Raw genomic sequence first — 57,671 nt, 5'->3', positions numbered from 1 at the left:
CGCAATATTTAGCCATCCCCGATGTGGCGGTTTTGTCTTTACCACTTAGCTATAACCAAGACTGGCTGACGCTGTTGGCATTCTTGGGGGGATTCTCCGCCTCGACAGGCATGCTGTTGGTATCTTCGGTAGCACTGTCGATCATGCTGAGTAATGACCTGATCATGCCTGCCTTGTGGCGCTTGGGCATTTTCTCACGCCATGACAAGCGTTTGCCTTTGGTACTGAAGTTCACCCGACGCATTTGTATTTTAGTGGTAATGCTGCTTGGCTTCCTGTTCTTCAACTTCTTTAACGATATTGATCAGCTTTCTGTGTTTGGCTTATTGGCCTTTAGTGCAGTGGCGCAGTTCTCCCCTGCCCTAATTGGTGGTTTGTATTGGCGCGGTGGTAGTAAGCAGGGCGTTTATGCGGGCTTAATTGTCGGTTTTACGATGTGGGCCTATACCCTGCTGCTTCCGACCATTTTACGCAGCCTGCCAAGTCAGTTCAGCGAGTTTACCCGTGAATTTTTATTGCTGGGACCTTTGGGCATCAACTGGTTACGCCCTGAAGCCTTGTTTGGCTTTGAATCTTTTGCACCGCTCACACACGGAGTCGTTTGGGCGCTTGGTTTAAATATTTTGTTATACATTTGGGTGTCACGTATTTTTCGCCCAAGTGTGGCAGAACAAATTCAAGCCGAAAGTTTCTTTTATTATGAAACCAAGCCTCTGCCAACCCAGAACATCAGCAACGAGGTCAGCTATTCACATCAAGATGTAGCACGTTTAAAAGTAGGAGATTTAATCACACTGGCAAAACGCATTACAGGTGATTCCCCAACCCGACACGCCTTTGAGCAGTTTAGTCAGCAAAATAATGTGGTACTGAATGAAAATGCCAATGCCAACGGCATGTGGTGGCGTTTTACCGAACAATATTTGGCAGGGACGATTGGTGCGGCTTCGGCACGTACCTTACTCACCACCGCCATGGTCAATAATGGACTTGCTTTAGGGCAAGTTGCGAACATTCTTGACCAAGCCTCTCAATGGCAACGCTTTAACCAAAACCTAATCATGACCATGATCGACCACATGACCCAAGGCGTGAGTGTGGTCGATGAAAATATGTGTTTGGTGGCATGGAATAATCAATACCTTAAATTATTTGATTATCCTAAAGATATTGTCTACGTCGGTTGCCCAATTGCCGACTTGATTCGCTATAACGCAGAACGGGGTGAATGTGGCCCGGGCTCGATTGAAGAACACGTGCGTAAGCGTATTCACTGGATGAAACTGGGCAGCGCACATGAATTTGAACGCATTCGTAAAGATGGTCGTGTGATTCAAATGCGTGGTAATCCAATTGAAGGCGGTGGTTTCGTGACCACCTTTGCCGATATTACCTCCTTCCGTGAAACCGAAGCGGTACTTGAAGCACGGGTACAAGATCGCACGCAACAATTGGCCGATGCTTTGGCAGAGCAGCAATTGGCACGTGAACAAGCCGACAAAGCCAATATGTCCAAAAGCCGCTTTATTGCCGCTGCTAGTCATGACTTATTACAGCCGATGCATGCGGCACGCTTGTTCAGCACGGCTTTAGAACAAAGCATTCAGTCCGATGAAGACCGTAAAACCTTACAGCAACTGGATCGTGCCTTGCATGGTGCAGAAAGTATGATTTCGGCCTTGCTGGATATTGCCCGTTTGGAAGGCGGTACGATTCAGCCGAAACGTCAGGCTTATCCATTACATGACTTACTGAGTGATTTAAGCCTGCAATTTAAATCTATTGCGGCACAACGTGGCATTGAATTTCGTGTGCATGATGTACCGTTCTGGATTGACACTGACCCGCAATGGATTCGTCGTATTATTCAAAACTTTGTCAGCAATGCGCTGCGCTATACCGCCAAAGGGCGTGTGGTGGTGGGCGTATTACGCTCTGCAGAACAACTACAACATATTCGGATTGGGGTGTGGGATACAGGTCCAGGTATTGCCGAAGAACAACGTATTAAACTGTTTCAGGAATTTGAGCGTTGTGGACATACTTCACCTTGGGGTGAGCAAGGTCTAGGTCTTGGATTGGCGATTGTGCATCGCATGACCCGTTTATTGAACTACCCTGTGCATGTCTATTCAGAATTGGGCAAAGGCTCATGCTTTATGATTGAAGTGCCGATTGTCGAAGCACCAAAAGTGGTGGCGGCACCTGTGCAAGTGGTGCCATTGAAATCCAAAGCCTATAAAATTTTATGTTTAGACAATGATGAAACCATTTTGGAAGGTATGGCGACTCTACTGAGTAAATGGGGCTATCATGTATTTAAAGCCACCGAACCTGAACAAGCAATTGAGTTGATTCAACGTGAGCATATTCAAGTTTGGTTAATCGATCAGCACTTAAATGACGATAAAATCGGTTTGGATTTCATTTTGGAACATCGTCAGGCTGATGTTCCTGTGGCGTTAATTACTGCAGACTCTGATCCAGAATTGCCACAGCGTTTAAAAGAACTCAATATTGTGTTGCTGAAAAAACCCTTAAAACCAGCATCACTGCGCTCTTGGTTATCGGGTCTGAAAATTTCAGGCAGCTGATACCCATAAAATTTTGTCTGCCCCGCTTTAAACCGTGCTTGATTCAAGCCATGTTTAAAGTGCAAGGCAGGCAAGTAACTCAATATCTATCTTGTGGCAACTTAAAGCTACTTTACTTACTGCAACTCTAGACAACTCAAAAAACAACAGATTGCCCGTAAAGCGTCACAGCCATTGGCCTGATGTACAACACCGATTGACCAAAGTTTTCAAAAATGTCGCGTTTTGAGTGCCTGCCCTTCACATTAAATACCATCGCCTCACTGGCTATGGCAAAGTCTGACAAGATCGTAAGCAAATACACCCAAACTTGCTTACAATTTTTTTAATTGCCGAGTTTGTAAAGGCTTTTCTGAGCACATTGCAATACATTAGACTTTAGTCTTATACATCTATTGACTATCTGCGCGCATAAGTAAGTAAAAGAAATGATCAGCGCGTTCATCTCCAAACCACATCCAAATAAATTTCCTGTCCTATTAAGCGTTGATCGACCTATTTTCACGTTTTAGGAAGAATCTCATGAATACCGTGAACCATGAACAGCAGCTTGCAGAACAAACACAGCAACTCCATCGTCAATATGGCGTGAATGCGCTTTTGCCCGAAATTCATTGGGATCGTCTGTTTCAAAACAGCAAGCTCCAAGCTCCCCACCTACAAGCACTGAATACCCTGTATCAAACCGCAGTGCCCTTAGCCCTGCAAGTCTTTGAGGAACTCAATTTTGATGTGTTTCGTCCTGCGGCGTATCAACCACAAGGTTTAGGTCTGTTTGAGAAGCTTGCAGCACAAGAGCAGCAATTACTGGATGTTTTAGAAAAAGAAGCGCAAGGCTTAGATCAAAGCACACGCCAACATATTTGGAGTATGTTATTACGTGGTGGTGCAGTATTGGTCTTTAAAGCATGGTTAGGCAAAGTCAAAACAGATGAAGTACAACTCGATACAGCTCAATTTGATGAATTGTCCGATTTACTGTTCATTAAAACCTCACCTTTTGAATTGGCAGAACGCTTAAAGGTCGATGCGCATGCACCCACTGAACATATTTTTCTACTGTATGGTAATGACGTGTATTTAGACCGTTTTAATAGTCTTGAAACTGCAGCCTTATTTGTCGATTTAGGTGTGTATGACGCTGCATTTTTAAGCCTGAGAGATGACCACGTTGCGAAATACCTGATTAGACAAGGCTATGTCAGTGAGCAACAAATTGATGAGTTGCAATGTGCCTTAAATCCTTTGAATTGTGCCGATCTAAATCCAAAGCAGAACTATATTGCTTAGTGTGAGTTGAGGACTTAAATTCCAAGTGATCACATCACAAACCCCATCCTATTCCAAATAAAAACAAGGCGTGCAATAGCACGCCTTGTGGCTTATTTCATTAACAATACACGAATGAATTTTGCTTAAAACGTCACACGCTTATAATCACGATATTCAGGCTTCCAGAAATTCGCTTCAATTGCCTCTCGTAATGCCTCATCACTCATGAGAGGTGCAACCCCTGCATCCATTGCAGCTTTTGCCACTCTAAATGCAATAAACTTAGAAACTTGCTGAATTTCATTTAAATCTGGCAACAAATCTGCATTTGGATCCTGCAACAATGGTGAGCAGTCCGCCAGCGCATTACTGGATGCAATTAACATACTGTCTGTCACACGTGTTGCCCCTGCAGCGATTACCCCTAAGCCAATACCTGGGAAAATATACGAGTTATTGCACTGCGAAATATTATAAATTTTGCCCTGATAATTCACTGGCTCAAATGGGCTACCTGTTGCAATTAAGGCCTTACCTTCCGTCCATTCCAAAATATCGGCAGGAAACGCTTCGACTTGTGAGGTTGGATTCGACAATGGCAATACAATTGGACGCTCGCAGTTGGCAGCCAAGGCTTTAATCACTTCTTCAGTAAATAAACCCGGTTGCCCCGAAACCCCAATCAATACCGTTGGCTTGGCGTTTTGAATGACGTCCAACAGAGAAATCACACCTTCAGGATTGCCCCAATGTGCAACACGGTCAGGACTTTGTGCCAGTTTACTTTGGAAGTCGAGCAAATTTGGCTGATTATCGGTTAACAAGCCATAACGGTCTACCATATACACACGAGCACGCGCTTCAGCATCGCTTAAGCCTTCGACCACCATTTGCGCCACAATTTGCTCGGCAATACCACAACCTGCCGAACCTGCGCCCAAGAAGGCAATGGTTTGATCTTTCAATTGTTTGCCCGCAGCCCGTGATGCTGCAATTAAACTGCCCACAGAAACTGCTGCCGTACCCTGAATATCATCATTAAAACAGCAAATTTGATCACGGTATTTGTTTAATAACGGCATTGCATTTTTCTGAGCAAAATCTTCAAATTGAATTAATGCCTTTGGCCATCGACGTTTCACCGCATCAATCACTTGATCAACAAATTGATAATATTCCTCACCATTAATACGCGGCTGATTCCAGCCCATATAAATTGGGTCATTCAGCAATTGCGGGTTATTGGTACCAACATCGAGGGTAATGGGCAAGGTATAGGCAGGGCTAATACCACCACAAGCGGTATATAAAGACAGTTTCCCAATTGGAATGCCCATGCCACCAATGCCCTGATCACCCAAGCCTAAAATACGCTCTCCATCTGTAATCACAATCACTTTGACATTCTTTTTATTGATGTTTTGCACAATATCGTCAATATGGGCGCGGTCAGGGTACGAAATAAAAATACCACGATGACGGCGATAAATATCGGAAAAACGCTGACATGCCTCACCTACAGTTGGGGTATAAATAATCGGCATCATCTCACTCAAATGCTGCTCGATTAAGTGATAAAACAGGGTTTCATTGGTGTCTTGAATATTGCGTAAATAAATATGTTTGTTGATGGCATCACTAAAAGCACAATATTGCTGATAAGAACGCTGGGTTTGCTCTTCAATATTTTCAATTACATGCGGAATTAAACCATGCAGGTTAAAACGAGTACGTTCTTCTTCAGAAAATGCAGAACCTTTGTTTAATAAAGGCAGTTCTAAAAGGCTGTTGCCAGCATAGGGAATATATAAAGGACGTTTTTGCTGCAGATTTGCGGTGGTCATTGTTCATCTCATTCTAATCAGTTGCTGATGGCGCATGGATTGAGATGCACCATCAGACATCTGACTAGCTTAGCCCGAATTGCAGTAAATAGGGCATTTAGAAGTTTGATAACCAAATCTGAATGATTTTTATTTCTGATAGCCCATGTTATATAGGCATCGAACCTAATTTATTTGGGTGGTTGCAGTGGCGTCATATCTACAATTAAGCCAGTGAACTTACGCACCAAAGGCAGCACACATAATACGACTGGAAAAGCAAAAGCCTAAGAAATCATCCAGTTATGCAACCACAGGGTAAAAAATCCATCAATCCAGCCTAAATTACGAATCATATTGATAAAGGAAATGATGCCACTCATCAAACACGATAAAAAGAAAGGAATCACCACGGTGGCCCATTTCATAGATAACTTGGGTACATTGCCAAAAATCATTGCACGTTGTTTCATGCTCCAGCCTTTTCGCCTCACTGAATGCCGCATACTATGCCATGAATTGCTTGCTTAAAGGATGATTTTTCAGGCAATTTGTTCATGCTTAGCTACAATCTCTGAAATTCGATAAAGCATACAATTGCATTCCCCTAAAGCCCCTGAAATTTGCTATATTTAGCGTTTTTCTGCACATCTATTTTTCGACTCAATATGAATACGGCAATACAAGCAGCGCTCGAGCATGCAGTGCAATCCCTTCAAGCTGAAGGTGTACTCCCATCTGACTGGAACAATACGAGTAATTTAACCCGTACCAAAGACCGCAGCCACGGCGATTTCGCATCGAATATTGCCATGATTGCCTCTAAAGCTGCGGGTATGAAGCCGCGCGATTTAGCCGAAAAAATTCTTGCTGCTCTGCCTGAAGTGGCGGATATCAGCAAAGCAGAAATTGCAGGACCAGGTTTTATTAACTTCTTTTTAAATGCCGATCAACGTTTTAGCGTTTTAGATCAAATTCAAGCACAACAACAACAATTTGGTCGCAGCCAAATCAATGCTCAAAAACGTATTCAGGTCGAATTCGTTTCTGCCAACCCAACTTCAAGCCTACACGTAGGACATGGTCGTGGTGCAGCTTATGGTATGACCGTTGCCAATTTACTTGAGGCCACAGGTGCCAAAGTTGATCGTGAATACTATGTCAACGACGCAGGCCGTCAAATGGATATTTTGGCGACTTCGACTTATTTACGTTATTTGGAACTGGCTGGACAAACTCTGGTTTTCCCGAAAAATGCGTACCAAGGTGACTATGTCAAAGACATTGCACAAAGCATTTTAAAACAAGATGGTGAACGCCACGTTCGCCCTGTTGCAGATGTATATCACAATGTACCTGAAGATGTGCAGTATGCGGCAGAACTCGATGCCGATGGCAACAAAGTGGTCTTGTCGGGCGATAAAGAAAAACACATTGATGGTTTGATCTTCAATTCACAAACGCTTTTGGGTGATGATTATCGCGTGTTCCACCAAGCTGCGCTGAATGCCATTTTGGCCGACATTAAAGATGACCTGGGCGAGTTTGGCGTGACCTTTAATCAATGGTTTAGTGAAGCATCATTGACTGAAAAAATTGATGAAGCTCTGCAAACCCTAGACCAACGTGGTTATCTGTACGAACAAGACGGCAATATCTGGTTTAAATCAACTGAATTTGGCGATGAAAAAGACCGTGTAGTGAAACGCCGTAATGGTCAAACCACTTACTTTGCTTCAGACATTGCTTATCACCTCAATAAATTACAACGTGGCTATACGGACCTAATTGATATCTGGGGTTCAGATCACCACGGTTATATTTCACGTGTAAAAGCGGCCATTGATGCACTAGGCTATGATTCGAAAAAATTAACGGTACTGTTGGTGCAGTTCGTAAGCTTATGGCGTGGCGGTGAAATGGTGCAAATGTCATCTCGCTCGGGTCAATACGTGACCTTACGCGACTTGCGTAAAGAAGTTGGTAACGATGCTGCGCGTTTCTATTATGTGATGCGTAAATCTGAACAGCACATTGACTTTGACCTAGACTTAGCCGTTTCTCAAAGTAAAGACAATGCGGTGTACTACATTCAATATGCACATGCGCGTATTTGTCGTATGCTCGAAAAAGCTGCTGCTACGCAATTGAATTTTAATGCGACAACTGCACGTCAATTTGCTGCAAAACTTGAGCTAGATGCTGAAACTGAAATTTTAGCCAAATTGGCAGCCTACCCTGAAATTTTAGTGCGTGCTGCCAACAGCCATGAACCGCATCAGGTAGGTAACTACTTGAAAGAATTAGCTGCCTTGTTCCATGGTTGGTACAACGAGCACAAAGTGCTGAATGATGATACAGCCTTGACTCAGGCACGCTTATTGCTTTCAGTTAACGTGCAACAAGTCTTGCGCAATGGCTTAGAGTTATTGGGCGTTTCTGCACCTGAAACAATGTAAAAGCCAAATAAAAGCATAACAAGAGGAAGTCCACGTGTTTGGAAAAACGCAACGCGGTGTATCTGAGCGCCCCAATAAGCCCAAAAAACCACTGATTCCTGCGTGGTTAGGCACGCTCGTGGTGATTTTAATCGTGTTGTGTTTTGCTGTAGCCTTAATGCTTTGGAGACCGTGGGCACCTGTGCAACCTAAAGGGCAAATCAGTTCAGAGCATTATCAAGAAGATACCAACAAAGACTATCGTTTTTACGATTTGCTACCTCAGCAACAGGTCACGCCTATTCCTGAGCAAGCGGTGCCTGAAACACAGCAACAGAATAGCGTAGTTATTGTTGAAGCGCCTGCTGCTGTAGAGGCGCCAGCGGCCAGCGAAGCCAATGTTGGTCTGACAGAAATGCCTGCCCCTGTGGTACAAGCCAGCTATATTCTACAAGTGCGTAGCTATACCGACCCAGATGCTGCAGATGCACGTCGTGCCGAAATTATTTTGAATGGTTTATCGGCAGATGTAGTGAAAAGTGTAGAAGGTGGTGAAACTTGGTATCGGGTGATTTCAGGCCCTTATGATTCAGCCGATGCTGCAGTGATTGCTCAGCAAACTTTGCAGCATAGTGGAATTGATTCAATTGTCGTGAAACGCTAAGCCTCATTGTTATCAATCGACCAAAATCAATTAAAAAAAGATGCCTCGGCATCTTTTTTTAGGTCTATAGAACGATGTACTCACAAAAATCATCGCTAGATTTGCATTAACTGCTGCTCACGTTCGCGTGCACGCTGAAATGCAGGACGCTGTTCCACGCGTGCCAAATAAGCCGCAATCTGTGGATAATGATGCCCGGTACGGCTTTGCAATGCTTGGAGCGGGAAACTCATTTGAATATCAGCAAAAGAAAAATCGCCTGCAAAATAATCATGTTTGCCCAGATAAGCTTCCAAATAGGCAATATGATCTTTTAAACGAGGTTGAATAAATCCTGCTTTAATACCTGCACTAATTTTTTGCGCCATTGGTCGAACTAACCATGGCACTTGCTGTGGCACTTTGGTCATCACCAACTGCATTACTAACAATGGCATTAGTGAACCTTCGGCATAATGCATCCAGTATTGATAGGCTTGCTGTGCTGAAGTCTGCTGCGGTTTAAACTGCCTTTGCAAATCATAATGCTGCTGCAAGTATTCCAAAATTACTGCAGATTCTGCAATGGTCTGCTCTGCATCAGTTAAAATTGGCGCTTTACCCAATGGGTGAATCAGCTTCAATTCATGGGGCGCACTAAAATTGGGCTGACGGTGATAAAACTTGATATCATAGTCTAAGCCCAGCTCTTCAAGGGCCCACAAAATGCGGAAAGAGCGGGATTGATCAAGGTGGTGTAAAGTAATCATAAAACGTCCTATTTTGTTTTTATTACATCTGTTTTAAGTGATTGTTATATCTTCTGTTTCACGCAACATTATAAAAAGGCATGTCCTGCATGCCTTTTTATAAGAGACGGATTCAACTCTAGGTTTAACCCAATTCAGTACGAATTTCCACACTGCGTAACAAGGTTTTCGTCACAGGTGTTTTTTGACAGATATTCAGTACTTTTTGCTGTAATTCTGCATCTAACGCTGCTTCAGTTTGCACACGGCGTTCAATCCACTCCTGCCCTTCCTGATTGGTAAAGAAGTCCGCCTCGACCTGAATTTTGCCAAAATCCAAACCCTTATGCTGTGCATACATACGCAAGGTAATCATGGTGCAAGCGACCAAACTGCTACATAACAGATCATAAGGTGCAGGACCTGCATCTTGACCACCTAACTTTTCAGGCTCATCTACCTTCAATTGGTGCTGACCACTTTGGATCTGACCTTGCCATGCCGTGTCTAAACTGCGTACCTGTGCTGTGCCAATCTTGGCCATAAGATGCTCCCTATAGATTGATATTCCATCATTTATTTTGATGCACGCATTTTTGCGGGGAAAGTCGGCGCTTCTAAACGTGGTCCATCGTAGTCTGGTATTGTGCCAAAACGAGGATCATGATTGACCCATTGCTCACGTGCAATGCTGAGTTCCTCTTGGGTACGACCGACGAGATTCCACCACAACAAAATTGGCGACTCAAAAGGTAAACCGCCCAATAGCAACAGACGCGCACCCGCATGTAAATCTAGCTGAATTTCGGTTAAGCCTGGTTCAAGCACCAGCATATTTTCATCGTTTAATTCATGCCCATGCACAGTGGCTGTGCCTTCCAGCATCATCAAACCATATTCAAATTTAGGATTCAGCGGCAAACGGGTTGTCGTGCTGGTTTCACTATAAATATCTACCCCTAGCAACTCACTATGTACTAATACTGGTGAAGTGGTATTTAAAAATTCACCAACTAAGATGGTAAATTCCACTCCATCTAGCAAAACCACAGGCAAGTCAGGGTAATGATCAAAACGTGGCGCCATATTGCGCTGATCATCAGGTAAAGCAATCCACAGTTGCGCTGTATGCATGTGTGTTTCGGTGTCGGGAGCAACTTCGGTATGTGAAATACCATAACCCGCGGTCATTAAATTAACCTGTTTGGGACGAATCAATTGCTTAGTACCCAAACTGTCGGTATGCATAATGCTGCCTTCAATCATCCAGGTGAATGTTTGCAAACCAATATGTGGATGCGGCCCGACATCTAAGCCTTCACCTTGTGGAAAATTAACAGGACCTGCGTGATCTAGAAAACACCATGCCCCAATCATGCGTTTATGCCGACTCGGTAAAGCACGTTTAATTAAAGTTCCCTGCCCAATTTCAGCACTAAGCAGTGGAAATTCCTGTATAAATTGCTTGACGTACTTATCACAATCGTCTGAATTGGAAAGCTCGGTATAATTGCTGTTGCTCATCCTATACCTCTTATATTTCTGTAAATTCCTTGACTATTAAATATAGTAAATCACTAACGAAGAGCAAGATGAAATTTGTTGTTCTGATTTTTATGGTTCAAACTTGAACTACACCTTAAAATATATGGCATAATTTTGACCAAAATTTAAAAAAATAGAGAAAATACCCAAATTTAGGGAGGTTATTTTTTCTGCATTTTGCGCATAATCCTCACTATAAGTTGTCAATTTGAGTAAATATCGCTATGTCTGTAAAAGCTCGAATGGGGGAACAGACCCGTTCGAAGATTTTAAGCAATCAGGAAGCCTCAGAAAAACTTTTAAAAACAACTGAGTGTGATCTTGAAAACCGACAAGCAATTGAAAAAGCATTGCAGCACCCTGCTGCGCAACTTCCACCACAATTTGAAACACATTTTTATCAACACCAGAATTTACATCAGCGTCGTTCTTTACGCCAAGTCAATTACATTGGGCAAATGACGTTCCTGCTGTATTTCTTTATCGATTATTTCATCATTCCAGATGTCACTACACTCTCGGCGACACTCCGTCTCAGTGCTGTTGTCTTGGCGCTGATTGGCAATTATTTCTGCTTTAAATTGATCAAAGATATTCGCCTGCTGGATTTAATTTTACCAGTCAGCGCCACACTGTGCTGCGGTATTTGGTTTTATATCCTGTCGCAATCACAAAGCCCTTGGATTTCCACTTATGTGTATGCCTCGGTCATTTTTGTGCTCATGGCGAACCTATGTATTCAAGTGCGTTTCCGCCCTGCGGTCTACAATTCATTGGTCATGAGCGTACTCATGTTTTTGGGGGTGATTTCCCTCACCAATTTGCAGGATGCCTTAGTTTTTATGGTGGTGTATATCCCTGTATGTTTGTTGAGTTTGTATATCAGTTGGATCAACACTCTAAATGCCCGCCATCACTTTTTACGCAGTTTGCTGGATGACTGGAATTTCCATACCCTGCAAGCCTTAGCCCATACTGATGAACTGACACAACTGAATAACCGTCGGCAATTTGTGCACATGGCGGAACATAAAATTCATGCCTGGCCTAAATCTGAATCGGTCTGCTTACTAATGTTTGATGTAGACTTTTTTAAACATATTAATGATACCTATGGGCATGATGTTGGAGATCGGGTCTTACAAAATATTGCTGAAATTGCACGTAAAGAAATGCGTCGTAAAGATATTTTGGCACGCTTTGGTGGCGAAGAGTTTATTGCTCTGCTCAGCGAAACCAGTTTAGATGAAGCAATGATGATTTCAGAACGTTTAAGACAAAAAATTGCACAGCATCAAATGTGCATTGATAAAAAATGTTTTAATTTCACTGTCTCCATTGGTGTATCAAGTTTAAAACCACAACAAACTGACTTACAACTGTTGATTAAGGAAGCCGACCTCGCACTTTACCAAGCCAAACAAAGCGGACGTAATTGCGTGATCAGTTATGATGTAGGAATGTCTGAGCCACCCGAACCGATTTTAAAAAAGAAGTTAAATCCTGAATGATCTAATAGATATAAAAAATGAGCACATTACGTGCTCATTTTTTGGGTTTTTGGGGCTAGAGTATGTTTAAAAAACCCTAGCTGCCGCAGGCATCTTGCACCCATTTAAAAAGCCGTGCTTTAAAATGGGCTCATGGCGTAAAACTGGCAAGCAGCAGTGCTGCTTGAAACCCCTACTGCCGCGCGCATAGCGCTTGGCGTAATTCAGGCACGAAGCAGTGCTTCGTGAAATCCCTGAATTACTCCCATTCAATTGTTGCAGGTGGTTTAGACGAGACGTCGTAAGTCACACGTGAAACGTCTGCAATTTCATTCATGATACGGGTAGAGATACGGTCGACTAAATCGTACGGTAAGTGTGCGAAACGTGCTGTCATAAAGTCCACTGTTTCTACGGCACGAAGAGCAATTACCCATGCATAACGACGACCATCACCCACAACACCAACAGATTTCACAGGCTGGAATACTGCAAATGCTTGTGCCGTTTTGTCATACCAACCACTTGCACGCAATTCCTGCATAAAAATGTCATCGGCTAAACGTAAAATGTCTGCATATTCTTTTTTCACCTCACCCAAAATACGCACGCCCAAACCTGGACCTGGGAATGGATGACGGTAAATCATGCTGTGTGGCAAGCCTAGAGTCGTGCCGAGTTTACGCACTTCATCTTTAAATAAATCACGTAAAGGTTCAACCAATTCAAAAGCTAAATCTTCTGGTAAACCGCCCACGTTGTGGTGTGATTTAATCACGTGTGCCTTACCTTGTTTGCTGGCTGCAGATTCAATCACGTCTGGGTAAATCGTACCTTGTGCCAAGAATTTCACGCCATCGAGTTTACGCGCTTCTTCGGCAAAGACTTCAATAAATTCACGACCAATAATTTTACGTTTTTTCTCAGGATCAACTTCACCTGCCAACGCGCTCAAGAAGCGTTGTTCTGCATCGGCACGAATCACGCGAATACCCATATTTTCTGCAAACATTTGCATCACTTGATCGCCTTCGTTCAAGCGTAATAAGCCGTTGTCTACAAACACACATGTTAATTGATCGCCAATGGCTTTATGCAACAATGCAGCAACCACAGAAGAGTCTACGCCACCAGATAAACCTAGCAATACTTTTTCATCGCCAATTTGCTGACGTAATTGTTCTACGCGCAGGTCGATGATGTGTTCTGGTGTCCATAAACCGCGACATCCACAAATTTGATGTACAAAGTTAGACAATAATTCTGCACCTTTAGCAGTGTGTGTCACTTCTGGGTGGAATTGAATGCCATAGAAACGGCGGGTTTCATCAGAAATCATTGCCACTGGGCAGCTTGGCGTGCTTGCCGTAATTTGGAAGCCTTCTGGAATGCGTGCCACTTTATCGCCATGGCTCATCCAAACGTGCAATTGGTTTTCACGGTCTTGCAAGTTACCAATCAGTTTGTCACGTACCAAAATATCGACTTCGGCATAACCGAATTCATGCACTGTACCTGCTTCAACTTTACCGCCCAATTGTTCTGACATGGTCTGTAAACCATAGCAGATACCCAATACAGGTACGCCTAAGTTAAATACAATTTCAGGTGCACGTGGACTACCCGCTTGGTGAACACTTTCAGGTCCACCCGATAAGATAATACCATTTGGATTAAATGCACGAATGTCTTCTTCCGACATATCGTAGGCATACATTTCAGAATATACGCCCGCTTCACGCACACGACGTGCGATGAGCTGACTATATTGCGAACCGAAATCCAGAATCAGGATACGATCTTCAGTAATTTGAGTATTGGTAGTCATGACAAACAACTATGAAAGGCAAACGAATTAAGCGCGCTATTCTAGCATTTTTCAACGCCTTGCGCACACTATTCAGACAATCCTAAAAATGGCTATTTTTCTTCGTGATATTGCAGTGACCACATACTCTAAGTTTTAAAAGACTATGCATTTTCTATGGCATAAAAAAAGCAACCTTCTTGAAGATTGCTTAAATTGTTGAGCTGATGTGGAAATCAATGACTTACTTTTTTGCTTCCAAAAGATGGTCTAGACTTATTTTGCCTGCACCGTAAAGCATGATGTAGAAGAAACCACCTGCTAAACCAATATTTTTCATTAAGTTCAAGGCATCTTCTGGCGCGCCATGGAACAAAAATGCAGTCACGAGACTAAAAACACCTAAGCCCAAGCCGACCACTCGTGCCTGAAAGCCCAATAAAAGTGCCAAACCACCGCCCAATTCCAGCAAAATAACGAACGGCAATAATGAACCTGAAACACCCATCTCCTGCATATAACCCACAGTTGCCTCATAGCCTGCGATTTTGCCCCAGCCAGATACAATGAATAAGTACGCTAAAAAAGCACGTGCAAATAAACTCACAACAGCCTGCACACCTGCGTGTTCGACCACACTTTTTACCACAACATTTGGATTAAACATCAGATCACCTATATTTTTGATTCATTCTTGAAGACAAATACATCTTAGTTTTTTCAAAATTCAGGATAAATACGCATTTAAAAGACATGTTGTTGCATCTATGCAACGAAAAAGAACCGATGTGGCTGGTCTAGCATCCCTAAAATCACTGTGAAAATTATTTACCTTTTCATACTGACTTTCCGCCTGTGGACTGCTAGGATTTGAGCACACTTTCGCTTGTTTTTTCCCATGGAACTGATTGATTTTATCTTGCACGTCGATGAGCATTTGCTCGAATTCATCACCCAATATGGGGTATGGATTTACGCTATTTTATTCCTGATTATTTTTGTAGAAACAGGCTTGGTTGTTATGCCGTTTTTACCTGGCGATAGTTTATTGTTTGCGGCAGGCGCACTGGCTGCATCGACAGGAGTGATGGATCCTTGGATTTTGGGTATTTTATTGTTTACTGCTGCGGTACTGGGTGACACACTGAATTATCATATTGGTAAATATATCGGACCTCGGGTTTTTGAGCTTGAATCACGTTTTATCAATAAAAAACATTTAATTGAAACCCAAAAGTTTTTTGAGCGGCATGGCGGAAAAACTATTATTTTTGCGCGTTTTGTACCGTTTGCGCGTACCTTTGCACCCTTTGTAGCAGGTGCGGGCAGCATGAATTATAAATACTTCCTGACCTATAACGTGATTGGCGCTTTTTGCTGGATCGCTTCGTTTATTACACTCGGTTATTTGTTTGGCAATATGCCAATTGTGAAAGACAATTTCACCTATTTAATTTTCGGCATTATTATTTTAAGTGTTTTGCCTGGGGTGATTGGTTTTATTCGCCAAAAACTCAAGAAAAAACCTGCTTAAGTTGTGAAATTTTGTGGGCAAGCCTGTTGAACAGCGCTGCCCTCATCTATTCAAAACAAGTGAGATGAGTGCTCAGGTCACCAAAAATCTCTAAATCTTTAGAAAAAACGCGCTACGACAGGCAGCATGCACACCACCAACAGCAAAGCCGAGCCTTTATATAACAGATCTGCCGTTACTTTATTGGTTTCTCGCGCCAAAACGGCCCGCCCAAAAGACATCCAAAATAACGCTGTCGGCAATAAAACCAGACCGAATAAGAGATAGACCATGGCAAAATTGGTCGGGTTATCCCAAGTTTCTGTAGGAAAAATACCTGCAGCAAATAACAAGGCCTTCGGGTTTTTAAAAGTCGAAAAAAATAATTGTGCGGGGCGAATGGTAGAGTGTTTTTGACAATGTTGCTCTAAATGCGACTGCTTCCATAAATGAAAAGCCATCCAAAATACATAGCCTGCACTTAAAACATGCAGAATATCAATCAAGTAAGGCCAAATAGGCGCACTCAAATGAATGAATAATGCCCACAAACTAATGGCATACATATAACCAAAAAACTCTGCGGGAATCAGCAGACTGGTTTTGGCAATGCCTTGTTGGTGGGCTGAGCTTGCCAATAGTGCATTGGTCGGGCCAGGAATCATCAAGACCGCAATCATTGCTAGGACAAAGAGCCAACTTTCAATCATAAACACCAGAGCATGCAAATCAAAAAATAGGAGCACACCTTATATGAAAGCCATTAAAAATGACAAGTTTTTCTATCTGTCAGGACTGACCCAAGGGCATAAATAAAACAAAAAATAAGATTAAGTTTTTGTTTTTTAAATATTAGATTGAGATCAGTCTTGAATTATCTTGCTACATTTTTTAAGCAATGGTGCTGCACAAATGGCAGCACCATAGACAAAATATTCGCAAATCCTAAAATTTAAGAGGTTGCAGGTTTGAGTTTAACAATAATCGGGCAAGCTTTAAATTTTGCTGCTTGCACAATGGCTTCTTGCTCACCTAAAAGACGTGCCAACTCTGTTCTTTTGGTGTTGGATGACTGTCCCATATTGACCGAAACACTCGGTGCAACGCCCCAACCACCTCGGCTGCCCCAGCCACCACCTAAGCCGATACCCACACCAACGCCTGTACGTTTCGGCGCTTCGACACCGCTTTCAATATATTGCTGAATACGGTTATATTCACTTTGTAATTGTTGGCAATTCAAAGCCTGATAATGTGTAGGCGACACGTAACTAGGTTTCACCGTAGTCGCACAAGCCCCCAGCAATAAACTACTTGCCGTGACAAGACCAATTGCAAATGTTCTCATGTCTACCTCTGTATCACGCTTGCTCAATTTCATTGAACAACGATTGATAAGCTTGCGTCAATTTATGATCTGTTGCCAAATGAATTAATGGCAAATTTTTATGATGCGATTCTTTCATCAACACCGAAGGCGGCAACATGCTATTCAAAACAGGCAAACCTTCATCTTTGAGTTGCTGCACCACTTCACGCGGTAACTTGGCCTGTGCTTGGTATTGATTCACCACAATTCCTTCAATTTGCAAGTTTGCATTGTGATCATCTTGCGTTTCCAGCACATTTTCAATCAGGCTTTGTAAGGCGCGTTTAGAAAACACATCACAGTCAAACGGAATAAGCACCCGATCTGCCGCAATTAAGGCAGATAAGGTAAAAAAGTTAAACGCAGGCGGAGTATCAATAAATACACGGTCATATTGATCGGACAATTGTTGCAAGGCATCGCGCAGCTTGTAAATTTTATGTTTCGATTCAAGTGCATGTGCCAAACCGCCCAATTGTGGACTGGCAGGAATCACATCCAAATTTTTAAATGGCGACTGATGCACATAGGCTTCTAAACCTTTGCTGCGGTTTTTTAAAATTGAGCCTAAGGCATTGCCCAATAAACCTTTGGATTGATTTGCACCCAACACTTCTTCAAAATAATTTTCGATGTTAGGTTCAAGCGCAGGCTTATCGGCAGAATAAGTAGCATCATCACCCAATAAATATTGGCTGGAGTTGGCTTGCGGGTCGAGGTCAATCACCAAGGTTTTTAAACCCTGATGCGCACTGATTGCAGCCAAATTGACGGTAATACTGGATTTTCCAACACCACCTTTCTGATTAAACACTACACGTGTGCGCATTGCCGCCCCTCTTTTCAATTTTTGTTATGACATCACTTTAGTTTAACTGAGCTGTCAATATTCTTGCCAAATTATGTCTAACAATTCGCCAATGCTCAAATATGCAGCCAATCTCTTGCCGATATTTGCATACACTCAATGCCCGTGAATTTACAGCCACAAGCAACATCTACAATATGACCTGCTGAATTAGCCAAAGCTTGGCTTTAACATCACCAAACCTAAAATGGCAAAAAATGCGACTAAGGCTAAGCCCCAACCCACACGACGTTGAATCAACAAAATACGGTCATCTTTTTTATACGCTTTAATTAAAGATGACAGCATCACCAAAAATAAAATAATTTTGGCATAAAACCATGTTTCGACTTGAAAGTCTTTTAAAAATAAAGCAATAACACCTGTCACCACAATTAGCGTGAGTGCCGAATGTTGCAACGCCACAAAGACTGTCCACGCTTTAGGATTAGGCGAATTATTTTGTGTGCCTTTAAACAAAGTCATGCCCCGTACAAACAGCACCAATAATAATAAAGCTGCTGCAGCAACGTGAATGGTGTTCAGCATTCCTAAATTTTCCATGTATTTCATTCCATTACGATGTTTTTGGTGCATGAGCACATTCTGGGCTGCTAGTGTCTTGTCCCTGCCATTCAGATGCAACAAAGGCATGAATTGCCAGTGCATGAATTTTACTTGGCGCGAGTAAATCACCTACAGCAGCATAAATTTTTTGATGACGTTGTACGGCGCGTAGCCCCTGAAAAGCATCGCTGACTATCACCACTTTAAAATGGGATTCTTTGCCTGGGAAATAACCGCCATGACCTGCAGATTCATTCACCACTTCCAAATGGCTTGGATTGAAAACGGCTAAGCGTTGTAGCAACTGTTGTTCTAAACTCATGATTGTATTTCCCCGAATGGTTTTAAAAACTCTCAGAAGTATAACGTTTTCTGTGTGATTCGCAGCATCTTGCCATGAGGATTCTTCAATTTACGATTTGCAGCAGTTTTCGTTATGAAATTTGGGCTGATGACTGCTATTGTTTCTAAAAATGTTGTTTATTTATTCAGTCAGTACAACGATATGCAAAAAATGATTGACCCTATTTTTTCATCATGTATTATACACCGCATGCGGGAATAGCTCAGTTGGTAGAGCACAACCTTGCCAAGGTTGGGGTCGCGAGTTCGAGTCTCGTTTCCCGCTCCAGAATTTCAAAAGCCTCAGTCGAAAGATTGAGGCTTTTTTTGTTGATTTTATTCAATATTTTTCTTCATAAGAGATCTTTATTCTAAAAAAAGTAAGTTTACAAAAGTGCTATATCAAAATTGGTGACCAAATGGTGACCAAATGGTGCCTTCAATAAATCAAAAAGATAAGAACCCCTTTCTAAAACTGCCTAAAAAAATATTCCACCGAAAATCTCTATGTCATTAGACTTCTATTATTTTCAATTCAATATTTTTCAAGATCAATTAGGATCGTGACCAAATTTGATCACACAATAAAACTCTCACAATTACAGATCATTTTAAGTTTTTAAAATTCAGCCCTACTTAACTCAATATCTACTACTTGTCTCACAATCAAAAAATACTCTAAAAAATAAGGTGACCAAATTTGGTCACCTTAATTTCATAAATATTTCATCGTCTTAAGATTCTTCAGCTTGTAATTTCAAAAGATCTCCTACCTCTACATTTAATAATAAACAGAGCTTCTCAATAGTTTCAAAATCAATACGAGTCGATTGACCATTATAAAGTTTATGCAGAGTGGTTTTACTCATCCCTGTTTCACGCGCAACATCCGCAACCTTCATTCTGCGTTCTGCTAATAAAACTGGTAAATTGCAAACTATCATTAATTACCACCATTGTGTAATAAAGTACTTGCATGATGTATTAAATGCTTATAGTATTGCATTGTAATCTTAAATAACATCATTGTGATACTTTTTAAAAGGATATACATATGAACTTCACGTATCTTACTACAAAAGAACTTTCGGAACGAATTCATTACAACGAGCGTACTATCCGAAATCAACTGAAAGATAGCGTCTTAATTGAAGGCGTTCATTACATTCGCCCATTTGGTGGGCGCAAAATTCTTTATGTTTGGGAACGCATTGAGGAAGATATGACAAAAACCTCGTTCGGCTCTCTTCATAGCCTACAACTACAATAGGAGCTCAATCACATGGCCTCAATCCGTACAAGATACGGCAAGCTTACAATTGATTTTCGGTACTTAAATAAGCGTTGCCGTGAAACAACTGCAATGGAAGATACACCTACCAATCGTAAAAAACTTGAAAAAGCGATTGAACGTATGGAAGCTGAAATGCTCTTAGGTGTATTTGATTATGCAAAATATTTTCCCAAAAGTGCTCGACTGGCAGAAATTAAAGCTGCTGAAAACCAAATCAATGCAGTGAGTTCTAAAGCACCTGTTTTTTCTAAGTACTGTGAAATATGGGTTGCTGATAAAGAAATAGAATGGCGTAACAGCTATGCAGAAAAAATTAGAATTGTTATTCGAAAATATTTAACTCCATATTTCGGAACAATTCCTGTTATTAACATCAAAAAGTCAGACATCCTTGGATTCCGTTCATCCCTCGCCAAAGTGACATACGGAAATAACCAAGAATGCCTTTCACCATCACGAATCAACCAGATTATGACAGTACTTCGTATGATACTAGATAGCGCATCCGAACGATATGATTTTGATAGCCCTTACAAAAACATAAAAAGTTTGAAAGAAGGTCGGATTGAAGTCACGCCTTTCTCTCTTGAAGAAGTTCAGCGAATTATTACATCTGTTCGTGACGACTTTAAACCTTATTACACCATCCGCTTTTTTACGGGTATGCGTACTAGTGAAATCGATGGCCTTCAATGGAAAAATATCGACTTGCAACGTCGTGAGATCCATATCCGTGAAGCGTTAGTGAATGGTGTTCTTGGTGGAACCAAAACGTATGGTTCTGACCGCACGATCCAGATGAATGACCGGGTGTACCAAGCCTTTCTGCAACAGAAAAGCCTCAACAACGGAAAATCGAACTTCGTCTTCTGCAACCGTGATGGTGGTCCTCTAGACTACCGTTTAGTTAATAAACGTGTATGGCACCCTATCCTGCGCTTTTTAGGATTAACGCCTCGTCGTGCTTATCAGACACGTCATACAGCAGCAACGCTCTGGCTGGCGGCAGGTGAAAATCCAGAATGGGTCGCTCGCCAATTGGGGCATTCAACGACTGAAATGCTATTCCGGGTCTATAGCCGTTACATCCCTAATGTTACGCGCCGCGATGGTAGTGCTTTTGAAGCCATGCTGGAGAGACTGAATACAGAGGAGCTTGCCCATGAACAGTAAAGCTTTCTTTGGCGGCGTAGTCGTTAGCCCAGAAGCAGATTTGGTCGCGCGTGAACTCATTCATGAGTTTCACATTCCGAAACTGCACAATCTGGCCTTTTTGCTGGAAATCAATAAATGTTTCGATGATCACCAAGCATTAAGACTTTGGCTACAGCGAATGCTGGATGAAGGGCAAGCTCATTACGATGACTTAGCTCAACAGGCCCGTGTCCGCTTAATGAGTCTCGCTCACTCATAAAACAAACATAAAAGGTCATCTAATTGATGACCTCAGCCCCTTTATACCTATAAAAAGGTGAACATATGCATAAAGATATTTCAATTTGGATGCCACTCTATATTGGCGACCTACAAGCGAAATTTGCACGAATGACAGCAGAACAAATTGGTGCGGCACTGCTGTTAATGATGGATTTCTGGAAAAATGGTGCCATTCCTCACGACCTAGCTACTGTATGTAGCATCACGAAATTACCGCAGCACACCAAGGCTAAAACTTTGTTGAATACGCTAATGGCCCTGGAATTGTTTGAAATCGAATCTGAGCAGATTCATTCAAATTTCTTAAGCAGTTTAAAAAGCCAGGCATTGCAAAATCAGCAAATGAAATCTGATAAAGCTAAAAATGCAGCTCAAGCACGTTGGGGCAAATCCGCAAGTAATGCTCAAGCATCAGCCAGGCAACGAAAAGTAAATGCTCAAGCAGCTCCTGAGAAGAGCCCGAGTATTACTCAAGTCATGCTTGAATCATGCCCTTCATCTTCATCTTCATCTTCATCTTCATCTTCATCTTCATCTTCATCTTCATCTTCAAATTTTGAAGAAAAAAATGAGAGTTTTTTAGAAAATTCAAAGTGGATTTAGGAGATCAGTCATGAATACCATGCTTAAAACACTCCAGTTTCGCGAAGAAACAACGGAAACACTTTGCCCTACCCATCATATACCCCTGATGGAAATTGCTGGTCACAGGCTCTGTAAATTGTGTGCCAAAGAAACCGTCCAACACTCACATGCAGCCTATGAGAATGAACTGCAACAGCGATTGCTAAAACAGAAAATTAAAAATTCAGGGCTCAATAAACGCTACCTGGATCGGGGCTTCAAGAATTATGTAGTTGCATGCCCTGCACAAGACAATACCATCAAACTATGTCAGGCCTTTGCACAGCAAATTATTTCTGACCACAACCCGAACATGTTGATGATTGGTACACCGGGTACAGGTAAAACCCATCTGAGTGCATCAATTATTCGCAACATTCTGCATAACAGTACAAAATCTGCACGCTACTATACCAGTGCAGAAATTGCTCAAAAAATGATGGATACCTGGTCAGATGCTTCGCGCTCTGAGAAAGAAGTCATCGACCATTTCTCCAGTTTTGATTTATTGGTGATTGATGAATATGGCCTGCATGACCGGCATGAAAAACGCCTGGAGATGGTGCATAAGGTTTTGTATAGTCGTTATGACAATATGAAATCTACCCTGCTGATTTCCAATTTCACAGTCCAAAATATGCAGCGGGATTTAGGTGTAAGATTATGGTCTCGGTTACATGAGAACCATTTGATTGTAGTGCCGTGTTATTGGGATGACCGACGAATAAGCGGATAATCGTGACTCTCACTTAAGCCAATTATCTTGCTGAGATGATTGGCTTTCTTTCTAAAGATTCCCTATAAGGCCATCATGAGCAATGTCAAAACCAAGTTTATTACCGCCGCCGATTTCATGCTGTAACTCAGTACAGCCTATCAGCAAGGTAAATTGAAAACCTATATGCAACGCGTGATACTCGCCCCGAAATTATTGATTATCGATGAAATTGGTTATTTGCCCTTTGGACGTGAAGAAGCGAATCTGTTCTTTAACGTGATTGCCAAGCGTTATGAAAAAGGCAGTACGATATTGACGAGTAACTTACCATTTAGCCAATGGTCTAAGTCGTTTGAGGATGATGTCACGTTGACCGCTGCGATGTTAGATCGTTATTGCATCACTGTCATGTGGTACAAATATCGGGTGAGAGTTATCGTTTGAAGGATAAAAAAAGAATAGGGATTCAGCCACAGGTTGAAACTTAATACGAGGTCAAAGGGGTCAATTTTAGAATGCCGTTGACACCGTTCTCTGCCACTGTCTTAGAAAGGGTGGAACAAATGCATACACCTAAAGAAGTAAAGCACCACTAAGGTGCTTTACTTCTTTGACAATTTAAAACCCCACATAAAATTTTTCAATCAGTTTCCGGGTCTTGACCAGCAAATTGCTAAACACGTTCTCCCGTTCAAACAGCTTAACCTTATAGTTTGGTAAGTCCTTCAACTCTTCTTTACGTGGTAGGCGTTTGGTGAACTCATAATGCTCCAGAACCTGCTTCATCGCTTCTGGTTTCAGGTTTTCTTCTTTACAAAGATGCTGATAGGCCTGTTCTTTTTCAGCATCCCAAAATGCAGCAAAAGCCGTTTGAACGCTCTGTCCATTGATCATCTTCGGTATGTTTTCTTCAATGAATTTTTGAATGAGGTCTTGCTTATCGTGCAAGCTAATATCACTACTGATTAAATCGTAAATTTGCGCTTGGTACTTCTGACGCTTGTCCTCTGAGTCCGTATAAACAACAAGCTGTAGCAGGTTGATGATATAACCAACATTAATGCGGTCACTGTGCAGTAAATCCAGCTGAAAATCGACATCATCCAGCACCGATACTTTTTCTTTCTTGGTGGTCTTTCTAACAGCACGGCATAGGTCAGCATACTTAGAGGCGAAGTTGGCAAAGTGCTGTTTATCTAATGCGGTTTGATCCTGGTCATATTCAATAAAAGTTTGTAATTGCGCGTTATAGCGCATCACTTCACGGAAAGCTTTAATAAATTCCAGTTGCTGTTCTTCAGTAATAAGATCATCGACTGATTGGTAATTGGGCGTTAAGGCAAACAGTTTGCTCACCGCTGCTTGGTAATCCTGTTCGATTTCCGCATAGCTTGGAACAAGGACGATCTTGGTCGTTTCTTTATTGGAAAATAGCGCCAGTGCTTCATCTGTCGCACGTTTCAGGTTACGGAAGCAGATAATGTTTCCAAATGGCTTCTTATCGTTATAGACACGGTTGGTACGTGAGAATGCTTGAATCAAGCCATGATATTTTAGGTTTTTATCGACATACAAGGTATTTAACGGCTTAGAGTCAAATCCCGTGAGGAACATATTGACCACGATTAGAATATCAATCTGTCTGTTTTTTACGCGCTGTGCAATGTCGCGGTAGTACGCATAAAATTGATCACCAGAATTGTAGTTGGTTTTAAACTGTCGATTGTAATTGGCAATGTAGCGATCTAGCTTATCCCGACTGGATGAATTGACCTGACTTGGAATATCTGCGGCTTCTTCGTGAATCAAGCCAGTTAAGTCATCAGTCGGTACAGCCTCATTTGCCGCATAGGAAAAGATGGTGGCAATGGTCAACGGTTTAAATATCCGACCTTGTGCTTCATCTTCAATTTGCTTTTCAGCCTGCACCTTTTCAAAGAGGTCGTAATATTGGGTCAGTGTCTCGACTGAACTGACACAGAACATCGCGGTAAATTCACGATTACGGGTTTTGGTATCGTGGATATTGACAATGTAGCGGGCAATCATTTCTAGGCGTTGCGGATTGTCATACAGTTCTTTGGTATCAATGCCTTCTACATCTTCCTCATAACTGTCATTCGTCGCCATGCCTTTGGCGGTGTATTTGCCACGATAATCAATCTGGAACTGCAAGACGTTACGGTCACGGATGGCATCGACAATCACGTATTTATGCAAACACTCATTAAACAGGTAGTCTGTGGTGAGTTTTAAACCTGCTTTGCTTTGGCTGTTCTTTTCAAAAATAGGCGTACCGGTAAAACCAAACATTTGTGCATTGCTGAAGAATTTTTTGATGTTCTGATGGGTCTCACCAAATTGACTGCGATGACATTCATCAAAAATAAAGACTACTTTTTTATTTTTAAGATAATCAATCGATTCTAAATAACGGTCGGTGCTGATGGCCCGATTGAGTTTTTGGATGGTGGTCACAATCAGTTTGTCATGACGTTGATCCAGCTGTTTCACCAAGGTCGATGTGTTATCGGTGCTGTCGACGCTGTCGGCTTTAAAGGCATTAAATTCACGTGAGGTTTGCGTGTCGAGGTCGTTACGATCGACCACAAACAGGACTTTTTCCACATCAGGCATTTGCATGATGATCTGACTGGCTTTAAATGAAGTCAAGGTTTTGCCTGAACCTGTAGTGTGCCAAATATAGCCGTTCTGATCGGAGTTTTGCACATGCTGCACAATTTTCTGTACTGCATAAATCTGATAGGGACGCAGCACCATCAGGCTTTTGGTGGTTTCCAGCAGTACCATATACTGGGTCAGCATTTGGGTCAGATGCTGCTGATTTAAAAATGCGTCGGCAAAGTCGACAATTTCATTGATGTGTTTATTGGTAACATCCGCCCATGGAAAGGCAAACTCGATGCCTGTGGTGCCATTGGAGTAATAACGGGTATTGGCACCATTACTAATGACAAAAAGCTGAATAAAACCAAACAGCACTTGCCCTGCCCAATAGGCTTCACGAATATAGCGTTGCGTTTGATTAAAGGCTTCGGCGATTTCCATACCGCGTTTTTTCAATTCAATTTGAACTAAAGGCAAACCATTGACCAGTAAGGTCACATCAAAACGGCTGGTACGGCCATTATAGTCGCGGTGATCGATGGTGATTTGATTGGTCACCTGATAGATGTTCTTGCTTGGGTCATCCGAGAGAAAAAAGATGTGTTTGCTGGTCCCATCATCAAATTTGACTGGGAACAGATCACGCAGATTCTTGGCGCGTTCAAACACTGTGCCTGTGTTTAAAAAACTGATGACCTGTTTCCATTCTGTTTCTGATAATGGTGCAAGTCCGTTGGCACGTTCAATTTGTGTTTTGAGATTAGACAGTAGTTGGCTTTCATCCTTGAGCGTCACCGAGGCATATCCCAATTGCTTGAGCTGGCTAATCAGTTCATTTTCAAGTTGATATTCTCTTTGTACTGTCATGTTTCCCTCAAATAATAAAATACGTTTACATCTTTTATTTAAAATCAGCTTTACGCTTCACCTACTCCACAAATCAAGGTATAGGATGGGTTTGATGTATTTATTCCGATTAACTGGATATAAGTAGAAAAGTGGGTATCACCACTTTCATCAACAATAGGCAAACTATAGATATATGCCTGTTGTGCCTTTTCATTCTTGAGTGAATTCAATAATGGGAATTTTTTATCGAGATTTTTAAAAGCCTGATCACTCACTTGATCATTGTCTATAGCCATTATTTTTTTGTGTTCCGTCTGATATTGGCGAATTTGAGCTTGCGTGTAGCTATAGAACTTAAAATGGTCGCGCTGTTCTAAATAATCTTTGATTTTTTGTATATTCGCATCCTGCTTTAACTCTGCTTTATAATTAATGCCATAACCATAATAATTTGCGGTTTCAAGTTTTTTAAATATCGAAGTCTGTTTATTCTTAGGTAAAAATATTCGCATATCAGGCGTATCACCTTCTGAATCTTTATATTGAGGATAATATTTAAACTGATCTTGCTCCGCATAACTTTTTTTCAAAGACTGTTCTAATGCTTTTTCTGTTGTAGTTTTTACTTCAGATATTGCTAAGTTTTCTAAAAAAAATGAAGAGTTTCTCGCACGTGTATTCCATCCTTTACAGAGTAGGGCTTCATCTAAGCTGCTGAACTGATTTTGCTGGTTTTGCTGCTTTGTTGTGTTAATACTTTGCAGCATTTTAATCGCTTCTTGATCACCTTTTTGAGCAGCTTGCTGCAATAATCGAAGCCCTAACTGTGGGTTAGCAACAACACCATCCCCCGTTAAATTCATCTTGGCTAAAACAACTTTTGCAGGTGCATAGTTTTTTTCACTTGCGCGATGTAACCATTCCACCGCTTTTGACGTATTTCTTGGAATGAGTTTTCCCTCGTAATAGGCCATACCTAATTCATACTGGTTTTTGGCAAAGCCTATGACGATAGCCTTCGTTTGAAGTCCCGCAATGGCAGGAATGATCGGCTCATTAATATTTTCTGCGAAAACCGCTTGTGTACCCAATAGATTTGTACTTAGTAGCAGGCCCATAATGATTTTTTTCATGAATTTATCCTAATTTTTAATGTCGTGATCAGCGTTTGTACGTAATTTCAGTTATTCACTACTGAGGCTACGTTCTGAGTTAGCTTAAATAGGCGAGATGATTGATTGCAAAACTGAATCCATCTCACTATTTGGACTTGCCCTTATTACTTAAACTTTGCTTATACATTTCTACGATGTAATCGTTTTTATCTTTTAGATTTAAATTCGTGGTGCTGTAAGTGATTTCAATCGGATAGAGTGGCAAATCCTTATTGGTATCTACGACCTTATATTTACCTGCATAGCCATATTCGACTTCATCATTTTTGGCTTTGATATAGCGTGACCCAAACATGCCTGCATCGCCAACCCGTTTAATCTCTACTTCATGGTCTTGCAATGAAAGCATGTAGAATGATGATTCTGTTGCACCACCTGAAGTAAAGCCTGAGACAAAGATTGCACCCATTACATTTTTTCCAAGACGACGAAAGTCTTTTTGGATGTCTTCGATCTGCATATGACTTGAACCATAAGAGCTTGGAATATCAATTAATTGAGCTTGGGGATTGGTTAGTTCAAATTTGCCATTCGCGGCCTTTTTAAAATTTAATAAATAGCCTTTGGTATAAGAGCCATGACCTTGATTTACATCTTGCCCATTAAAAGTAGGCATACTTTCTACAAACACAAAGTAACGGGTTTGATTTTGTGCATTTTGATAAGTCAATGTTGGATGCTGCTGTAGAAAGCGAATCTCATTTTGATCATCAATTTTTTGCTGTACTGCAATAAACGGATTTTTAAGTTCGCTTGATCTGTAGCGTCCACTCAACTGAATTCGACCAAATAAAGTAGGGAGCAATTCGTTTGCGTTTAAACTGTTGAGCTGAATGCTGCTATTGCTGCTTTGATTTGATGCCGCGGATTGGCGTCCAGGAACCATTTGTTGAAGCATCAGATTTTTCTGTGCAATCAGGGTTTCCGTCCAGGTCATTTTGTTGCCATTTTTATCGAAAGCACCAAACTGCCCTTTTTCATTAAACCCAATATCGTATGCAAAAACACTACTTGTACAGATACTTAGAACTGTTGCTAATAATACTTTAGCTTTCATTTCACCCTCTATCTAAAATTGAATAATCAACGAATTATTCAAAAAAACCAAACTCACGAATGAATTTGGCAAAATTAAAATTATACAAACATCTGCTGCAACAAGCCTTTTTTCCACTGTTTCGCTTGTTCTATTTGCTGTACCACGACTTCAATTTTTTGGTCGATGGCAGAGAGGAAATTGGCGATTTTGGTTTGTTCTTCTAAGCATGGAAAATCAAAAGTGAACTCATTTAAAGTGCCCGTTGTAATTTGATTAATACGAGCACCTAAGTTCATTTGAACTTGCTCAAAGAACCAAGGCGTTTGCATCAAGTACGCAATAAATCTGTTGTAATGACTTCTATAGACAGACATGAATGCGCCAAATGTCATTACTTCATCATCATTAATAATGACACTTTTACCGATTAGTCTTTGACTACCATTTCGAGTACAAATCAAAATATCATTAGGTTGAATAATAATCTTGTCTTTAATCTTTTTATTCACTCGCACTTTATCAGATTTATCTAAACGCCCCTCTTTAATATTTGAAGAACGCAAAACAAGTATCCCTGTGCCATCATTAGTCACATCTGTTGGAGAGTAAGTCAAACCTATAATATTTTCGCCAACTTCACCAAGTTTTTTTTCCTCCCACTCCCCAAACTCACTGCCATCATCCGCTTTAAAACGAAGCTGCTGACTAAACAGCTTTTGCATCATGCCTTGTTTATACTGGCTGAGTAGTTCGTGTTTTTGGGTGAGTTGGCTAATCTTTTCATCCACAGCAGAAAGAAAAGAGGCGATTTTGGTTTGTTCTTCTTTTTCAGGAAATGAAATTAAAATTTCTTTAATAATTCCAGCACTTAGATTTTTTTGTCCACCTTCATTACTTAAGTCACGAATTTCCTCATAACGATTCATTAAGTTTTGAAAAATGAATTTTGTCTCAAACCCATTCTTAAGCTTAATAGCTGCACAGGCTTGGTTAGTAGTAGCATCTATTCCTAAAATAGCTACTTTTCCTCGAGTAATTCCTTGACCATACATAGCCATCAAAATTGTATCTTTATGGAAAAGTTTTGCAGATGAATTATCTAAACCAACTTGGGTAATAAATTCTTCAGCTTCGTTAATAACATTAAAATCTACAAGGCTTGTTGTAACCCAAGGAATATCGCCATTCCAATAATCACTAACGTTTCTACTAGGGGTTCCACCTGATGTCACAATAGAAATTTCCTCTATTTTATTTGTAGACCAATCCCCTTCAAACTCTTTAAATCGTAACTTAGGCGTAGCCATTACTTCACCTCCGCAAACGGTGAAACAATGCCTAGCTCTTTGCAAAAATCTGCAATCACCGCATCAGTCTTTTGGCTGTCGTGTTCCAAAGCTTGAAGCTGTTTTGCAATCGCATCTAAATCAATTTCGGCTTCCGCTTCAAAAGTATCCACATAACGTGGAATATTCAGGTTGTAATCGTTATCTTTGACTTCTTGCAAAGTCGCCACATGCGCATATTTTTCAATATTTTCACGCTTTTCAAATGCCGCAATAATCTTATCCAAATGCTCAGACAATAACTTGTTTTGATTCTTCTGCTTTTCAAAATCATTGCTGGCATCAATAAACAGAATATTGCCGCTCTGCTCACGGTTTTTCTTCAACACCAAAATACAGGTCGGAATAGACGTGCCATAGAAAATATTGGCGGGTAGACCAATAATCGCATCCACCACGTTCAACTGTTCAATCAGATACTGACGAATCACACCCTCACTCGAACCACGGAACAAGACGCCATGCGGCAATACCACCGCCATGGTGCCGTTGTCATCCAGGTGATACAGCATGTGCTGTACAAATGCCATATCGGCTTTCGAACTTGGTGCCAGCTTGCCATACGCAGCAAAACGCTCATCCTGTAAAAATAACGGATCGGCTGACCATTTCGCAGAAAATGGAGGATTCGCGACCACTGCATCAAACTTTTTATCTAAATGCTGCGGACGGGTTAAAGTATCTTCTTGCTTGATGTCAAACTTGGCGAAATGCACATCATGCAAAATCATGTTCATGCGCGCCAAGTTGTAGGTAGTACGGTTCATCTCCTGACCGTAAATCATATCGACATCTTTTACTTCACGTTTTACCCGTAGCAACAACGAACCAGAACCGCAAGTCGGGTCATAGACTGAACGTAAACGCGCTTTGCCTTGGGTGACAATCTTCGCCAGTAAAGTCGATACCGTTTGCGGGGTATAGAATTCACCCGCTTTTTTGCCCGCACCTGAGGCAAATTCACCAATCAGATATTCGTAAGCATCACCCAGTACATCGGCTTCGGTATTACTAATATCAAAATCAATATCATCTAAATGACTCAGGACTTTCGCCACCAGTGCATTACGGTCACTGGCATTATTGCCAAGCTTGGTCGAGTTTAGATCCAAATCTTCAAACAGGTTGGCAAAGTCATCGGCAGAGTCGGTGCCTAAAGTGCTTTGTTCAATCGATTTTAAGGTCGCAGTTAAATCATCCAAAATGAATTCGCCCTGACGACCACGCTCAGCTAAGGTATGGAATAGCTGTTTTGGTGTGAGCGCATAACCGACTTCGGCAATGGCATTCTTTTTAATTTCTTCGATGTAGGGCACATGCTCAGGATTATTTTCATCTAATTCTAAAAAGCTGAGGTCTTCGCCATCGAGCAATTCGTTGGCAAAGTTCACCGACTTTTCTGATAAATATTTAAAGAAAATAAAACCCAGAATGTAATCACGGAATTCATCGGCGCCCATGGTACCGCGCAAAGTATTGGCAATATTCCAAAGTTGTTTTTGTAATTGTTGCAGTTGTACTTGGGTCATTGTTATGGAAGTCCAAATAAGTAAATCATTAATCAAATGATTTTACCTAAAATTCTAAATCATACAGCAGTAAAAAGGTGGAAAAGGACATTATTTGTCGTGCTCAAGCCAAGTGATCTGTCAACTCAAGCTCCAAACAGGTGAATATTCTAAATTTTGTAGCAGCATATTGTGAGAATGAAGGCCTCCAGTTAAAAGTCTGTAAGGGCTGAAAGCTCTAATTCAGCTGTCTATAGAATACTATCTTGCTGAATATTCAATTTGTTCTTGAAAATATTGGTCTTTGGATAACAGAATCTCTGCAAAGAATAACCGTCTCAAAAGACACCAGATATAGGATGAGCCAATATCTGTTTATCTTTGCCCCCCAACCAGACTAAATACTCATGCTCAATCGCCTGCTGATAGGCCCAGTCTGCAACCCGATGCGAACGTTGCAGATCGGTTAGAAAACCTAATTGAGAAATTTCTCGAATAATCGATTGATCATGCAGATGATTACGCTCCTGCCACTGATGTAAGAATTGCTGTGATGCTAAATAATTACTTTTTTGCGAGTTGTATTTTTCATCTGCCAGAACAAAATTATGTCCGGTATCAGCAGGATATAAAGACCATGGAATAAAATGATCCACGGCATATTTTGAATTTTTGAGACTTTTTCCACAGTAAAAACACTGTCATTGCTGTAAGTCAATTAAGAAGTCCGCGACCTGCCCCAATTGGTTACGACTTGGAGCAAACATGAATTCATCTAGGTCAGGTAACCCATCTAATACAGCCAAGTTCTGCTTATTCAGCCGGACAAAATCAATCCAGCGCTTCTGGCAAAGCTCTTCAATAATTTCACTAAACTGTCTCAAACAATACATCACTTTGGGTAAAAGTGAACCGTACCGGGTTTGTCGGAGACTTTTTATTTAAGTTAGGCCACCTGACCTAACGGATTAATTTTATCATAGTACATTGCTTCAAAATCAAAAGGTGGCACATAACCTAGTGCACTATGTACACGCTCTTTATTGAACCAATCTACCCAATTTAATGTCGCAAGTTGTACATCCGCTAAACCTTGCCAATCTGCTTTTAAATATTCAATCACCTCTGTTTTGTATAAGCCATTCACTGTTTCAGCCAAAGCATTATCGTATGAATCACCGGTCGTACCGACTGATGCTCGTAAATTTGCTGCTTCTAAACGATTGGTATAGCGAATGGAAAGATATTGAACCCCTCTGTCACTATGGTGAATCACATTCTTTGGCATGTCTCGAGCATGTAACGCTTGCTCAAGTGCATCGAGCACCATATCTGTATTCATCCGTGTCGATACTTTCCATCCAACAATTGCTCGTGAGAACACATCAATAATAAATGCAGTATAAACCCAGCCTGAATTTGTTTGAATATACGTGAAGTCAGCGACCTGAGAAGTATTGCTTCGCAAGGGTCAGGATGAGCAGCACTAAAATTGCGTTTCACCAAGTCATCTGCTCGTTTTTGATCCTCTCGGCTACGGGTAGTTTGTTTATTCTTACCACGCCAAACACCTTGTATACCTAGTTTTTGCATCAATCGAGCAACTGTACAGCGAGCAATAACATAGCCTTCACGTTTCAATTTTTGCCAAACTTTACGCACACCATATCGACCTGAACTTTCCTTCCAAATTCGTTTAATTTGTTCAGCATGATGCAAGTCATGTAGATCTCGCTTTGCTCGATGTTCTGGGTTTTCAACGAAATCTAGTGTTCGATAATAGGTAGAAGCCGTGATCGGTAAAATCCTGCAAATCGCCTCAACACCATATAACGCCTTATTGTTATGGATGAAATCTACCATTATTTGTGTGGGCGGTCGAGCTCCGCCTGGGCGAAAAAAGCGGCTGCTTTACGTAGAATTTCGTTAGCACGTTGCAGTTCTTTATTTTCACGTTCGAGTTGTTTAATACGTTCTTGATCTGAAAGTTGCTGTACTTTAATTGGGTTTTGTTTATCTAAATATTTTTGATACCAAACACGTAGAGTTTCAGGAGTACAACCCTTGCGCAGTATACTGCTCAGGGAGCAATAGCGGTGATCGCAGCCCAATTCGATGGATAATCTTTCTCGGATTCAATCAATAATTGAACCGCTCTTTCTCTGATTTCAGGGGTATATTTTACTTTTTTCATCGGGACATTCTCTCAGAAAGCTTGGTCTCCGACAAACCCGGTACGGTTCAGGCGTATGGTTTCAACTTATGCTACTTAAATATGTTTAAAAATCTCACTGCAGATTTAGATATTTCTAATCGCATAAAAGAACTTCGATACCATCCTGTGCCACTTTAGCTGCGAGTGCTTTCAAACGCTTCTTAAAGTTCTCTAAATCATAGCGTAACCAAATAGAGCGAACACCGCTACCTGAAACAAATACACCCTTCTTGCGTAATTCGTTACTAGTACGATGCTGCCCATAAGCTGGATACTGAGTTGCGAAATCAATGACTGCTAGTTCTGTAGCATCATCTACACGATTTTTTAGATTAGGTACTCGACGGGATTTATTGATCAATGCATCCATGTCACCAGACTGTACTAGCTCCTGATAGCGATGAAAAGTATCTCTAGAGACACCCATCACTTTGCATGCTCTAGAAACATTTTGAAGCTCTTCAGCTAAATTGAGTAAGCCTACTTTGTGTTTGATGATTTGATTGTTAGTATGCAACATAAGAAAGTTACCTTTGTTTGATTAAGATTTCGACACCTTTATCAAAATGGGTAACTTTCTCTTTTTCAAGAGTTATGTCCGATCAAGTCTGAACTAATACATCTGATGAATAAAAAAATTTGCTAGAGGTGCACTATGAAAAATATTGCTTATCATTCTTTTATATGCAGTCTATACTTTTTACTACATGGATGTTCAAATTCACAACCACAACAGCCTTTGCAGCATCAATCAAATAAAACCATTGCAAAATCAACAACGATACCCACTCAAAAAAATCCTCAACAGACTTTAGCCTCTTTTGACAAAATCTCTTGTGATGACATTAAAAATCCACAATATCAGCAAGCCGTTTTAAATGCCATTAACGTGATTCGGCATCAACCGCAACAATGTGGAAAAATAGCTTACTCGGCTACCCACTCGCTAAAATGGAATAATCAATTACAAACAAGTTCAACTGCACATGCGCTGGATATTTCGCAACGTCAGATTTTAAGTCATGTCGGTCGAAGTGGTGAAAATCTGAGAGCTCGTATTAAAAAAACAGGATACAAAGGTGGTGGTGGGGAAAATTTAGCAACAGGTCAAAGCAACCTAAAACAAGTTTTAGAAAATTGGCTGGCGCTCAGTCCCGGACATTGCGGTAACTTAATGAAACCCCAATTTAAAGATTATGCGATTGCCTGCGTTCGAAATGATGTAACTCATCGAACGTATTGGGTGCAACATTTTGGCACTGGAAAAAACTAAAAATGAATTTAGATTTTTTATCTGCTTCAATAAAATGTAAATTTCGCGCGTTTAAAATTTACTTTATAAATCAAAAATCCCTCTTTTCAAAAGAGGGATTTTAAGAGATTTCGGTTTTTATTCGACTTAACGTTCTGTGAAGGCATTATTTTTCGCTTTAAGAATTGGTTTAAGCAGATAAGAAAGAATAGTTTTCTTCCCTGTCATAATATCCAATTGAACGGTCATGCCGGGAATCACGGATAATCCTTTACCAAACGTTGGTTTATCAGTCACTGCACGGACAATATAAAACATATTGCCTTTCTCATCGGTAAATGTGTCTGGGCTAATATGTTTTACTTTCGCATTCATTCCGCCATAGATTGAAAAATCATAGGCGGTAAATTTAATTACCGCAGGCAAGTCTGGTCGTACAAAGGCAATATCTTTCGGCGATACTTTTGCCTCAACGATCAATTGACCATCTAAAGGCACAATTTCCGCCACTTGGTCGCTTGGTTTCACAACCCCACCAATGGTATTAAAGAAAATTTTCTGCACGATACCATTGGTCGGTGAACGAATATCGGTGGTTTTCACTCGGTCTGCTACGCCTGAAATACTTTCTTTTAAACTCACTAGCTGAGCTTGCGCTTCTGCCAGTTCATTGCGCCATTGATTTTTTAAACTCACCGCAGCCTCAGAAGTGCGTGATTGCGCTTCCCCAATAGATGCCTGCGTAGCTCTTAAATTCGCTGCCGCCTGCTTACGTTCACCATCGGCATTCGATACGTCACGTTCAAGGCGCAAAATATCCATTTCCGACACCGCACCAGTCTTTAACAAAGGTCGTGTGGTATTGAGTTCACGCACTGCAAGTTGATAGGCTCTTTCAGCTTGTCCGAGTGCAGCTTGAGCACGTTGCGATTCCTGTTGACGAGTCGAAACCGTACCTTGATTGGTCATCGTTCTTTGGCTCAGTTCGCGCAAACTTTCCGCATAATACTGGCTTTCTTGCGCCATAATGTTTGCAGCTGCATCAGGTGAAACCCCCGCAGGGACACTGCCTGAGGTATAGCCCGAGCCATTTAATTGTGCACTTAAACGTCTAACTTTGGTTTGCAAGGCAAAAATCTTGGCATTAACTTCATTCAAATTTGAGGTGAACCGTGTCGGATCAATACGAATCAATAGATCGCCTTTTTTGACGTGCTCACCTTCCTGCACATACACCTTTTCAACCACGCCACCATCAACCGATTGAATCACTTGCATCTGTTGAGATGGAATCACTTTTCCTTCACCACGAGTAATTTCATCCACTTTAGCAAAACCTGCCCAAATAATTAAACAAATAAACAACACTACAATCACATAAAGGATGACTCTTGCCTGAATTGGCTTTTGTGATTGAGTTACTTCTTGTACCTGACTTTTCCAATCATTTGTATCAGCAGGTTGATATTTTTTAAATAAATTTAAACGCCCTAGCACTGGACTCAGAACTTTTTCTGATTGTTCAATACTTTTACCTACGCCCCCAAACATCTTCTCTCTTTGGGTTTTATTGTGTTCTGTGCTCATGATACAGCTCCTGCAACTTTAGCTTGTTGGGGAAACATGGCTTTCATTACACTTTCCTTATCACCATCAGCAATAATCTTTCCATCTTCTAAAATAATAATTCGATCAACCAATGTGAGTAATGTAGGTTTATGTGTGACCAAAATTAAAGTATGTTGAGCTGTCATATAATGTTTTAGATGATGAATCACATGATTCTCAAGAGGAGTATCCATCGCACTGGTCGGTTCATCAAAAACCAAAATTTTAGCATTCTGGGCAATTGCACGTGCCACGGCAACCGCCTGCCGTTGTCCCCCAGATAATTTATGACCACCCTCACCCACTTGTAATGACAAACCATCTTCATGTGCTTTTAGAATCTGGCTTAAACCAGAAACAACCAAACTTTGTTCCAAAGCAACACGGCTAGCATGTGGATTACCTAAGACAATATTTGATAATACTGTACCGTTCAGCAATTGTATGTCCTGGGGAATATAACCAATCTGGCTACGTAATTCTGCTGGATCAATCTGACTAATGTTGGTTTGATCAATAAATACTGACCCTTCAGTCGGCTTATAGAGCGACAATAGAATCTTTTCAATTGAGCTTTTACCTGAGCCTACTTTTCCTAGAATCGCCACTTTCTCTCCTGCTCGAATAGAGAAAGAGATATTATTTAAAGCAGAATGTGATTCATTTGGATAACATAAGCTGACATTTTTAAATTCGATATGTCCTATAAGATGTGGATGACTCACCCAACCTTTTAGATTCTCTCGTTCCTGTTCAGCGTCAACAGTTTGATTCAGCATATTTAAGGCACTGGATGCCTGATAATATTGGGTTAATAAACCTGCAATTTGTGCAATTGGAGCCAAGGCACGGGTTGATAATAAATAACAGGCAATCAGTGCACCTTGTGTCAACTTTCCATCTACAATAAGATAAACTCCAACCAGGATAATCACAACGCCTGCTGTTTGTTGTACCCATCCAGCAAAATTACCAACAGTGCCACCAATAAAACGTAATTTAGAAGAATACTGTACGGTAAAACGAGTGGCTTTTTCCCATAAAGTTTGCATTCGTCCAGCAGCATTAAAACTTTTAATCGTTTCCTGATTATTTAAGGTTTCTATCAATAATCCCTGACGCTGTTGAGAAGCTTCTGACATCGCATCAGATAATTTTTTTAAACTAATATGAACTGATAATGCATAGAGTAAAATAATGATTGCAGCGATGACTAAAGGAATAACGAAAACCCAGGAAATAATACAGATAACAGCTAAGAACAGAACAAAAAATGGCAAGTCAATCAGTGATACCACAGTCATAGAACTGGTAAAAGAACGAATTGCCTCATAGGACTGAATATTGGAGGCCATCATACCAACAGACATATTATTCTGTTCCATACGCCGACCTAATACTTTTTCCATAATATAGGCAGATAGCTTGTTATCAGCACGGGTTGCAGCCAAATCAACAAAATAACTACGCACCAGTTTTAAAATAAAGTCAGCCGTAATAATAATCATGATTCCAAAGGCGAGTACCCATAGGGTATCTGTAGCATGGTTGGGAACAACACGATCATAAACATTCATTACGAAAAAAGGTGCACACAAAGCAAAGATATTGACGAACAGGGCTGCTAATAAAATATCTTTGTACATGGAACGGTGCTGTCGAATTACGCTCCAGAACCAATGCTGATTTGTCTTTTCCAGCTTAACCTTGTTATCCGCCACAAATTGACGTTGTTGCAAATAAATCACTGAACCCAGATATTTTTCTTGTAACTGTGCAATTGGAACTTCTGTCACGGTATCCGACATTTCAGGAAAATATACTGTTGCAGTCTGTCTTTCTGTATCAAAACGATATAAAACACAAGCTGTATTATTATTCAATATTAAAATGGCAGGAAAAACAAAATGGTTCAGTTGATCCAGATTCTGCTGCACCATATTACTTGTCAAACTTACCCGATCAGCTGCACGTGAAAAAAACTGAGGTATTAGCTTTCCATTGGGTAAAGGCAAACCTGATAATAAACCTTCTTGTGTAATACTAATTTCATAATCTTTAGCCACCCGAATCAGACATAAAGCTAAAGGATCAAATATTTGTGTTGTCACTTATTCACCATGAATCAAACAAGCATAAAAGGTTCATTATTCCCAAACTCAGAGTTATATCATTGAGTTAATAGAATAATTGTAAATTTACCTTACCCAAAAGAGTTGGAACATCTATAAAAACAGGGTGCAACAGCACCCTATTTTATTTTAACTGATTAACACATTATTCAACTTGTGCATTTGCCGCTGTACATACATTTGCAGCATTAATTTCACGCTGACTCACTTCTGATACAGCAGGTAAATTATCACGTTGAATACCGAGCGCAGGCAATAATTGACCCATGCTATACAGTGTTTGGAATTGTGCAACTTTCAAATCATATTGCGTAGTTACATAAGCACGATTGGCTTGGAATGCTTCATTTTCCGAGTCTAAAACATCAAGTAATGTACGACGACCAATATCAAACTGATCGTTATATGCTTTTACAACTGAAGCAGATTCATCACGATGACGTTGTAACCATTCTAACTGGCTGCTGTAGTTATTCACATTGTTATAAGCCACCGTTGATGTTTGGCGAATATCGACACATGCTTTGTTTTTCAAATCATTAGATAATGAAACACGTGCATTGGCAGCATTCATGGCTGCTCTGTCTGCAAAACCATTAAATAGATTGTAGTTGAGTCTTAATTCAACTGCGCTATCTTGCCCGTATTTATCGTTATCGGGATTGCTACGCTCATCAAAACTATTACGGTTTTGATATAAACCTGTACGCGCCACAAACGAAAGTTTCGGGTACATATTGGCTTTAAATTCTTGAGCACTCGCACGCGCATATTGCATTTCACTTAACGCAGCTTTTAAGCTGTTGTTATTGTTATACGCAGAGGTAATCAATTCTTGTGTGTTGTTTGGCAGTGCCACATTCACACTTACTGGCGCAAGATTACTACTTGGCTCCACCCCAACAATTCGTGCAAAACGTGCAGATACATCATTTAAGTTGGCCTGTTCAGTCATCAAGTTGGTTTGAGCAAGTGATAAACGACCTGTGATTTGTGACAAATCTGCTCTATTACCTACACCCTGATTGGTACGTTGTAATACTTGATTATAAACACGTTGATGATTGGCAAAATTTCCTTCTGCCAAACCAACCAGTTCGCGATAACGCTGTACATCTAAATATGCTTGAGTTGCTTCAAGTGCTTTTTGTTCAATACCTGCATTCAAATCGTAATAACGTTTTAGCGCAGCATAATCGCCTTGTTCAACTTTGCTTTTAATACGAAAACCATCGAACAACACTTGCGTTAATGCAATTTCTGCCTGACCTTGATTGAACCAACCACGATCACCATCGAATTCACGATTGCCTTTGCCATAGGCTGCGTTCAAATCTAACGATGGTAAATACCCTGCTCGCGCCTGTTTTTGGTTCGCAGTGGCTTCAAGAAAGTTTGACCATTGCACCTGAACTTCTGGGTTATTTTCAATCGCAGTTTTAGTCACTGAGGTTAAATCTGCTGCTGATACGGTCATTGCTACACTTGCCCCAGCAACCATGCTTGCGATTTTTGTTAATGCTAATACTTTCACAGGTTTCCCCTTGTTTTAAGGTTTCTTAAATGTTTAACGATGTTGCCATCATATTAATAAATAAATTTGGGATAGAGGGCGAAGTGACTACGCCCTCTACGCTAGGTTTAAGTCTGGAAGTTGGTTTTGCTGATCATGTCTTCTAAGTCGGCAAAGCTCTGACCTGTGACCACAATATTGACACTCTTCGTATTCGCTGTATCGTGAATATTGATGGTTGTACCGCTTGCACTCACGAACTGGCTCAAGGTTGCATCATTGCCATTCCAGCCTAGAGCGGTAAGCAATGCTGTCGCATCAATCTTGTCACCCAGCAGATTAAAGTCGGTGATGGTATCGGTATCTGGTGTAGCAAACAAACCAATATCGTTTGCACCCCAGACAAAGGTATCTGAGCCAGTTCCACCCGTGAGGATATCATTGCCTGCACCACCTCTAAGGATGTCATCGCCTGCCGCACCATTTAAGGTATCGTTGCCCGCACCACCATAGATAGTATCGTTACCAGCAGTACCCGCTTTACCAGCCCAGACACTCAGATCCATCTGTGCAGTTTTCAGGGGTGAATCATTACCAACTTTGGCTCCAGTTGTCACATCTGTTTCGTAGGTAAATGCTGTAATACCGATCTGGTTGGTCAGCTTACCTGCTGTAGCAGTATGCATAAACTTCAGCTCGTTCAGCTCACTCTGCGTCAAGCCCTTAAGCTCCCACGCCGATGTTGTTGCATTCCAGCTCGCACGAGTTGAATCCATAGCTGTCGTACCGATAAAGAACTGTACGCCTGCACCATCAGGGAAACCTGTCAATGTCAAATCTGTACGTTCAATATGCGCATCTACAACTGACGGATTATTGTTGTTAATTACAACCGGATCATCCATTGCAGCGTTAAGACGCAAGTCAATCAAGTCACCTGCAAAGCCAAAGCTCATGGTTGGGTTCAACTCAATACCTGTCGCATTCGGAACAATCACAAACTTAAATGGTAGATCATGTATCGTTGCCGCTGTACTACCTGCTTCCTGAGTCACAATATTCAGTTTTAACCCACTGTTTTGTGTACCGGCGATACCAGCTGGAAGTGTACCACTCCAGTTTGCAGGTGCCTGAATCCAGATCTTCGGTACTGTCGTCGCATTCGGTGCTGTTGGAACAACCCATAAACCCTCACCTGCGTTGTTGGCAAGCGCTTCACTACCTGCATTGCCATACCATACCGTAAAGCCGGTTGGTAAGCCTTCGATATAGACAGACTTAATGGTTTCGATTGGATCCGGCAACAAAGTACCTTTCCATGCAACTTCGGTGAATTTGTTAGCCGCCGTTGCTGCTGCACCATTATGCTCCGTACCATTCGAAGTCACCGAAATATCTGGTGGGGTATTGGTATGGTTCACTTTTAATACAGTCTGGTTGTGTGATACTTCAATTGATGTATCGACACCATTGACCAGGTCTGGATTTTCCTTGTTGCGTGCATACACTTCAAATGGAATGTCGCCACTGTCATAAGGGTCGGTTGGACGATATTCCAGACCAGTTACCAGTTTACTTCCCGGTGCAACAACAGGTACGACATAGTAACTGCCTGCAGGAATACCTGCCGGAACACTAGTCGTGGTGCTCAGTGCCGAACCATTATGATACAGGGTACCCGGAACAGCACTACTATCTATCTTGATGTAAACTACACCATCCACGACAACCCAGTCACCTGCCACATCTTTACCATTCGTCACTTCAAGACTGATTGGAATGATGTTTTCTTCCTCAACTGACGCTGGTGCATTAATCGTAATTGCACCCTCATCGGTCACAGGATATAAGGTAATACGGCTGTCTGCATCAACCTGTACCCAGAAACCTGCATTATTTTGCAATGTAACTGTTACATCCAGATCCCAGTTGCCCATACCACCCATACTATTGTTTGAGTTGTTATTAGCATCTACTGGTGGTACGACCCGAATCTCAGCCAGCATATCATTCAGAGCAGTCTGTAAATTAGCGTTTGGCTGATTTTGTCTTGTCATCGTCCATAGAACGATTGTTTCTCCATTTTCCTCTACTTCTGTACGGGTTAATCGATTATTCGCACCATCAACCAACTCCACACCATCACCCAGTTTGGTACGGATGGTTACCGTAACATCATGATGTGTTGATGTCGGGTTATTACTGATGTCAATCGTACCACTCACCACAGTATTCAGATTGATATTAGCACCATCCTCCGGATGGGTTGGATCTCGAGGCATTACCTCAATGGTTGGCAAGGTTTGAGGTACAGTACCTGCAAAGTCTGCGCTTAACCACCATGAGATAGAATCAGAAATCACCGCACCGGCTGTTCCATCTTGTGTAAATGTAGTAATGGTAATTTCAGTTGGGTTAATATCCCCTGCCTGACTACCAACCACAAAATCAACATATTTGGATACAGGACCATTCATAGTAGCCGTAGGGTTCTGGACAATCCATTTGCCATTACCAGCAAATATGGCTCCCGAAACAGTTACACCTTCCGGTACTCCCTCGATCACGATACCTACTATACGTTCACTACCATCATAGTCGCCACCAACCACAAGAGCGTTACCAGGCTGAGCCGGTTTGGTCACATCAAAGTTCACACGTACAGAACCATCGGTCGTCATGTGCAGGATATTTGGAAGATCTGCACCTGTACCTGTCGAAGTACCTGTTGTTGTATTAATCAATCCACGGATAACATCCATCGGATCAGTCACTTCACGGAAGTGTAATGTGTGATTCGCAGAGTCAATGCGTGTACTTGGATTAAGTGGTGTTGTAGAACCCAGCGCCGGATTTGCAGTATCACTTACCTGATACTGGATGTTATTAATGGTAATGTCACCATAATAGTTCACAGGACCCTTGACATATACATTGTTTACATCAGCAGCATTGAACTGATAATACTCAACACCACCAACATTCACTTTATGAGCAACTTCGGCATCGGTATATGTATAGTTACCTGTTGAACCGGAGCGTACATATAACGTCAGGTCACCATTCGTAGTATTTTTAATCTGATCAACACGAATACGTACCCAGTCCACAACTTCGTCCGTATCATTGCCTGTTTCACCATGATAGACAGGTCTAAAGTCAATCTTACTGTGTGTATAGTCGTCTTCCACTACATCCGATGTTACATTCAGTGTTGCTTCTACCGAAGGTACAACTTCAAAGACAACATTCTTCGGTGCAAAGAAGATTTCCGAGTTGTTGTCGTTTTCTGTTACGACAGGCTGCACAGTAAATGCGACACGACCACTAAAGTTCGGTGGTGTCTTAATTTTAATAGCACCACTATCGATATCCTGTGGTCGAATCGACCATAAACGAGCTTCACCCGTACCACTACCAATGATCGGACCAGCACCTTCCAGATCAAAGCCATCCGGTAAGCCAGTAATACGCAGGGTAAGCGTTTCCGAACCATCAGCAGATGTACCTGAGTTCTTCACAGAATTCAGTTCGCCTGAGGTTAAGCCATCTACCAGATCTTTAAGTAGAATCAGGTTCTTACCACCCGCACCAGCTCCACCAACAGTATCCAGATCAGATTCTACGTAGTGATTACCCACTGCAACAGTGCGATCTGTCGTATCCAGATCCGGAGTATCCGGTACACCTTGAAGGGTGATACGAATATCCAGTGGATGCTGAATCTGCGTCACAGAAGTATAGGCAGGATCCACAACACCCGGGATATAGAGGGTATCGACTGCTTCGGCATCCACTTTCAGGGTAAACTCGTTGTTACTGTCCTTAGGCGGTACCATCTCTAGTGGTAAATTGCTCTTAAAGTCATTGATAACCAGTCTGAGCTTACCTGCATTAGCCGGATCTGCTTCCAGATAAGCATTCGGATTGTGCGCCGGATCGCTACTTAGCAGTAACTTAGTAACGTTATAGTAGATCTCGGTACCAATGCCCACAGGATCCAGTGGATCCATAGGAATATTACTTACCTTGATATTAAAGGTTTCATCTGTATCCGAGCTAAATGGTTTGATGTTGAGTTTAATCTTGTTGTTTACATCATCATAGCCATGACCAGCTTCGGTACGATCATTACGTCCTTGATCTTCATACGCATGAATACGTGCATCGACCCCTACAGTAACTTCCTCAGCAACAGGCAGGACAATCAGGTTCTTCAACCATGCCACACCAGATGTTTCATAAGCTGTTGGGGTATTACTATCTTCATCATAATCACGGGTAACTGCCTGTACTTTAATATAGACTTCACCCGAGAAGTTTAGAGGAGACTTGAACTGTACTGTATCCAGATCCGCAACAGGAATGCGCACGCCATTGCCACCAGATGCACCACCACCAGGAACCTGGAACTGAGCACCTGTTATTGGCTCTAAACTAGTAATAGCGTTGGTCATCGGATCACGAACTACACGATATGCAGTCAATGCAGCAAAGGTGTCTTCCTTATTACCATTTGTACCGCCTGCACCTGTGCCATCTTCGTTATACCATGGCGATTTGAAGTTAAAGCTATCATTTGGTTTATGCAGTGTAAACCATTGATCTTCCTGAGCCACAGTCGTCAGTTGTGGATCATCCTTATTCGCTGGATTATAGGTATAAGTATGATCAGGATTCATGGTCAGATCGTCAGTACCTGGCTGTGCCGATGTATCGTTGTTCGCATTGTTTGCATTACCATCGGTATTACGTGGTCGCCAGTTTGCAGGGTTATCCCCATTCGTCGGGAATAATGGATTTCCAGATGGATCATCCCGACCACCTACTACTCCAGGTGCAGGATAGTATTCAAAGGATTCCGGTACTGCTCTTACTTCGACTGCAATCGTTAAGGATGTGTCTTTCGGTGCTGAGTTACCATGTATCGCATTACTGTCGGTTGAATTGACAATAACGTTAAAATCATGGTCCAGACTACTATGTGCTGGTGGCAGAATCTGGAATGCATCCAGTACCGCCTCACGAGCTACCTGATCAGATGTACCGTTAAAGGTAATCACATAATCATTGTCAATACCATCTGGATCGAGTGCGACCCATGCACCTGCCCATGTACCATCGTTTGTTGGCGGTATCAGTTTCCAGTCGGCAGGGATATCTTTGATGGTGACGCTATTCATGCGCTCGCCATGTGGATTTGTTAGGACAGTATAGAGTGCATCTCTATCTGAAACCTGAACGCCTGCAAGGAAATTAACTGCTGTATCTTCCCATGTCCATGGATCAGTCGTGTTGTTAACATCTCCTGCAACAGGTGGTACATTCAGATTTAACCAGATGGTGTTGTTAGCTGTATTCGCTTCTGACGGTACATTTGGTGTTGGATTCTGATTCGTGGTACCAGTTTGCCATACAGGTGCTGTCGCCGGATTACTGTCATGATCATAGTAGAATCCATCGCTATCACGGTCATGGGTATTAATCGTAATCCGAATATCATCGATCTCACCACTAAAGTCCTGACCGGCTGCAATACGGATTAACGAGAAGCTGGTTTCAGTACCAGTCTGTCCATTCGTGCCACTGCGACTGCTTATGGTTACACTTTCACCTTCGTTCAATACTCTCCAGTTACCATTGCCAGAAATGCTGCTATGCCAGACCATAATCGGACCGCCAGAACCATTTGGGTTGCTAATGGTAATCGAACGTACTTCTGAACCATCACGATCGGTATAAGCTGCATCAATTACAGGGTTAAGGGCAAAATATTTATCCTCATTAAGAGTAACAGTTGCATGTCGGTTATCCGTATACGCCATTGTGTAATTCGGATTATTCGATGGGTCAGAATCGCCACGAGCAGCGCCCATGGATACTGTTGTACCTGTGCTTGTACCTGCGGTTACAAAACTCGGATCATAAACCAGACTTGCATCATCAGTCACGGCACGTACAGACACCTGAATCGTTGAGGTACTGGTTGCACCCTGACCCAGAGCATCGTCTGAATTATTGTTTGGTGTCGTACCAGAACCCCATCCATACTCTGCTTCTGTACGGATTGCACCTGGTGTGCCTGTTGCATGACCCGCAGGATAGACTTCGTAGCTCGTCGCAGTAACATCTATAGAGAAGTTTTCATGACGATCTGCACCCGGTTTGGCACGAATCGCCTGATAGTCTGCCTCAGTCATATAGATGGTATTTGGCATACCCAACGTGATACCTGCATGGTGGTAGGTATGATCAACCTGACCCATAGCATCAACAATCACAATGTTATAAGTCTTGTCACCATTGCCGGCAGTAGAAGACGGCGTATAATCCGTACCTCCTGCATTCGTCAGGGTAGCACCGTTGTTGGTGTAATGTGAGCCTGTTGCAACACCATTAGGATGCGCACCATCACCTTTAAGAGTAAGTGTAATCACGCCTAGACGTTCCGGATTGTCACCAAGTGCATGATTCACACCTGTTACATCATTATCCGTATTATCCTTAATCGCAGGTTTCACCAGATTTAGAGCGACGGATGTATCTTCATCTGTAAATACATTCTGTACAGTAATAACCGGTGCATCATTGGATACAGGAATGACTTCCATGTTCACGGTAAAGGTTTTAGAACCGTTATCCGTTGTTGTGGTATAGGTAAAGGTATCTGTACCGCTAAAGTCACCTTTTGGATAGTAAGTAATCGTACCATTGACATTGACTTTGGCATAACCATATTCGGTTTCGTAGGCTTTTACACCATTCGTAACTTCGGCAGCACTTAGAATATTTTGAGCTACACCATTTACAAAAACCTGTGTATTGGCTGGAACAGGCGTACCTGCTGTACCTGGGTTACCAACAGCATTAATCACTGTATTCGCATTTGTTCCACCTTTTGCATCGGCATTGGTGTTAAAGGTATTTGAATGTTGCGTACCTGATGGCGGAATATACAAGTCTTCATACACAATGACATTGACAGGGATCGATGTGTCTGGTGCGTCGTCAATCACTGTCACCACAATGTTACCCACAGTGGTATCACCATCACCGTCTATAATACTTAAACTGTTAAATGGAATATTAATAGATGACAGACTGTTGTGTTCCAGTGCTTTGCTTAGGGTAAAGGTGTAACCTGCGGTATAGGCCCATGGATTGATGTTGTCCAATACAATGGTAAATACAGTTGCACCACCTGCACCATCGGTTGCGGTAATGGTATGACCATCGACTGAAAGTACAAATACCAGATTTTCATTGTTGGCTGGACCTGTACCGCCATTTGCAACAATGTTGTCCCAGTTGTTTTCCAGATTATCAATGGTTGCTTGGGTAAACTTGACATCGGCAACACTACCTGAATTTTTATCTGCACCAAAGTTCAGGTTTAATGTACCTGTTTTGGTGAGTTCTAATGGGTTCGGGTTACTACCTAGTGGTAAGTATCGCTCATCCAAAATCGCAGTAGTCGAACTGGTGAATGTTGGACCATCGTCCAAGAATTTGAAGCGATCGCCGATGTTGATACTATGCGTTGCTGTATCACCATCCTTATCGGCAATCACACCTTGAAGTCGGATTGCAGCATTCGCAATCGTTGCAGGTGTTGCCAACTCATCTGGATCGGCTGGGTTTGCATGACGAATTGAACGAGATTGCGTCAAGGTCACATCATCGCCACTTAAAGCGATACGGAATGCTTCCGCACCTGCTGAATTTGCACTACTCACATTACCAACACGACCAACCACATCATTATCCACTTTGTAGAGGTAAATAAGATTGCCTGTTTCGGTATCACGCAAACCACTTGAAACACCTGTTGTTGAAACTTGCAGTGTTTTAACAATACTACCTGCACCATCTGCACCATAATTCGTGGTAAACGCATTGGTTGCAAAACCTTGAAGCTTATTGGTTGCTGCGGCATTGAATGGTCCCATTCCATCTGGGTCAGTTGCTGGTAATGCACCTGTGGCTAGGGCTGATTCATCAACAGCAATAATACCTAATGTAGAACCTGCGGTAATGGTTGGCGCATCATCACGGAAGCCAACTTTGTCGCCCAGGTTGATGAACGCACTATGCACGTCACCATCTTTATCCGTCGCTGTTGCTGTCAGGGTCACGGTGTCTGTGGTCAGCGTGATCAGCTCATTCGGTGAGGCTGTACCACCTGTTGGGTGAACCAGAGAACGAATCTGATCCAGACCCACTTCTGCGGTTGCACTATCTACACGGATTTCAAACGCTTTCAAACCTGTTGAACTTGCAGATCCGCCTACACCTACACGACCTACAACGATGCCGCCCTCAAGGTATAAATAAACACGCTGACCTGTGGCTGTATCCACTACACCACTGTCTACTCCTGTGGCTTTAACCCCCAGGCTGTACGCTGTGCTACCTGCACCATCTGCACCGTAGTTCACACTAAACGCACTGGCAAAGTTTTCGCTATCATCTGTGGTCAGGAACGTTTCATCTACTTCTAACGCTGTAATTACCGTATTGGTGGTTACCACTGGCGCATCATCACGGAAGCCAACTTTGTCGCCCAGGTTGATGAACGCACTATTCACGTCACCATCTTTATCCGTCGCTGTTGCTGTCAAGGTCACGGTGTCTGTGGTCAGCGTGATCAGCTCATTCGGTGACGCTGTACCACCTGTTGGGTGAACCAGAGAACGAATCTGATCCAGACCCACTTCTGCGGTCGCACTATCTACACGGATTTCAAACGCTTTCAAACCTGTTGAACTTGCAGATCCGCCTACACCTACACGACCTACAACGATGCCGCCCTCAAGGTATAAATAAACACGCTGACCTGTGGCTGTATCCACTACACCACTGTCTACTCCTGTGGCTTTAACCCCCAGGCTGTACGCTGTGCTACCTGCACCATCTGCACCGTAGTTCACACTAAACGCACTGGCAAAGTTTTCGCTATCATCTGTGGTCAATACCGTTTCATCTACCTCTAACGCTGTACTTACCGTATTGGTGGTTACCACTGGCGCATCATCACGGAAGCCGACTTTGTCGCCCAGGTTGATGAACCCACTATGCACGTCACCATCTTTATCCGTCGCTGTTGCTGTCAGGGTCACGGTGTCTGTGGTCAGCGTGATCAGCTCATTCGGTGATGTTGCACCACCTGTTGGGTGAACCAGAGAACGAATCTGATCCAGACCCACTTCTGCGGTTGCACTATCTACACGGATTTCAAACGCTTTCGCACCTGATGCGTCCGCTGAACCTGCATTACCCACACGTCCAACCACTACACCACTTTCAAGATACAGATAGACTTTCTCGCCTGTGGCTGTATCCACTACACCACTGTCTACTCCTGTGGCTTTAACCCCCAGGCTGTACGCTGTGCTACCTGCACCATCTGCACCGTAGTTCACACTAAACGCACTGGCAAAGTTTTCGCTATCATCTGTGGTCAGGAACGTTTCATCTACTTCTAACGCTGTACCTACCGTATTGGTGGTTACCACTGGCGCATCATCACGGAAGCCAACTTTGTCGCCCAGGTTGATGAACGCACTATGCACGTCACCATCTTTATCCGTCGCTGTTGCTGTCAGGGTCACGGTGTCTGTGGTCAGCGTGATCAGCTCATTCGGTGAGGCTGTACCACCTGTTGGGTGAACCAGAGAACGAATCTGATCCAGACCCACTTCTGCGGTTGCACTATCTACACGGATTTCAAACGCTTTCAAACCTGTTGAACTTGCAGATCCGCCTACACCTACACGACCTACAACGATGCCGCCCTCAAGGTATAAATAAACACGCTGACCTGTGGCTGTATCCACTACACCACTGTCTACTCCTGTGGCTTTAACCCCCAGGCTGTACGCTGTGCTACCTGCACCATCTGCACCGTAGTTCACACTAAACGCACTGGCAAAGTTTGCGCTATCATCTGTGGTCAATACGGTTTCATCTACCTCTAACGCTGTACTTACCGTATTGGTGGTTACCACTGGCGCATCATCACGGAAGCCGACTTTGTCGCCCAGGTTGATGAACGCACTATGCACGTCACCATCTTTATCCGTCGCTGTTGCTGTCAGGGTCACGGTGTCTGTGGTCAGCGTGATCAGCTCATTCGGTGATGTTGCACCACCTGTTGGGTGAACCAGAGAACGAATCTGATCCAGACCCACTTCTGCGGTTGCACTATCTACACGGATTTCAAACGCTTTCGCACCTGTTGAACTTGCAGATCCGCCTACACCTACACGACCTACAACGATGCCGCCCTCAAGGTATAAATAAACACGCTGACCTGTGGCTGTATCCACTACACCACTGTCTACTCCTGTGGCTTTAACCCCCAGGCTGTACACCAGGGCATTGGTTGTCGCTGCTCCATCTGCACCGTAGTTCACACTAAACGCACTGGCAAAGTTTTCGCTATCATCTGTGGTCAGGAACGTTTCATCTACTTCTAACGCTGTACCTACCGTATTGGTGGTTACCACTGGCGCATCATCACGGAAGCCAACTTTGTCGCCCAGGTTGATGAACGCACTATGCACGTCACCATCTTTATCCGTCGCTGTTGCTGTCAGGGTCACGGTGTCTGTGGTCAGCGTGATCAGCTCATTCGGTGATGTTGCACCACCTGTTGGGTGAACCAGAGAACGAATCTGATCCAGACCCACTTCTGCGGTTGCACTATCTACACGGATTTCAAACGCTTTCGCACCTGATGCGTCCGCTGAACCTGCATTACCCACACGTCCAACCACTACACCACTTTCAAGATACAGATAGACTTTCTCGCCTGTGGCTGTATCAACTACACCACTGTCTACTCCTGTGGCTTTAACCCCCAGGCTGTACACCAGGGCATTGGTTGTCGCTGCTCCATCTGCGCCATAATTAACCGTAAACGCACTGGCAAAGTTTGCGCTATCATCTGTGGTCAATACGGTTTCATCTACCTCTAACGCTGTACTTACCGTATTGGTGGTTACCACTGGCGCATCATCACGGAAGCCGACTTTGTCGCCCAGGTTGATGAACCCACTATGCACGTCACCATCTTTATCCGTCGCTGTTGCTGTCAGGGTCACGGTGTCTGTGGTCAGCGTGATCAGCTCATTCGGTGAGGCTGTACCACCTGTTGGGTGAACCAGAGAACGAATCTGATCCAGACCCACTTCTGCGGTTGCACTATCTACACGGATTTCAAACGCTTTCAAACCTGTTGAACTTGCAGATCCGCCTACACCTACACGACCTACAACGATGCCGCCCTCAAGGTATAAATAAACACGCTGACCTGTGGCTGTATCCACTACACCACTGTCTACTCCTGTGGCTTTAACCCCCAGGCTGTACGCTGTGCTACCTGCACCATCTGCACCGTAGTTCACACTAAACGCACTGGCAAAGTTTTCGCTATCATCTGTGGTCAGGAACGTTTCATCTACCTCTAACGCTGTAATTACCGTATTGGTGGTTACCACTGGCGCATCATCACGGAAGCCAACTTTGTCGCCCAGGTTGATGAACGCACTATGCACGTCACCATCTTTATCCGTCGCTGTTGCTGTCAGGGTCACGGTGTCTGTGGTCAGCGTGATCAGCTCATTCGGTGATGTTGCACCACCTGTTGGGTGAACCAGAGAACGAATCTGATCCAGACCCACTTCTGCGGTTGCACTATCTACACGGATTTCAAACGCTTTCAAACCTGTTGAACTTGCAGATCCGCCTACACCTACACGACCTACAACGATGCCGCCCTCAAGGTATAAATAAACACGCTGACCTGTGGCTGTATCCACTACACCACTGTCTACTCCTGTGGCTTTAACCCCCAGGCTGTACGCTGTGCTACCTGCACCATCTGCACCGTAGTTCACACTAAACGCACTGGCAAAGTTTTCGCTATCATCTGTGGTCAGGAACGTTTCATCAACTTCTAACGCTGTACTTACCGTATTGGTGGTTACCACTGGTGCATCATCACGGAAGCCGACTTTGTCGCCCAGGTTGATGAACGCACTATGCACGTCACCATCTTTATCCGTCGCTGTTGCTGTCAGGGTCACGGTGTCTGTGGTCAGCGTGATCAGCTCATTCGGTGACGCTGTACCACCTGTTGGGTGAACCAGAGAACGAATCTGATCCAGACCCACTTCTGCGGTTGCACTATCTACACGGATTTCAAACGCTTTCAAACCTGTTGAACTTGCAGATCCGCCTACACCTACACGACCTACAACGATGCCGCCCTCAAGGTATAAATAAACACGCTGACCTGTGGCTGTATCCACTACACCACTGTCTACTCCTGTGGCTTTAACCCCCAGGCTGTACGCTGTGCTACCTGCACCATCTGCACCGTAGTTCACACTAAACGCACTGGCAAAGTTTTCGCTATCATCTGTGGTCAATACGGTTTCATCTACCTCTAACGCTGTAATTACCGTATTGGTGGTTACCACTGGCGCATCATCACGGAAGCCGACTTTGTCGCCCAGGTTGATGAACGCACTATGCACGTCACCATCTTTATCCGTCGCTGTTGCTGTCAAGGTCACGGTGTCTGTGGTCAGCGTGATCAGCTCATTCGGTGACGCTGTACCACCTGTTGGGTGAACCAGAGAACGAATCTGATCCAGACCCACTTCTGCGGTCGCACTATCTACACGGATTTCAAACGCTTTCAAACCTGTTGAACTTGCAGATCCGCCTACACCTACACGACCTACAACGATGCCGCCCTCAAGGTATAAATAAACACGCTGACCTGTGGCTGTATCCACTACACCACTGTCTACTCCTGTGGCTTTAACCCCCAGGCTGTACGCTGTGCTACCTGCACCATCTGCACCGTAGTTCACACTAAACGCACTGGCAAAGTTTTCGCTATCATCTGTGGTCAGGAACGTTTCATCTACCTCTAACGCTGTAATTACCGTATTGGTGGTTACCACTGGCGCATCATCACGGAAGCCAACTTTGTCGCCCAGGTTGATGAACGCACTATGCACGTCACCATCTTTATCCGTCGCTGTTGCTGTCAGGGTCACGGTGTCTGTGGTCAGCGTGATCAGCTCATTCGGTGATGTTGCACCACCTGTTGGGTGAACCAGAGAACGAATCTGATCCAGACCCACTTCTGCGGTTGCACTATCTACACGGATTTCAAACGCTTTCGCACCTGATGCGTCCGCTGAACCTGCATTACCGACGCGTCCAACCACTACACCACTTTCAAGATACAGATAGACTTTCTCGCCTGTGGCTGTATCCACTACACCACTGTCTACTCCTGTGGCTTTAACCCCCAGGCTGTACGCTGTGCTACCTGCACCATCTGCACCGTAGTTCACACTAAACGCACTGGCAAAGTTTTCGCTATCATCTGTGGTCAATACGGTTTCATCTACCTCTAACGCTGTAATTACCGTATTGGTGGTTACCACTGGCGCATCATCACGGAAGCCGACTTTGTCGCCCAGGTTGATGAACGCACTATGCACGTCACCATCTTTATCCGTCGCTGTTGCTGTCAAGGTCACGGTGTCTGTGGTCAGCGTGATCAGCTCATTCGGTGAGGCTGTACCACCTGTTGGGTGAACCAGAGAACGAATCTGATCCAGACCCACTTCTGCGGTTGCACTATCTACACGGATTTCAAACGCTTTCGCACCTGATGCGTCCGCTGAACCTGCATTACCCACACGTCCAACCACTACACCACTTTCAAGATACAGATAGACTTTCTCGCCTGTGGCTGTATCAACTACACCACTGTCTACTCCTGTGGCTTTAACCCCCAGGCTGTACACCAGGGCATTGGTTGTCGCTGCTCCATCTGCGCCATAATTAACCGTAAACGCACTGGCAAAGTTTGCGCTATCATCTGTGGTCAATACGGTTTCATCTACCTCTAACGCTGTACTTACCGTATTGGTGGTTACCACTGGCGCATCATCACGGAAGCCGACTTTGTCGCCCAGGTTGATGAACCCACTATGCACGTCACCATCTTTATCCGTCGCTGTTGCTGTCAAGGTCACGGTGTCTGTGGTCAGCGTGATCAGCTCATTCGGTGACGCTGTACCACCTGTTGGGTGAACCAGAGAACGAATCTGATCCAGACCCACTTCTGCGGTCGCACTATCTACACGGATTTCAAACGCTTTCAAACCTGTTGAACTTGCAGATCCGCCTACACCTACACGACCTACAACGATGCCGCCCTCAAGGTATAAATAAACACGCTGACCTGTGGCTGTATCCACTACACCACTGTCTACTCCTGTGGCTTTAACCCCCAGGCTGTACGCTGTGCTACCTGCACCATCTGCACCGTAGTTCACACTAAACGCACTGGCAAAGTTTTCGCTATCATCTGTGGTCAGGAACGTTTCATCTACCTCTAACGCTGTAATTACCGTATTGGTGGTTACCACTGGCGCATCATCACGGAAGCCAACTTTGTCGCCCAGGTTGATGAACGCACTATGCACGTCACCATCTTTATCCGTCGCTGTTGCTGTCAGGGTCACGGTGTCTGTGGTCAGCGTGATCAGCTCATTCGGTGAGGCTGTACCACCTGTTGGGTGAACCAGAGAACGAATCTGATCCAGACCCACTTCTGCGGTTGCACTATCTACACGGATTTCAAACGCTTTCGCACCTGATGCGTCCGCTGAACCTGCATTACCCACACGTCCAACCACTACACCACTTTCAAGATACAGATAGACTTTCTCGCCTGTGGCTGTATCAACTACACCACTGTCTACTCCTGTGGCTTTAACCCCCAGGCTGTACACCAGGGCATTGGTTGTCGCTGCTCCATCTGCGCCATAATTAACCGTAAACGCACTGGCAAAGTTTGCGCTATCATCTGTGGTCAATACGGTTTCATCTACCTCTAACGCTGTACTTACCGTATTGGTGGTTACCACTGGCGCATCATCACGGAAGCCGACTTTGTCGCCCAGGTTGATGAACCCACTATGCACGTCACCATCTTTATCCGTCGCTGTTGCTGTCAGGGTCACGGTGTCTGTGGTCAGCGTGATCAGCTCATTCGGTGATGTTGCACCACCTGTTGGGTGAACCAGAGAACGAATCTGATCCAGACCCACTTCTGCGGTTGCACTATCTACACGGATTTCAAACGCTTTCGCACCTGTTGAACTTGCAGATCCGCCTACACCTACACGACCTACAACGATGCCGCCCTCAAGGTATAAATAAACACGCTGACCTGTGGCTGTATCCACTACACCACTGTCTACTCCTGTGGCTTTAACCCCCAGGCTGTACACCAGGGCATTGGTTGTCGCTGCTCCATCTGCACCGTAGTTCACACTAAACGCACTGGCAAAGTTTTCGCTATCATCTGTGGTCAGGAACGTTTCATCTACTTCTAACGCTGTACCTACCGTATTGGTGGTTACCACTGGCGCATCATCACGGAAGCCAACTTTGTCGCCCAGGTTGATGAACGCACTATGCACGTCACCATCTTTATCCGTCGCTGTTGCTGTCAGGGTCACGGTGTCTGTGGTCAGCGTGATCAGCTCATTCGGTGAGGCTGTACCACCTGTTGGGTGAACCAGAGAACGAATCTGATCCAGACCCACTTCTGCGGTTGCACTATCTACACGGATTTCAAACGCTTTCGCACCTGATGCGTCCGCTGAACCTGCATTACCCACACGTCCAACCACTACACCACTTTCAAGATACAGATAGACTTTCTCGCCTGTGGCTGTATCAACTACACCACTGTCTACTCCTGTGGCTTTAACCCCCAGGCTGTACACCAGGGCATTGGTTGTCGCTGCTCCATCTGCGCCATAATTAACCGTAAACGCACTGGCAAAGTTTGCGCTATCATCTGTGGTCAATACGGTTTCATCTACCTCTAACGCTGTACTTACCGTATTGGTGGTTACCACTGGCGCATCATCACGGAAGCCGACTTTGTCGCCCAGGTTGATGAACCCACTATGCACGTCACCATCTTTATCCGTCGCTGTTGCTGTCAGGGTCACGGTGTCTGTGGTCAGCGTGATCAGCTCATTCGGTGATGTTGCACCACCTGTTGGGTGAACCAGAGAACGAATCTGATCCAGACCCACTTCTGCGGTTGCACTATCTACACGGATTTCAAACGCTTTCGCACCTGATGCGTCCGCTGAACCTGCATTACCCACACGTCCAACCACTACACCACTTTCAAGATACAGATAGACTTTCTCGCCTGTGGCTGTATCCACTACACCACTGTCTACTCCTGTGGCTTTAACCCCCAGGCTGTACGCTGTGCTACCTGCACCATCTGCACCGTAGTTCACACTAAACGCACTGGCAAAGTTTTCGCTATCATCTGTGGTCAGGAACGTTTCATCTACTTCTAACGCTGTACCTACCGTATTGGTGGTTACCACTGGCGCATCATCACGGAAGCCAACTTTGTCGCCCAGGTTGATGAACGCACTATGCACGTCACCATCTTTATCCGTCGCTGTTGCTGTCAGGGTCACGGTGTCTGTGGTCAGCGTGATCAGCTCATTCGGTGAGGCTGTACCACCTGTTGGGTGAACCAGAGAACGAATCTGATCCAGACCCACTTCTGCGGTTGCACTATCTACACGGATTTCAAACGCTTTCGCACCTGATGCGTCCGCTGAACCTGCATTACCCACACGTCCAACCACTACACCACTTTCAAGATACAGATAGACTTTCTCGCCTGTGGCTGTATCAACTACACCACTGTCTACTCCTGTGGCTTTAACCCCCAGGCTGTACACCAGGGCATTGGTTGTCGCTGCTCCATCTGCGCCATAATTAACCGTAAACGCACTGGCAAAGTTTGCGCTATCATCTGTGGTCAATACGGTTTCATCTACCTCTAACGCTGTACTTACCGTATTGGTGGTTACCACTGGCGCATCATCACGGAAGCCGACTTTGTCGCCCAGGTTGATGAACGCACTATGCACGTCACCATCTTTATCCGTCGCTGTTGCTGTCAGGGTCACGGTGTCTGTGGTCAGCGTGATCAGCTCATTCGGTGATGTTGCACCACCTGTTGGGTGAACCAGAGAACGAATCTGATCCAGACCCACTTCTGCGGTTGCACTATCTACACGGATTTCAAACGCTTTCGCACCTGATGCGTCCGCTGAACCTGCATTACCCACACGTCCAACCACTACACCACTTTCAAGATACAGATAGACTTTCTCGCCTGTGGCTGTATCCACTACACCACTGTCTACTCCTGTGGCTTTAACCCCCAGGCTGTACGCTGTGCTACCT

At 43.2% G+C, this 57,671-nt stretch carries 33 protein-coding genes, 1 tRNA gene, 6 pseudogenes and 1 other annotated feature (2 of these 41 cut by a window edge); of the genes and pseudogenes, 14 read left to right on the top strand and 26 right to left on the bottom strand.

Features of this window, described 5'->3' with window-relative positions; translation table 11 throughout:
* Positions 1–2,594 carry the 3' portion of a hybrid sensor histidine kinase/response regulator gene (locus LZP46_RS00630; protein ID WP_236094338.1) on the top strand. The gene continues 898 nt to the left of window position 1, outside the view, so only the last 2,594 of its 3,492 coding nucleotides appear in the window; the start codon falls outside the window, past its left edge; the stop codon is at positions 2,592–2,594.
* A gap of 522 nt (positions 2,595–3,116) precedes the next feature.
* On the top strand, positions 3,117–3,884 hold the full coding sequence (locus LZP46_RS00625) for a hypothetical protein (RefSeq protein WP_236094337.1): 768 nt from the start codon (positions 3,117–3,119) through the stop codon (positions 3,882–3,884).
* A 125-nt stretch (positions 3,885–4,009) separates the two neighbouring features.
* Here the strand turns inward: LZP46_RS00625 and LZP46_RS00620 are convergent, their stop codons facing one another.
* Positions 4,010–5,710, bottom strand: a complete 1,701-nt coding sequence (locus LZP46_RS00620) for an NAD-dependent malic enzyme (RefSeq protein WP_236094336.1) — start codon at positions 5,708–5,710, stop codon at positions 4,010–4,012.
* Between the two features lie 170 nt (positions 5,711–5,880).
* Positions 5,881–6,162 (bottom strand): annotated as a pseudogene (locus LZP46_RS00615) (DUF2798 domain-containing protein).
* A 195-nt stretch (positions 6,163–6,357) separates the two neighbouring features.
* Here LZP46_RS00615 and argS point away from each other — a divergent pair.
* A complete protein-coding gene (gene argS, locus LZP46_RS00610; protein ID WP_236094335.1) occupies positions 6,358–8,148 on the top strand; it encodes an arginine--tRNA ligase in 1,791 nt (596 codons plus the stop codon).
* 34 nt (positions 8,149–8,182) lie between these two features.
* On the top strand, positions 8,183–8,791 hold the full coding sequence (locus tag LZP46_RS00605; RefSeq protein WP_236094334.1) for an SPOR domain-containing protein: 609 nt from the start codon (positions 8,183–8,185) through the stop codon (positions 8,789–8,791).
* A 95-nt stretch (positions 8,792–8,886) separates the two neighbouring features.
* Here the strand turns inward: LZP46_RS00605 and LZP46_RS00600 are convergent, their stop codons facing one another.
* The 3 genes from LZP46_RS00600 to LZP46_RS00590 all read right to left on the bottom strand — a co-directional run bounded on the left by LZP46_RS00600 (position 8,887) and on the right by LZP46_RS00590 (position 11,043).
* Positions 8,887–9,540: a glutathione S-transferase gene (locus LZP46_RS00600; RefSeq protein WP_236094333.1), complete on the bottom strand. Its 654-nt coding sequence runs from the start codon at positions 9,538–9,540 to the stop codon at positions 8,887–8,889.
* A 124-nt stretch (positions 9,541–9,664) separates the two neighbouring features.
* Positions 9,665–10,063: an OsmC family protein gene (locus tag LZP46_RS00595; RefSeq protein ID WP_178319027.1), complete on the bottom strand. Its 399-nt coding sequence runs from the start codon at positions 10,061–10,063 to the stop codon at positions 9,665–9,667.
* Positions 10,064–10,095: 32 nt separating this feature from the next.
* Positions 10,096–11,043: a pirin family protein gene (locus LZP46_RS00590; protein WP_178319028.1), complete on the bottom strand. Its 948-nt coding sequence runs from the start codon at positions 11,041–11,043 to the stop codon at positions 10,096–10,098.
* Between the two features lie 245 nt (positions 11,044–11,288).
* Between LZP46_RS00590 and LZP46_RS00585 the strand changes: the two genes are divergently transcribed.
* The gene (locus LZP46_RS00585) at positions 11,289–12,575 is read left to right on the top strand and encodes a GGDEF domain-containing protein (protein WP_236094332.1); all 1,287 of its coding nucleotides are present in this window, start codon (positions 11,289–11,291) and stop codon (positions 12,573–12,575) included.
* Between the two features lie 238 nt (positions 12,576–12,813).
* Here the strand turns inward: LZP46_RS00585 and guaA are convergent, their stop codons facing one another.
* Together guaA and LZP46_RS00575 are read right to left on the bottom strand one after the other, a co-directional pair.
* Complete coding sequence (gene guaA, locus LZP46_RS00580; protein ID WP_236094331.1) at positions 12,814–14,382, bottom strand: glutamine-hydrolyzing GMP synthase; 1,569 nt, start codon at positions 14,380–14,382, stop codon at positions 12,814–12,816.
* Between the two features lie 223 nt (positions 14,383–14,605).
* Complete coding sequence (locus tag LZP46_RS00575) at positions 14,606–15,028, bottom strand: DoxX family protein (protein WP_178319031.1); 423 nt, start codon at positions 15,026–15,028, stop codon at positions 14,606–14,608.
* 231 nt (positions 15,029–15,259) lie between these two features.
* On the opposite strand from LZP46_RS00575, the gene LZP46_RS00570 reads away from it, so the two are divergent.
* Positions 15,260–15,895 (top strand): DedA family protein, encoded by a 636-nt coding sequence (locus LZP46_RS00570; RefSeq protein ID WP_236094330.1) that lies wholly within the window; start codon positions 15,260–15,262, stop codon positions 15,893–15,895.
* A 98-nt stretch (positions 15,896–15,993) separates the two neighbouring features.
* Here the strand turns inward: LZP46_RS00570 and LZP46_RS00565 are convergent, their stop codons facing one another.
* From LZP46_RS00565 to LZP46_RS00545, 5 genes are all read right to left on the bottom strand, one after another.
* Positions 15,994–16,584: a LysE family translocator gene (locus tag LZP46_RS00565; protein WP_236094329.1), complete on the bottom strand. Its 591-nt coding sequence runs from the start codon at positions 16,582–16,584 to the stop codon at positions 15,994–15,996.
* Positions 16,585–16,826: 242 nt separating this feature from the next.
* Entirely contained in the window at positions 16,827–17,222 is a 396-nt protein-coding gene (locus LZP46_RS00560) for a hypothetical protein (protein WP_236094328.1), read from the bottom strand.
* A gap of 13 nt (positions 17,223–17,235) precedes the next feature.
* Positions 17,236–18,072, bottom strand: coding sequence for a ParA family protein (locus LZP46_RS00555; RefSeq protein ID WP_070155018.1), 837 nt, complete (start codon positions 18,070–18,072; stop codon positions 17,236–17,238).
* 189 nt (positions 18,073–18,261) lie between these two features.
* A complete protein-coding gene (locus LZP46_RS00550) occupies positions 18,262–18,654 on the bottom strand; it encodes a SirB2 family protein (protein WP_236094327.1) in 393 nt (130 codons plus the stop codon).
* Between the two features lie 13 nt (positions 18,655–18,667).
* Positions 18,668–18,979, bottom strand: coding sequence for a BolA family protein (locus LZP46_RS00545; RefSeq protein ID WP_236094326.1), 312 nt, complete (start codon positions 18,977–18,979; stop codon positions 18,668–18,670).
* A 233-nt stretch (positions 18,980–19,212) separates the two neighbouring features.
* Here LZP46_RS00545 and LZP46_RS00540 point away from each other — a divergent pair.
* Positions 19,213–19,288, top strand: a tRNA-Gly gene (locus tag LZP46_RS00540).
* 445 nt (positions 19,289–19,733) lie between these two features.
* Here LZP46_RS00540 and LZP46_RS00535 read toward each other — a convergent pair.
* On the bottom strand, positions 19,734–19,943 hold the full coding sequence (locus tag LZP46_RS00535; protein WP_084792783.1) for a helix-turn-helix domain-containing protein: 210 nt from the start codon (positions 19,941–19,943) through the stop codon (positions 19,734–19,736).
* A 110-nt stretch (positions 19,944–20,053) separates the two neighbouring features.
* Between LZP46_RS00535 and LZP46_RS00530 the strand changes: the two genes are divergently transcribed.
* From LZP46_RS00530 to LZP46_RS16410, 6 genes are all read left to right on the top strand, one after another.
* A complete protein-coding gene (locus LZP46_RS00530; protein ID WP_019837125.1) occupies positions 20,054–20,269 on the top strand; it encodes a hypothetical protein in 216 nt (71 codons plus the stop codon).
* A 12-nt stretch (positions 20,270–20,281) separates the two neighbouring features.
* Positions 20,282–21,466, top strand: a complete 1,185-nt coding sequence (locus tag LZP46_RS00525) for a tyrosine-type recombinase/integrase (RefSeq protein ID WP_178319034.1) — start codon at positions 20,282–20,284, stop codon at positions 21,464–21,466.
* Positions 21,456–21,707 carry a hypothetical protein gene (locus LZP46_RS00520; RefSeq protein WP_178319035.1) on the top strand — a complete coding sequence of 84 codons (252 nt, stop codon included), beginning with the start codon at positions 21,456–21,458 and terminating at the stop codon, positions 21,705–21,707. The genes LZP46_RS00525 and LZP46_RS00520 overlap by 11 nt, the downstream gene beginning before the upstream one ends.
* Positions 21,708–21,772: 65 nt before the next feature.
* Positions 21,773–22,333, top strand: a complete 561-nt coding sequence (locus LZP46_RS00515; RefSeq protein ID WP_178319036.1) for a DUF1376 domain-containing protein — start codon at positions 21,773–21,775, stop codon at positions 22,331–22,333.
* A 10-nt stretch (positions 22,334–22,343) separates the two neighbouring features.
* A complete protein-coding gene (locus tag LZP46_RS00510; protein ID WP_070153652.1) occupies positions 22,344–23,090 on the top strand; it encodes an ATP-binding protein in 747 nt (248 codons plus the stop codon).
* Positions 23,091–23,255: 165 nt separating this feature from the next.
* On the top strand, positions 23,256–23,516 hold the full coding sequence (locus tag LZP46_RS16410; protein WP_026438106.1) for an ATP-binding protein: 261 nt from the start codon (positions 23,256–23,258) through the stop codon (positions 23,514–23,516).
* A 174-nt stretch (positions 23,517–23,690) separates the two neighbouring features.
* Here the strand turns inward: LZP46_RS16410 and LZP46_RS00500 are convergent, their stop codons facing one another.
* From LZP46_RS00500 to LZP46_RS00465, 9 genes and pseudogenes are all read right to left on the bottom strand, one after another.
* Positions 23,691–26,567 carry a type I restriction endonuclease subunit R gene (locus LZP46_RS00500; RefSeq protein ID WP_236094325.1) on the bottom strand — a complete coding sequence of 959 codons (2,877 nt, stop codon included), beginning with the start codon at positions 26,565–26,567 and terminating at the stop codon, positions 23,691–23,693.
* Between the two features lie 50 nt (positions 26,568–26,617).
* Positions 26,618–27,682 (bottom strand): tetratricopeptide repeat protein, encoded by a 1,065-nt coding sequence (locus LZP46_RS00495; protein ID WP_070153658.1) that lies wholly within the window; start codon positions 27,680–27,682, stop codon positions 26,618–26,620.
* 127 nt (positions 27,683–27,809) lie between these two features.
* Entirely contained in the window at positions 27,810–28,781 is a 972-nt protein-coding gene (locus LZP46_RS00490) for a hypothetical protein (RefSeq protein WP_178319038.1), read from the bottom strand.
* Positions 28,782–28,861: 80 nt separating this feature from the next.
* Positions 28,862–29,590: pseudogene (locus LZP46_RS16405) on the bottom strand (restriction endonuclease subunit S); the annotation flags it as partial.
* Positions 29,579–30,070, bottom strand: a pseudogene (locus LZP46_RS16400) (restriction endonuclease subunit S); the annotation flags it as partial. The pseudogenes LZP46_RS16400 and LZP46_RS16405, both read right to left, overlap by 12 nt.
* The gene (locus LZP46_RS00480; RefSeq protein WP_236094323.1) at positions 30,070–31,638 is read right to left on the bottom strand and encodes a type I restriction-modification system subunit M; all 1,569 of its coding nucleotides are present in this window, start codon (positions 31,636–31,638) and stop codon (positions 30,070–30,072) included. The gene LZP46_RS00480 and the pseudogene LZP46_RS16400, both read right to left, overlap by 1 nt.
* Before the next feature lie 317 nt (positions 31,639–31,955).
* A pseudogene (locus LZP46_RS00475) lies at positions 31,956–32,525 on the bottom strand (HNH endonuclease); the annotation flags it as partial.
* 38 nt (positions 32,526–32,563) lie between these two features.
* A pseudogene (locus LZP46_RS00470) lies at positions 32,564–33,811 on the bottom strand (IS3 family transposase).
* Positions 33,406–33,522, bottom strand: a sequence feature (AL1L pseudoknot). (Overlaps the previous pseudogene by 117 nt.)
* A gap of 136 nt (positions 33,812–33,947) precedes the next feature.
* A pseudogene (locus tag LZP46_RS00465) lies at positions 33,948–34,352 on the bottom strand (helix-turn-helix domain-containing protein); the annotation flags it as partial.
* 135 nt (positions 34,353–34,487) lie between these two features.
* Between LZP46_RS00465 and LZP46_RS00460 the strand changes: the two are divergent.
* Complete coding sequence (locus LZP46_RS00460) at positions 34,488–35,105, top strand: CAP domain-containing protein (protein WP_081406279.1); 618 nt, start codon at positions 34,488–34,490, stop codon at positions 35,103–35,105.
* 126 nt (positions 35,106–35,231) lie between these two features.
* Here the strand turns inward: LZP46_RS00460 and LZP46_RS00455 are convergent, their stop codons facing one another.
* From LZP46_RS00455 to LZP46_RS00440, 4 genes are all read right to left on the bottom strand, one after another.
* Positions 35,232–36,671, bottom strand: coding sequence for an HlyD family type I secretion periplasmic adaptor subunit (locus tag LZP46_RS00455; protein ID WP_178319561.1), 1,440 nt, complete (start codon positions 36,669–36,671; stop codon positions 35,232–35,234).
* Positions 36,668–38,803, bottom strand: a complete 2,136-nt coding sequence (locus tag LZP46_RS00450) for a type I secretion system permease/ATPase (protein ID WP_004678121.1) — start codon at positions 38,801–38,803, stop codon at positions 36,668–36,670. Before LZP46_RS00450 ends, LZP46_RS00455 begins: the two co-directional genes overlap by 4 nt.
* A gap of 166 nt (positions 38,804–38,969) precedes the next feature.
* Complete coding sequence (locus LZP46_RS00445; RefSeq protein WP_178319560.1) at positions 38,970–40,358, bottom strand: TolC family outer membrane protein; 1,389 nt, start codon at positions 40,356–40,358, stop codon at positions 38,970–38,972.
* Between the two features lie 107 nt (positions 40,359–40,465).
* On the bottom strand, positions 40,466–57,671 hold the 3' portion of the coding sequence (locus tag LZP46_RS00440) for a DUF5801 repeats-in-toxin domain-containing protein (protein ID WP_236094322.1). Its footprint extends 7,055 nt past the window's final position; only the last 17,206 of its 24,261 coding nucleotides appear in the window; its start codon lies off the right edge, out of view; its stop codon occupies positions 40,466–40,468.

The organism is Acinetobacter sp. SCLZS86 (assembly GCF_021560715.1).
Taxonomy (GTDB): domain Bacteria; phylum Pseudomonadota; class Gammaproteobacteria; order Pseudomonadales; family Moraxellaceae; genus Acinetobacter; species Acinetobacter towneri_A.
Note: the sequence above shows the minus strand (reverse complement) of the source record. Positions and strands in the feature narration are given on the sequence as shown.

Excerpts from the sequence above, each read along its gene's own strand:
- LZP46_RS00600 (WP_236094333.1), bottom strand. The coding sequence starts at position 9,540 with ATGATTACTTTACACCACCTTGATCAATCCCGCTCTTTCCGCATTTTG.
- LZP46_RS00500 (WP_236094325.1), bottom strand. The coding sequence starts at position 26,567 with ATGACAGTACAAAGAGAATATCAACTTGAAAATGAACTGATTAGCCAG.
- LZP46_RS00535 (WP_084792783.1), bottom strand. The coding sequence starts at position 19,943 with ATGATAGTTTGCAATTTACCAGTTTTATTAGCAGAACGCAGAATGAAG.
- LZP46_RS00455 (WP_178319561.1), bottom strand. The coding sequence starts at position 36,671 with ATGAGCACAGAACACAATAAAACCCAAAGAGAGAAGATGTTTGGGGGC.
- LZP46_RS00550 (WP_236094327.1), bottom strand. The coding sequence starts at position 18,654 with ATGGAAAATTTAGGAATGCTGAACACCATTCACGTTGCTGCAGCAGCT.
- LZP46_RS00515 (WP_178319036.1), top strand. The coding sequence starts at position 21,773 with ATGCATAAAGATATTTCAATTTGGATGCCACTCTATATTGGCGACCTA.
- LZP46_RS00565 (WP_236094329.1), bottom strand. The coding sequence starts at position 16,584 with ATGATTGAAAGTTGGCTCTTTGTCCTAGCAATGATTGCGGTCTTGATG.
- LZP46_RS00490 (WP_178319038.1), bottom strand. The coding sequence starts at position 28,781 with ATGAAAGCTAAAGTATTATTAGCAACAGTTCTAAGTATCTGTACAAGT.
- LZP46_RS00555 (WP_070155018.1), bottom strand. The coding sequence starts at position 18,072 with ATGCGCACACGTGTAGTGTTTAATCAGAAAGGTGGTGTTGGAAAATCC.
- LZP46_RS16410 (WP_026438106.1), top strand. The coding sequence starts at position 23,256 with ATGCAACGCGTGATACTCGCCCCGAAATTATTGATTATCGATGAAATT.
- LZP46_RS00525 (WP_178319034.1), top strand. The coding sequence starts at position 20,282 with ATGGCCTCAATCCGTACAAGATACGGCAAGCTTACAATTGATTTTCGG.
- LZP46_RS00585 (WP_236094332.1), top strand. The coding sequence starts at position 11,289 with ATGTCTGTAAAAGCTCGAATGGGGGAACAGACCCGTTCGAAGATTTTA.
- LZP46_RS00480 (WP_236094323.1), bottom strand. The coding sequence starts at position 31,638 with ATGACCCAAGTACAACTGCAACAATTACAAAAACAACTTTGGAATATT.
- LZP46_RS00495 (WP_070153658.1), bottom strand. The coding sequence starts at position 27,682 with ATGAAAAAAATCATTATGGGCCTGCTACTAAGTACAAATCTATTGGGT.
- LZP46_RS00560 (WP_236094328.1), bottom strand. The coding sequence starts at position 17,222 with ATGAGAACATTTGCAATTGGTCTTGTCACGGCAAGTAGTTTATTGCTG.
- LZP46_RS00590 (WP_178319028.1), bottom strand. The coding sequence starts at position 11,043 with ATGAGCAACAGCAATTATACCGAGCTTTCCAATTCAGACGATTGTGAT.
- LZP46_RS00460 (WP_081406279.1), top strand. The coding sequence starts at position 34,488 with ATGAAAAATATTGCTTATCATTCTTTTATATGCAGTCTATACTTTTTA.
- LZP46_RS00510 (WP_070153652.1), top strand. The coding sequence starts at position 22,344 with ATGAATACCATGCTTAAAACACTCCAGTTTCGCGAAGAAACAACGGAA.
- LZP46_RS00575 (WP_178319031.1), bottom strand. The coding sequence starts at position 15,028 with ATGTTTAATCCAAATGTTGTGGTAAAAAGTGTGGTCGAACACGCAGGT.
- LZP46_RS00595 (WP_178319027.1), bottom strand. The coding sequence starts at position 10,063 with ATGGCCAAGATTGGCACAGCACAGGTACGCAGTTTAGACACGGCATGG.
- argS (WP_236094335.1), top strand. The coding sequence starts at position 6,358 with ATGAATACGGCAATACAAGCAGCGCTCGAGCATGCAGTGCAATCCCTT.
- LZP46_RS00570 (WP_236094330.1), top strand. The coding sequence starts at position 15,260 with ATGGAACTGATTGATTTTATCTTGCACGTCGATGAGCATTTGCTCGAA.
- LZP46_RS00520 (WP_178319035.1), top strand. The coding sequence starts at position 21,456 with ATGAACAGTAAAGCTTTCTTTGGCGGCGTAGTCGTTAGCCCAGAAGCA.
- LZP46_RS00625 (WP_236094337.1), top strand. The coding sequence starts at position 3,117 with ATGAATACCGTGAACCATGAACAGCAGCTTGCAGAACAAACACAGCAA.
- LZP46_RS00620 (WP_236094336.1), bottom strand. The coding sequence starts at position 5,710 with ATGACCACCGCAAATCTGCAGCAAAAACGTCCTTTATATATTCCCTAT.
- LZP46_RS00530 (WP_019837125.1), top strand. The coding sequence starts at position 20,054 with ATGAACTTCACGTATCTTACTACAAAAGAACTTTCGGAACGAATTCAT.
- guaA (WP_236094331.1), bottom strand. The coding sequence starts at position 14,382 with ATGACTACCAATACTCAAATTACTGAAGATCGTATCCTGATTCTGGAT.
- LZP46_RS00545 (WP_236094326.1), bottom strand. The coding sequence starts at position 18,979 with ATGAGTTTAGAACAACAGTTGCTACAACGCTTAGCCGTTTTCAATCCA.